Raw genomic sequence first — 57671 nt, forward strand, 5'->3', positions numbered from 1 at the left:
ATGTTTTTCCCTAAAGGATAATTTCTAATAAAATCCGGATGAAAAAGCAAAGTATAACCGTGATATTCAATTCCCTCTTCGTTGTCGGTAAAAATCAATTGATTTGGAGAAGCAAACATTAATCCGCCTTCATTAAAATCATAATAACCCTGACCGTAGCCCATTTTTCCATTGGTAGAAAACTTATAAGATATTTTGTAAAAATCGAGTAAGAAAGAAGTATTCGTTAAATCAGCATTAATAACAAGTTGGGTATTATCGACCAGGCTTATCATAGGGTGAAGCGGTTTTGGCAGCCGCAATAAACTATGAAATTGTGATATAGAGGAAATTTTTGCAGGATTATTGTTTTTCTTTTCCATTGTATAAAAGTATAAAAATTTGAAAATTAATCAGGCTTTCCGAAAAGTATTAATCAGTCTCTTTAATTTTGAAAGAGTAGCTTCGGAGAAGCGAAATATTTATAGGAATTATATTAATTATTGATAACAAAGCTCCAGCGGAGCGAAATATTTTTAATACTGCTGTATTTCGCTCCGCTGGAGCTCTTTTGCATCCGCATGATTGAATTTCTATAAATATTCTGCCCCGCTGAGGCTTAATAAAATCAAAAAGAATGTTCAATACTTTTTGGATGGCCTTATTGGGAATTATTATGCTCCCAAAAATTGTTTTCCAAATGCAGCGCGAAAAACTTCGTCTCCCTGTTCCAGTCTTTGTTTGTAAAGTGCTTTAGCATCTTCTCCGGCTACATATCTCAGTTGTGTTTTTCCGTCTGTAGCAGCTTCATAAACTACATCGGCAATTTGTTCCGGACTTGATGCCATTTCAAACATTACATCAACATTTTCGAACATTTTATTTGCCATTGCCTCGTATTCAGGTTTGTTTCCTGTATCAAGCGAGCCGTGCAGGAATTCAGTCTTGATACCACCCGGAGAAACCGTTTTAATGTTGATTCCAAAAGGATTTAACTCATACGCCATGCTTTCGCTCCAGCCTTCCAGACCCCATTTGGTTGCATGATATACAGAACTTAAAGGAAACGAAATCAATCCGCCTATAGAAGTTGTTGAGATAAATAATCCGCTTTTTCTTTCTCTGAAATACGGAATAAACGCATTAGTTACACGAATTACACCTAACAAATTAGTGTTAAGTTGTTTTGTGATTTGATCGTCAGAAAGACTTTCCAAAGGACCAATTAAGCCATAACCTGCATTATTAAAAACGATATCAATATCGCTTAAGTCAAGTGCTTTTTGCACCGTACTTTGTATTTGGTCATAATTGGTAACGTCTAATGGTAACAGGGTTACATTGTTTAAGTTAGAAAGTTCGGTTTCCTTTTCCGGGTTTCTCATGGTTGCAATTACATTCCATCCTTTTTCCTGAAATAATTTTGCTGTAGCTTTTCCTAATCCTGATGAAGCGCCTGTGATAAAAATAGTTTTCATAATAGTTGTTTTAAATTGATAAGGCAAAGTTCCGGATAGACTGCAATTAAAAAGTGCTCATTTTGGTGCAATGAGTATCCAAAATGAATAATCGAAGTTTTTGGAGTTAAAAAAGAGATTGTGACTATCTTATGTAAAGTATAAAGAGACTTTAGCATGTGATTTTTAACACATAGAAACATAGTTTTTTTACTGCAAAAAGACGTTTCACTTATTTAAAATACACATAGCTATGTGTAAAAATCTAGATTTTTTTAACCGTCTTTTTTATTAAACTAAAATCTATGTTTCTATGTGTTTATTTTTTTTGCGAGCTGCACTATTGAGATTTAATTAATGTTTTTGTTAACAACTTTAACTTCTTTATTTCTCCAAAAAAAGCGTAAATTTGAACTTCTTCCATTTTGCATTTCGGGATTCTTTATAGTTCATGTAATCAGTGATTTATGTGAATGAAAATCTTGGAATTTGAAATTTAATTTTTGCTATTTAAACTTATGTATTTAATATTCGATACTGAAACTACTGGATTACCAAAACGTTGGGACGCTCCAATAACCGATTCTGATAACTGGCCTCGCTGTATTCAGATCGCTTGGCAGCTTCATGACGAAATGGGGCAACTTATCGAACATCAGGATTACCTGGTAAAACCTGACGGATTTAATATTCCGTATGATGCGGAGCGTATTCACGGAATTTCGACTGAATTGGCTGAAGCCGATGGAATCACCTTGGCAGAAGTTTTGGAGAAATTTAATATCGCTTTAGGTAAAACCAAATTTATTGTAGGTCAGAATTTAGGTTTCGACGTCAATATTATGGGAGCCGAATTTCATAGAATGAGTGTAGATTCTCCTATGAGTTCAATGCCTGTTTTAGACACTTGTACAGAGGTTACAGCTTCATTACTAAAGCTTCCCGGAGGTCGTGGAGGAAGGTTTAAATTACCAACCTTAACAGAATTACACGAATATCTTTTTAATAAACCTTTCTCGGAAGCGCACAACGCAACTGCCGACGTTGAGGCAACTACCCGTTGTTTTCTGGAATTAATAAGAAGAGAAGTTTTTACCAAAGAAGAATTAGATGTTCCGAAGGATTATTTCAAGGAATTTCAAAGTAGAAATCCACAAGAATTTCCGTTAATTGGTTTAAAACACATCAACCTTAAAAAAGCTTCTGATAAAATCAGAGAGCAGCTAAAAGCGTTAGAATCTGTTGGTAAAGAACCTACAGTTTCACATTCTGACAGAGAAGATTTTAAGGAAGCAAAATATGCGCATTTACACAATCATACCCAATTTTCGGTTTTACAATCGACAATAGGTATTGGTAATATTGTTGCGGCTACAGCCAAAAACGGAATGCCTGCCGTTGCCATGACGGATACCGGAAATATGATGGGCGCTTTTCACTTTGTGAGCGCTGTTATGAATCATAATAAAGCAGCATCAGGAAAAAATAAAGCTCTGGTCGAAGCAGGTGAAGAGCCAACAGAAACAGAGATGAAACCAATTGTGGGTTGCGAATTTAATGTTTGCGACAACCACCTCGATAAAAGTAAAAAAGACAACGGAAATCAGGTTGTTTTGTTAGCCAAAAATAAAAATGGGTACCACAATCTGGCAAAAATGTCGTCGATCGCTTTTACAAACGGATTTTATTATGTCCCGAGGATTGACCGTGCAATCATCGAAAAATACAAAGAAGACATCATGGTTTTGTCCGGAAATTTATACGGAGAAATTCCCAGTAAAATTCTGAACATCGGTGAAAACCAGGCCGAAGAAGCTTTGATTTGGTGGAAAGAACAATTTGGTGATGATTTTTATCTTGAAGTCATGCGCCACAATCAGGAAGATGAAAACCGTGTAAACAAAACGCTGATTGAATTTGCACAAAAACACAATGTCAAGTTAATCGCAACCAATAATACGTATTATTTAAATAAAGAAGATGCCAATGCACACGATATTTTATTGTGTGTAAAAGATGGAGAAAAACAAGCTACGCCAATAGGTCGTGGTCGTGGATACCGTTACGGATTACCAAATCAGGAGTACTATTATAAGTCTTCAGAAGAGATGAAAAAACTCTTTGCCGATTTGCCGGATGCGATAATCAATATTCAGGAAATTGTCGATAAGGTCGAGATTTATTCGCTTTATCGAGATGTATTGCTGCCTAAATTTGATATTCCTGCAGAATTTATAGTTCCCGAAGATGATGCTGATGGAGGTGTAAGGGGTGAAAATAAATATTTGCGCCACCTGACAATGGTTGGGGCAAAAAAACGATATGGAGAGATTACCGAATCTATTCAGGAGCGTTTAGACTTTGAGTTATTAACGATTTCGAATTCCGGATATCCGGGTTACTTCCTGATTGTTCAGGATTTCATTGCCGAAGCCCGAAATATGGACGTTTCGGTAGGACCAGGTCGTGGATCTGCTGCGGGATCTGCCGTGGCATATTGTTTAGGGATTACCAATATTGACCCTATTAAGTACGATTTGCTTTTTGAGCGTTTCCTAAATCCGGATCGTGTATCTATGCCCGATATTGATATCGATTTTGATGACGAGGGTCGTGGTCGTGTTATGGATTATGTAATTAATAAATACGGACAAAATCAGGTTGCCCAAATTATTACCTATGGTAAAATGGCAACCAAATCTGCGATTCGTGATACGGCTCGTGTACTGGATTTGCCACTGTTTGAAGCCGATAGAATTGCAAAACTGATTCCGGCAATGATGCCATCAAAATGGAATCTGGCGCGATTTATTTCTGAAAGCGAAGAGGAAGTTAAAAAAGCGCTTCGTTCTGATGAATTTGATAATGTAAAAGAATTAATAGCCATTGCCAATGAAGATGATTTGGCAGGAGAAACGATTCAGCAGGCAAAAATCCTTGAAGGATCGATGCGAAATACCGGAATTCACGCCTGTGGTGTAATTATTACGCCATCGGATATTACGAATTTCGTTCCCGTGACCACAGCCAAAGATTCTGATTTGTATGTAACACAGTTTGATAACTCGGTTGCAGAGAGTGCAGGATTGCTAAAGATGGACTTCTTGGGTCTGAAGACCCTTACTTTGATTAAAGACACCGTTAAACTGGTAAAATATAGAAACGGAATTGATTTGGATCCGGACACTTTCCCTATTGATGATGTCGAAACGTATGCGCTTTTCCAGAGAGGAGAAACAGTTGGAATCTTCCAATATGAGTCACCCGGAATGCAGAAATATATGAAAGATCTGAAACCAACGGTTTTTGGAGATTTAATTGCCATGAATGCCTTATATCGTCCGGGACCTTTGGAGTATATCCCGTCTTTTGTAAGAAGAAAAAATGGAGAAGAAGAAATCAAATACGATTTAGATGCCTGTGAGGAATATTTAGGAGAAACCTACGGAATTACGGTTTACCAAGAGCAGGTAATGCTTTTGTCGCAATCGCTGGCTGACTTTACAAAAGGTGAGGCCGACGTTTTGCGTAAAGCGATGGGTAAGAAACAAAAAGATGTACTAGATAAAATGAAGCCAAAGTTCGTAGAACAAGCGGCAAAAAAAGGTCATGATGCCAAGGTTCTGGAAAAAATCTGGAAAGACTGGGAAGCATTTGCGAGTTATGCCTTCAACAAATCGCACTCGACTTGTTATGCCTGGATTGCCTATCAAACGGCGTATCTAAAAGCACATTATCCTGCCGAATATATGGCGGCAGTACTTTCTAATAACATGAATGATATTAAACAAGTATCATTTTTTATGGAAGAATGCAAGCGAATGGGCTTACAGGTTTTAGGACCGGATGTAAATGAGTCATTTTATAAGTTTACTGTAAACGATGAATATGCAGTACGTTTTGGGATGGGAGCTATAAAAGGTGTGGGTTCAGGAGCTGTGGCAACTATTGTAGAAAGTAGAAAAGACGGTAAGTACAAATCGATTTTTGATTTGGCGAAACGTATTGATTTACGTGCAGCCAATAAAAAAGCAATCGAAAATCTGGCTTTGGCTGGTGGTTTTGATTCGTTTGAAGGAACTACAAGAGCGCAATATTTTCATGATGATGGTGATGGAATTACGTTTTATGAAAAAGCAATTCGTTACGGATCTAAGTTTCAGGAAAATGAAAACTCATCGCAAGTAAGTTTGTTTGGCGAAGCCAGCGAAGTACAAATTGCAGAACCCATAGTGCCACCTTGCGAAGATTGGAGTACAATGGAAAAACTCGCGAAAGAGAAAGAAGTTGTAGGGATTTATATTTCAGGACATCCTCTGGACGATTTTAGATTTGAGATGAAATATTTCTGTAATGCCCGATTAGAAGCCCTGAAAAGCATGAATGAATATGTAGGTAAAAATCTGAATTTTGCCGGAATTATCAATAATGTACAGCACCGTGTGGCAAAAAACGGAAAAGGCTGGGCAGTATTTAACTTAGAAGGATATGACGAAAGTTATGAGTTTAAGATTTTTGGTGAAGAATACTTAAAGTTTCGCCATTTTTTGATTCAGAATAATTTTGCTTTCCTGAAAATCATAATAAAAGACGGTTGGGTAAATCACGATACCGGCAAAAAGTCTGATCCAAGAATGCAGTTTGTTGAGATCAGGCAATTGCAGGATATCTTAGAAGCTTTTGCCAAAAAACTGATTTTATTATTGAATATAAAAGATTTACAGACAGAGTTTATACAGAATCTGAATCAATTGTTTAATGCGAATAAAGGAGATAATTCTGTGACTTTTGAGATCATGGAATTAGAAAAGATTAAGCGTTTGGTTGAGGTAGAAACTCCTACAGATTTTGAAGGAGCAGATGATGCTGTTTTTGTAGATGAGAATGAAAGTGATGGAGATACTCCACTTGAAGAAACTAAAATCCAGGAAGTGAATGAGGTTGAAGAAATAAAAGTCGTGACCAAATTATCGATGCCTAGTCGCAGGTTAAAAGTTAAGATCTCAACCGAGTTATTGATAGAATTAGAGAAAATGCAGGTAAATTTTAAGCTAAACTAAATTTTAACAGTTAAAATTTAATGTAATGCATTTTTTTTAAGTTAAAAATATGCATGCATAATACTTTTTTAGTAATATTGCTTAAAATTACAACGATTTCGTTCCAAGTCTAACAATGCAAATTGTAGGATTATGTTAAAATAATCTAAATTTGTAAAAATCAATTAAAAACAGAATTATGAAAAAGAACCTATTTTTACTAGGATTATTAGTTTGCTCTATGGCCACAATGGCGCAAACAGAAAAAGCAGATAAACCAGAAACATGGTATTTTAAATTAGGAGGATCTTATTTTAATCAAACTGCTTCTACCGAATTTCCAACAGTTGGAGGTCAACCAGCAAATAGAGATGTTTATTCGGGCACTTTAGCAAGCAATAAATTAGTTTCAAGAGAAGGAGTTACAGGTTCTTTTGGACAGGGTTTTAGAAGTGGTATTACTGCTGGTTACCGTTTTTCTACTCGTTTAGGAGTTGAGGTTGCAGCAAATTATTACACTAGTAATACTAAAACGATGGCGCAGACTACAGATAGAATGGTTACTCCAGCTCCTTCAGCCACCACTCCAGTTACATATTTAAGCTTTACTGCTGAAGGGCAAATTAAGGCATTTGATGTAGCCCCTGCACTTGTAATGTTTTTAGGAGAAGCTCATGGATTTGAACCGTATACTAAAGTTGGAGTTATTGTTCCAATTCATGGTACATTAGATATTGAAACAAATAGAAATTACTCAACTTTTGTTGGAGCAAACAAAGTAGCTAATACTGATGCATATTCAAAAGATGTAGTGAAGCCTAATCCAACGCTTGGGTTTATGGCATCTATAGGTACTTCTTACAAATTAGGAAAACATATTTCAGCTTTTGCTGAATTAGAGTACCGTAACTTTACGGTACACGGAAAAACGAAAGAAACAACTGAATATACTGAAAATGGTGTTGATAAATTAAATACTTCGACTTCGTTTAGACCAGCTTCATATTCTGCTAATCATACTAATTATCATGGTTCTATAGATTCTAGCTCTAATAATACTTTAACAAATGCTGCTGGTTTTGATAATACAAAAGCAACGGATGATTTAAGTACGTATGTTGGTATTTCTGGTATCGGTTTGACTTTAGGTCTTAAATACAGCCTATAATTCTAAATAAATTTATAGTTTATAAAAAGAGGATATTCATTTAGAATATCCTCTTTTTTATTTTTTGTCATTTCTAACGCAAGGAAAAAATCACACAAGAAACTCCACACAGAATGTTTATCGATCTTTGTAAAATCCTTTGCGTAGAATGGATTAATCCCGAAGCTTCAGGACATCCCTACCATATAAATCGAGCTGAATGCTCTTTGTATAAAGTTCCGGAGGAACGGATTATTTTGTAGCAAGGGATTTTAATCCCTAACGCGACGTAACCATAATATTGATCATCCTGATTTCTATAATAAAATCATTTTTTTTGGGAGCTAATCCCGCTATCCGTTACAAACGAAGTTCACTGAACTCCAATTGAAATAAGATTACTTCACTTCTATCGGGGCTATGGCAATCATTTTCATAAAAATTGTTTTTGATTTTTATGAATTGCCTCCAGCTTTACTGGAGAAAAAAAATGAAAACAGAAAAGGCTTTAGCCAAAAGGTTTAGATCTTTGGCTAAAGCCCTTTTTATATTAAGGCTGTAAACTCCAGCTAAAGCTGGAGGCAATTTACAATTATAATAATTATTTAGAATCCCTAAACTCTTTCAAAACTTCATCGATAACCCAGGTTGTTCTGGCGGCCGAAGTTCCTTTTGAAGGAGAAAAACTCTCATTGCCTAAAAGCTCACTAACAACAGTTTCTATAAAAGGCTGCTGAATATGAAGTGGATTTTCGATTGTGATACTTTCTTTTTCGCCATTTGTATATTGAATATGTATGGGATCATTTCCAAAAGTAGAAAAAGAGATTTTTCCTTTATCGCCAACAATGTCAGTATTGTCATAACGCTCAAAACTGGTAAAGTTCCATAAACCAGTTCCGTGAATTCCGTTTTCGAATAAAAAAGACATAGAAACAGAATCTTCGGCAGGATAAGCTTTAAGCTGAGAACTTGCATGACCACGAACAGATTGAATTTGACCCAAAGCAAAATCAAGAAAATCTAATGTATGACAGGCTAAATCTACAAATATTCCACCACCGGAGATATGTGGCAAAACGGTCCATGGCAAGTTAATTTCGTCATCGTATCGTTCTTCAAAGGGGTGATATAAAACACAATTTACATGTCTTACAGTTCCAATTTTATTCTGGTCGATGAGTTCTTTTATTTTTAAAAACCGAGGCAAACTTCTTCTGTAATATGCCACAAATAAAGGCACATTATGTTCTTTGCAAACGCTAATCATTTCGTTGCATTCTTTAAATGTCAATGCCATTGGTTTCTCTACATAAACAGGTTTTCCGGCTTTGGCACATAAAATCGTATATTCTTTATGAGAGGATGGAGGTGTAGCAATATAAACAGCATCGACTTCCGGGTCATTGATTAAATCAGCGGCATTCGAATACCATTTAGAAACCTTGTGGCGTTTGGCATAATCCTCGGCAAGGGCTGCATCTCTGCGCATAACAGCTACTAAAGCTGAGTTAGGCGTTTTTTGAAAAGCAGGACCACTTTTTACCTCCGTTACATTACCGCAACCTATAATTCCCCATTTTACAATTTTCATTTTTCTGGTTTTTTAGTTATTCAAATTTAAAAAGGTTTGCCGCGAATTACACTAATTTTCCTAAATTATTTATTTTGGACTGCATTAAAAAGTTAAGCCACAGATTAGAATGATTCTCACAGATTAATTTAAAAAGGTTTGCCACGAATTACACTAATTTTCCCGAATTATTTATTTTGAAACTGCTTCAAAAAAGTTAAGCCACAGATTAAAAAAAAAGTTTGCCACGAATTTCATGAATTTTCACTAATTAAATGCATAGCGAAAGTATGCAGCATATAAAATCCTTTTAATCTGTGGCTAAAAAAACATTAATTAAATTTGTGCTAATTCGTGAAATTCGTGGCGAAAAAAAACGTCACATTTGAGAAAAATCAAATTCGTGGCAAAAAAATAACCACAAACTCACAAAAATAATTTGTGAATTCGTGGCTAAAAAAATTAAGTAATTAAAGTTTTACTTTTTAGGTAAAGCTTTAAAACCCATATTATAAAGCGTGAACGCCTGAATGTCTACATTTTCCTGAATGGTTGCCGCTACAGATTTTCCTGCTCCATGACCTGCTTTTACATCAATGCGAATTAAAACGGGATTGTTTCCTGTTTGTTTTTCCTGTAATTCAGCTGCAAACTTAAAACTATGTGCAGGAACAACACGATCGTCATGATCTCCTGTTGTAACCATCGTTGCAGGATATTTAGTCCCATTTTTTACATTTTGTACAGGAGAATATCCTTTTAGGTATTCGAACATTTCTTTGTTGTCCTGAGCAGTTCCGTAATCGTAAGCCCAGCCTGCACCAGCTGTAAAAGTATGGTAACGTAACATATCCATAACGCCAACTGCCGGCAGCGCCACTTTCATTAAATCCGGGCGTTGCGTCATAGTAGCACCTACTAATAAACCTCCGTTAGAACCTCCGCGAATCGCTAAGAAATCTGATGAAGTATATTTTTGAGCAATTAAATATTCGCCAGCAGCGATAAAATCGTCAAATACATTTTGTTTTTGCAATTTAGTCCCCGCATCATGCCATTTTTTACCATATTCACCACCACCTCTTAAATTAGCAACAGCATAAACACCACCGTTTTCCAGCCACACAGCATTTGCAATACTAAAACTTGGTGTCAAACTAATATTGAATCCACCATAACCGTAAAGAATGGTTGGATTTTTAGCATCTAATTTTAATCCTTTTTTATAAGTGATAATCATCGGGATTTTTGTTCCGTCTTTTGAAGTATAAAATACTTGTTTTGATTCGTAGTCCTCACTTTTAAAATCAACTTTAGGTTTTTGGTACACTTCAGATTTACCTGATTTTGCTTCAAGCGAATAAATAGTTCCCGGAGTGGTATAATTGGTAAAGCTGTAATACAATGTTTTTTCGTGTTTTTTGCCTGTAAATCCACCTGCAGTTCCTACCGCAGGAAGTTTGATTTCACGAATTAATTTCCCGCTATAATCGTATTGTTGTACAAACGAAACAGCATCTTTAGTATAGTTAGCAAAGAAAAACCCACCACCTGTTGAAGGTGTTAATATGTTTTGAGTTTCTTTAATAAAATCTTTCCAGTTTTCCGGTTTTGGATTGCTTACATCAACAGTAACAACACGTGTGTTTGGTGCATTTAAGTCCGTTTCGATAAACAATTTAGTCCCTTCGTTTTCGATAATCGAGTTATTGCTGTTAAAATTGTCTACAATGGTAACAATAGGACTATTTGCTTTGGTTAAATCTTTAATGTAAAGCTCATTCCCGTAAGTAGAATTTGATGCTGAGATAATTAAATAATGATCATCTTCGGTAACATAACCACCTACATATCTGCGTTTTTGATCTGCACCAAAAATTACTTTATCTTCTTTTTGAGAAGTTCCAAGTTTGTGAAAATATAATTTATGCTGATCTGTCTTGGCAGACAATTCACTTCCTTTTGGTTTATCATAACTAGAGTAGTAAAACCCTTCGTTTCCATGCCATGCAATACCACTAAATTTAACATCAACCAACGTGTCTTCTAACACCTTTTTTGACAAAACATCAATGATAATCACTTTTCTCCAGTCGCTTCCACCTTCAGAAATAGAATAAGCAGCTTTGTTTCCATCTTTAGAAAAATCTAAACCACCAAGAGAAGTAGTTCCGTCTTTAGAAAAAGTATTAGGATCAAGGAAAACTTCTTCTTTGCCGTCTTGCCCTTTTCTGTACATAACAGATTGATTCTGCAATCCGTTATTTTTAGAATAATAAGTAAACTTTCCTTCTGTATACGGAGCGCTTATTTTTTCATAATTCCACAATTTTTCCATGCGCTTTTTAAGTTCATCACGAAACGGGATTTTATCTAAATAATCATAAGTAACTTCGTTTTGGGCCTTTACCCAAGCACCCGTTTCGGCAGATTTATCATCTTCAAGCCAACGATAAGGATCGCTTACTTTGGTATCAAAATACACGTCAACTGTTTCTCCCTTTTTAGTTTGGGGATATTGAATTTTATTTTGCCCAAATGAAAGTCCTGCGGTTGTAATTGCCATTATAAGAAATGTTTTTTTCATAGTTTTTGTTTAACGGTTGTAACAAAAATAACTTTTTTGTTTTGAAATGATAACGATAAAAAGTTAAACCATATAAGATATATAAGCTCCTTTAGTTTTAACTAAATTTATTTATATGTCGTATATGGTTCAAAAATGTTACAGATTAAAGTTAACTCCCAAAACAATATTTCGTCCGATGTTTGGTATACCGTCAGTTTTTAATCTTGAAAGGTGTGCAATATATTTTTTGTCGAATAAATTGTTTCCGTTCAGGTTCACATCAAAAGCATGTTTGCCTAATTTTACTGTTCCGCCAAAACCCAGGTTTACCAAATTATATCCTTTTGATGCAGTTTCGAAACCACTTACGTTATTTTGGCTAAAAGTCGACGAAAGATTTAAAGAAGCATATCCTTCTTCGAACCAGTTTTTAATTTTAAATTCAGTTCTTAAAGTATTGTTCCAGTTGTTGGCAGGAATTAATGGCAAATAATCATTATTGGCTTTTCTACCGGTTACGGTTTCAAAACTGGTTTCAAAATGCAACCAGTCAAGCGGATGTGGATGAAAGTGCAAACCAACTTCACCTCCGTATAAATTTGCATTATTCTGGATATAAGCAAAAACATCATTATCATCACGAGTTTCTCCGGTTGGCGAAGTGTAGATATAATTGTTTACATGATTGTAAAATCCGTTGATAAAAAACTCAAAGTGCGTATTTTTATATTCTAAATTTAAATCCGTCTGAACGTTTTGTTCTGTTTTTAATGCAGCATTTCCAATTTCGTATCGGTTTGTACCCTCATGAACACCGTTTGAAGTTAGCTCGGCTAAATTTGGTGCTCTAAATCCAGTTGCCACATTCAATCGAAGCGTTAGAGGATCTGCCAGTTTTGTTTTATATCCAAGAGAAGCATTAAAACTATCAAATGATCGGTCTAAAGGTAAAAAATAACCCTCTTCGCCTTCAACACCATGTGCCTGAGAAGTAATATTTCGGTTATCAAAACGCAGTCCCGCCTGTACAACACTATTGTTCCATTCGTAATTTGCTGTTCCAAAAACACCAAAATCATTTGTAGTTGCATCTGGAATTAAATACTCTTCGCCAGAATTTTTGTTGGTTTGGTGCATTCCCTGCACACCAATGATAGTCTCAATTTTTCCTAGTTTAGGAAAATGATATTTAGCATTGTAATTAAAAGTATTCAATTTCATGTGAAGCGATGCATCATTGCTGTCTTCAAATTCGCTTCTGTCATTGGCAATATATCCTAAATCGACATCTAATTTCGAATTCTCAAAAAAGATAACGTTGTTTAAACTCAACAAATGATTAAAAATCCCTTGTCTTGGAAACTCTGTGTTTTTACTTGTCGATTGTTCACCAATTCCGTTATCCGGCATTCCAAGATCAAGTTTGTTGTAATTGTATCTTAAAACACTGGAAAAACTGGAATTACTGTAACCAACTCCGGTTTTAAAATCAGTTTCGTTATAGCGGGTATTCGTTACACGTTCGCCATCGGCAATTTTATAATCAGAATGTGTATTGAAACTTCCACGTGCTAAAAACTTCCAGTTGTCAGTCGAAGTTTTTAGACCAATAGAAGAGTTACTTCCTTGTGTATTGGTGAAATATTTTTGACTAAAATTGGCTTTAAACGTGTTCGCATCGGCAAATTTTTCAGGATTAAAATACAAAACACCACCCAAAGCATCAGAACCATACAATAAAGAAGCAGGCCCTTTGATTACTTCGACACTTTCGATTCCGGCATCATTTAAGCCTAAACCATGTTCGTCTCCAAACTGTTGGTTTTCGATACGAACGCCTTGCGAATATACCAAAACGCGATTTCCGCTGAGTCCTCGAATAACCGGTTTACCAATAGAAGTTCCCGTAGAAATTTGCGAAACCCCTGGAATTGTTGCCAACCCTTCGATTAAAGTTGAGGTTCCTTTTTGCTGTAACGTTTTGATGCTTTCATGCTCAACTTTCATAACGTTTTGCGATTGCAATTTGTTAAAAGGAGTTGAAACCACAACTTCATCCATTTCAAAAACAGATTCGGTAAGCGTTATATCAACAGTATTTTCTTTTAATAGTTTGGAGATTGCCTTACTTTGAGTTGTAAATCCAACAAAAGTAAAAGTAATGCGAAAACTTCCGTTAGGAAGATTCTTAAATTCATATTTTCCGTTTTCATCCGTCGTTGTTCCTTTGTGTAATTCAGGAGCATAAACAGAAACGCCTGATAATGGTTGGTTCTCAAGATTTATTACCTTTCCTGAAACCGAATTTTGAGCAGAAAGAATGCTCGTAAACCCTAAAATAAGAGCTAATATTAATTTTTTCATTTGAAAATGATTCTATAGTTAAACTCGTTGAGCGTATTTTTTTAGCACATAGAAACATAGTATTTATAATATTCAGACAAGGTGTTTCATTTTATTTAAAATGCACATAGTTTTATCTATGTGAAAGAAATGTATTTCTTTTTTAAAGCCTTTTCGATAATAATATCTGATCTATGTTTCTATGTGTTTAGTTTTTTTGAATTATACGAGCGCATTATGGTTAATTGATTTTTTTCTTTGAAAATAAAAACTAAAAAGAATAGTAAAATTTGCCGGTCCTGAGAGTTTCAGGATGGGGAAATGGACTAATTTTTTGAATTAGATTAAAGAAAATTTAAAGTGTATTTCGATTATTTCGAAATTCAGGAAACTATAGCAGCAGGAGGGCCACGCAATAAATACGGGCTTTCTGAAAGTGAAAATATTTTTTCTGCGAGAGAGAAAAAATAAGGGATATTGTTGTTGAAAGTATGAAATTGAAAACCAAATTCTTCCGGAACAATATAACTTCCAAAAGCAAAATGGCATACATAACACAAGTCATAATTATGATGCTGATGCGTTATTTCGCCATTGGGATCATTATAATTGTGATGACATTGTTTTTCTGAAAGTTGCTTTACAATATGCTCATAACTGTGTATCGACTGAAACAATATTGAGAACAATACTGTCAGAGCCAAAGAAACACTTAATATGAGCTGTTTTCTTTTCATTACGGACAAAGGTATAAAAGATCAAAGTAAAATAGAGTCATTTTTTAGATTCTGTTGTTTATTTATTGAAAAAAGTGCAACAAATGATTTTATTCATCTTCAAAAAGAGAATAATTACGATGTAATTGTAACCTGAGCTAGCATTATATTATATTTGTAAGTAAAATAAATCTACACTAAAAAACGTTTACTTGAAAAACTCTTTAAAACCAAAATACGATATGAGATTACTTTTTAGCAGTTTGTTTTTACTATCGTTTTTCAATTCTTTTGCACAAGAAGTGAAGCCGGAGATAAAACCTATCGTTAAAATCGATTCTCTGTATCGTGAGGATCAGTTTTATTTTTCTGTTACATATAATCTTTTAATGCAGGCGCCTGCAGGTTTAAAACAAGATAAATTCTCGGCAGGTGTTTCTGTGGGTTTTTTGCGCGATATGCCCATCAATAAAACAAGAACCGTTGCAATTGCAGCAGGTTTAGGATTGAGCTACCAAAATTTTTATCAAAATCTTACGATTTCAAAAGGGGCAGACGGAGCATTACTATATGCCGTAAATAGTTATGGCGAATTTGGCTCAAATAGATACAAACAATATTCTGTAGATGTACCTATCGAATTTAGATGGAGAAATTCGACTTATGAAAGTTATAAATTTTGGAGGATTTATAGCGGTGTAAAATTGAGTTATGTGTTCTCAGACAAATCAATTTTAAAAGACGGAGACAACACTTTTAAGATCTCTAATAATAAAGATATCAATCAATTTCAATACGGAGTTTATGTTTCCGCAGGTTATAACACCTGGAATGTGTATTGTTATTATGGTTTGAATGGCTTGTTTGACAAATCTGTTAAAACCATTACAGGCGAAAATGTGAACATAAAAGCAATGAATATTGGTTTGATCTTTTACATTTTATAACCACAAATATAAAAACAGGACCTGCGGTATTACACCAATTATTAACCCTATAAGTAATTCTTTGGGCGTGTGAGCTTCCATTTCCAGACGAGAAGATGCTACAACTCCCGTCATTAAAATCAAAAATGCGGCCCAATATGGGTTTTGCATTTGAAGATGAATATTTAATCCAATCGCAAAAATTGTAAAACCGCTGATTGCCAACATGTGCAGGCTGGCTTTTATTTTAAACAAAGAACAAACCAAAGCCAAAATAGTACTAAACAACGCACCAAGAAAAAAGAAATGCAACTCCGGATAACGGGTGATGACAATGCTTCTTTTTACCAATAAAATATACAGAAAACATTGTAAAATAAGCGGAATTTTTCGCTGCGAAGTTTCGTGAACCATCACTGAGTTTACATGACCTGTTGAGCGAAGCAATAAAAAAAAGAGCACAGGAACTAAAATCGTAATGATTAGAATTTGAAATAAAACATAATATTTTTCCTGATTCGTAAAAGCCTCATGTTTGCAAAAAAGATAGAATAAAGTAGCGTACATCGAGATAAAAATCGGATGTAATATATAGGAGAATATAGGGAGTATTCTTTTCAAAACGTTGTATTTAGTGGTGTTTAACAAATATAGAGAAATAATGTTTTTTGCAATGAATTTCACATTTTTTTAGGAATTTTAATTAGAGAATATTTTGTAAATAATTACTGTTTTCATTACAATAGATAAAAAAAATTCTCCATATTTATGTCATTTTGCCACGAATTGCACGAATAACCACGAATTTTAATCCTCTTAATCTGTGGCAGAAAATCACAGCAAAAATTAACCGCAAAGAATTAGCGAAAATTTGTGCAATTCGTGGCAAAAACACATACAGATTAAAAATCATTTTAATCCTCTTAATCTATGGCAAAAAATCACAGCAAAATTCACAGCAAAAATTAACCGCAAAGAATTAGCGAAAATTTGTGCAATTCGTGGCAAAAACACACACAGATTAAAAATCATTTTAATCTTCTTAATCTGTGGCAAAAAATCACAGCAAAAATTAACCGCAAAGAATTAGCGAAAATTTGTGCAATTCGCGGCAAAAAACACAACAACGAATTAGTAAAAATTTGTGCAATTCGTGGCAAACCTTTTTTTAAATTTGACAAAAAGAATTTCTAAATGAGCATAAACTTAAAAAGCCTTATCCCGGTTCTTCATGCCGAATGGACAGGTTCAGACAATGATATTTTTGTTGATCATATTTCAATCGATAGCCGTTCGTTACAAAACGGCTCCGAAACTTTGTTTATTGCCCTGTCAGGTGTTAATAATGATGCTCATTTGTACATTCACGAATTGATCGCGGCAGGTGTTCAAAATTTTGTTGTGCAGTATATTCCTGAAAGCTGTATTGGGAAAGCCAATTTTTTGCTTGTAAAAAACACATTAGATGCTTTACAGGAACTGGCAGCTTATTATCGTAATCTTTTTTATTTTCCTATTATCGGATTAACCGGAAGCAATGGTAAAACGATCGTAAAAGAATGGCTTAACTTTTTGTTGAGTCCCGATTATAATATCATTCGAAGCCCTAAAAGTTACAACTCTCAGGTTGGAGTTCCGTTATCTGTAATTGCTATTAATGAGAAACACAATTTAGGTATTTTTGAAGCCGGAATTTCGACAGTAAACGAAATGATCAAACTCGAAAAGATCATTAAACCAACCATTGGAGTTTTGACCAATATAGGTTCTGCCCATGATGAAGGTTTTGAAAGTCCGGAGCAAAAAATCAACGAGAAATTATTGTTGTTTAAAGAATCAGAAGTAATAATCTACCAAAAAAATATACTTGTAGATCAAAGCCTGAATTTGTTTTGTGCGCAATATCCATTAAAAAACAGAAACCTTTTTTCGTGGAGTTTTACAGATACTTCTGCCAATGTTTTTATTCTTAAAAAAGAAAATAAAGGCGAATTAACCCATATTCAATATCAATATAAAGGAGCGGTTTTTAGTCTGGAAATTCCATTTAGTGATTCGGCTTCTGTCGAAAATGCTATTTCAAGTTTATTGGTTTTGCTTTATTTGAATTATGATTCAGAAACGATACAAAATCGGGTTCAAAATTTGTATCCGGTACAAATGCGTTTAGAGGTAAAAAACGGAATCAATAATTGCAGTATTATTGATGATAGTTACAGTTCTGATTTTGAATCGCTCAAGATTGCTTTGGATTTTCTGGAAAGCCAACAAAAAAAGAATGCTTCAAAAACGATTATTCTATCGGATATCGTGCAAAGCGGATTTTCAAATGAAGAGTTGTATTCTAAAGTAGCACAGCTGATTGCGGATAATAAGATAAATCGCGTAATTGGTATTGGAACTACGATTTCTGCCTTTGCAGCTAAATTTTCGAATGGTATAACATTTCAAAACAAAGCCGAATTTATTGCACAAATTGAGCATTTGAATTTCGAAAATGAAACCATTTTGATAAAAGGAGCAAGATCATTTCAGTTTGAAGAAATTGTTTCTTTACTTGAAGAAAAAACGCATGAAACGATTCTCGAAATCAACCTGAATTCTATTAGTCATAACCTGAATTATTATAAATCAAAATTGGCAAGTAAGGTCAAATTGATGGTTATGGTAAAAGCATTTGGTTATGGAAACGGAGGATTGGAAATCGCAAAATTACTCGAGCATCATAAAGTAGATTATTTGGGAGTGGCTTTTGCCGATGAAGGAATCTCGCTTAAAAATGGCGGAATTAAATTGCCAATTATGGTTTTGAATCCGGAATCGACCAGTTTTCCTTCGATTATTCAGTACAATTTAGAACCTGAAATTTATAGTGTAAAAGGATTAAAAGCTTTTCTGAAAATTGCAAGAGAAAAGGATTTAAAAGACTTTCCGATACATATTAAACTAGATACAGGGATGCACCGCTTGGGTTTTGAAGAAAATACATTAGGCGAACTCATTGAAACCTTAAAAGGAAATACAACTGTAAAAGTAAAAAGTGTTTTGTCGCATTTGGCAACAAGTGACGAAGTAAAACATTATGATTTTGTGATTTCGCAGATTAATTTGTTCGAAGAATTATCGTCTCGATTAATTTCGGCATTAAATATAAATCCAATTCGCCATATCTTAAACACTTCCGGAATTAGTAATTTTCCGGATGCACAATATAATATGGTGCGATTAGGTATTGGTTTGTATGGAGTTTCTAACGATCCGGCGGAACAAAAATACCTGGAGAATGTTGGAACTTTAAAATCGATTATCTCGCAGGTGCGTACCATTCCTGTTGGAGACAGCGTAGGTTACGGTCGTCGTTTTATGGCAGAGAAAGAAACTAAAATTGCTACAATACCAATAGGGTATGCCGATGGGATTTCGAGATTATGGGGAAACCTTGTAGGTTATGTGGTCATTAAAAACCAAAAAGCGCCAATTGTTGGTAATGTTTGTATGGATATGTTAATGGTTGATGTAAGTCATATTGATTGTAAAGAAGGAGATTCGGTTATTATTTTTGGAGAAACTCCAACCGTTATAGAAATGGCAATAGCTTTAAAAACAATTCCGTATGAAATTATGACCAGCATCTCGCAACGCGTAAAAAGGGTATTTTTTAGATAGATTTTTGAACTTTGCAGAAAATTGCGTATTTTCGATATCAAATTAATTATAAACTAAAACAAACAATTATGGGGATATTTTCAGAATTTAAGGAATTTGCAATGAAAGGCAACGTAGTCGATTTGGCTGTGGGTGTTATCATTGGAGCTGCTTTTGGTAAAATTGTAAGCTCATTAATTGAAAATGTAATTACGCCATTAATCTTAAAACCGGCATTAGACGCTGCTCATTTGTCTACGATAGAAGAGCTGACTGCTTTTGGAGGTGTCAAGTACGGTTTGTTCCTGTCAGCAGTGATTAACTTTGTAATTGTTGCTTTTGTTTTGTTTTTAATAATTAAAGGTATAAATCACGCAAAAAAGAAAGATGTTGCACCTCCCGCACCAGCAGGACCAACTCAGGAAGAACTACTTATACAAATTAGAGATCTGTTAAAAAAATAAATGCCGCTACACTAAGTCTAACTTAACCGTTCCTTAATTGGAACGGTTTTTTTTATTTTGTGTGTTTTGTAACATTTTGTTATTTTTTGTGAAGCACCTTGTTTTGTTTTTTATTATAGCTACTTTTGTACTGTAAATTAGATTAATTCATACTAAAGATATAAAAATGAGAATAGCCGTTGTAGGTGCCACTGGTATGGTTGGCGAGATAATGCTTAAAGTTTTAGCCGAAAGAAATTTTCCTGTTACAGAGTTAATTCCTGTAGCATCAGAGAAATCAGTTGGAAAAGAGATTGAATATAAAGGTCAAAAATATAAAGTTGTTGGTTTGCAAACTGCTGTTGATTTAAAAGCAGATATTGCTGTTTTTTCTGCCGGAGGAGACACTTCGTTAGAGTGGGCGCCAAAATTTGCTGCAGCCGGGACTACAGTTATTGATAACTCTTCGGCATGGAGAATGGATCCGACTAAAAAGTTAATCGTTCCGGAAATCAATGCAGATACATTAACGAAAGAAGATAAAATTATTGCAAACCCAAACTGCTCAACCATTCAAATGGTTTTGACATTGGCTCCGTTGCATAAAAAATACAACATAAAAAGAATCATTGTTTCTACCTATCAATCGATTACCGGAACTGGTGTAAAAGCAGTGAGACAGTTAGAAAACGAGTACGCTGGAATTCAGGGAGAAATGGCTTATAAATATCCAATTCATAGAAACGCGATTCCGCATTGCGATAGTTTCGAGGAAAATGGATATACGAAAGAAGAAATGAAATTGGTTCGTGAGACTCAAAAAATTCTTGGTGATAATACCATTAGAGTTACAGCAACTGCAGTTCGTGTACCAGTTGTAGGCGGACATAGCGAAGCGGTAAATGTCGAGTTTACAAACGATTTTGATGTAAACGAAGTTCGTGAAATTTTGCACCATACGGATGGAGTTGTAGTTCAGGATAATTTAGATACATTTACATACCCAATGCCCTTATATGCTGAAGGAAAAAATGATGTTTTTGTTGGAAGAATTCGTCGTGACGAAAGCCAGCCAAACACACTAAACATGTGGATCGTTGCTGATAACTTACGTAAAGGTGCTGCAACAAACACAATCCAGATTGCAGAATATTTAATTCAGGCAGGTTTGGTATAATCCAGAGATTAAAGAAAATTGTTATAAAGAAAAGACCGTAATTGCAGTACTGTAATTGCGGTTTTTTTGTTGGAGAGTTTCAGTGTTTTAATTAAAGTGAAACGACTATTGTACATTTTTGAAATCCTATGTTTCTATGTGTTAAAATAAAAGCCAAAGATTGATGAAAAGTGTATCTTAGCCAGTATAAATATAAAGGAAATGAATTTCGATAACTATAAAATAATCCCCAATTACAAAACGAATGCAACAGACTTATTTCTAGCTGATAAAGAGGAAATCCTGGCTTGCGAAAAAACACTGAACATTGCTTTTGATGAAGATTATAAACAATATGTTTTAAAATACGGATGCGGAATCCTTGGCGGAACCTATGTGCGGATTTATCTTCCTGAAACCATCATACTTACCAGTGCAGAATGGAAGAGCCGAATAAACGAATATTGGTTCTGGGATGATGGAAAAGATGTTTTGACAAAAGAAGAAGTTTTAAACTCCGTAAGGATAGGAGATACTTTTGATGGAGATGAAATTATTCTTTATAAACAAGAGTATTTTATTTTGCCCAGAAATAGTGAGGTAATCTATAAAGCAGGAAATACGCTTGAAGAAACGATAACCTGGTTGTGCTCGTCAGGAATTTTGACAGAAGCCTTTGCAGAAAGAGAATTTGAACCTTTTGATCCGGGGGATTTAGGAAATGAATCTTAGGGAATAATCATAAAAAAAGCGAGAATTTTAGTTCTCGCTTTTTTTTGTATTTAATATTCAGGGGCTAATTCTAATTCTAATCCTTCAAGTTGGGTAGTAATTGGAATCTGACAGCCTAAACGACTATTTGATTTTACGTAAAATGCTTCTGATAACATGGCTTCTTCTTCGTCTCCCATTTCCGGCAATGCAACATCATTAAGAACATAACACTGGCAAGATGCACACATGGCCATTCCGCCACAGGTTCCTTCAACAGGTAGTTCGTATGCTTTGCATAACTCCATTATATTCATTGCCATATCAGTTGGAGCTTGTAACTCGTGTATAACTCCTTCTCGATCTTTAATCTTTATTAATACATCCATTTTATTATTTGGAATTTTGTTGCTGGTTAGGATTTTATAACGTGAAAAAATCCTTACTGGTGCTAACTATTTTTAATACTAAAAGCGTATTCTTTTTTGTTGCCTTCTTTGAGACGCATTTTTACGCCAAGAGTATTTCCGTTTTTTTCTAATATAGTGACTAAAGCAATTACTGAATAATAATCTTTATCAGATTGAAAAACTAAAGTGCCTTCGTAAGTAGAATTTGTTACTCCTTGTTTGTCTGTTGTAACAGATACTTTTCTGGGATGTGTAAATTGTGCAGCGCTATAAGTTGCTTTGTTAGCAAATTTAGCCTTTCCGTCGCATAAATCGAACAAGAAATCATAATTGCCAATTCTTAAACTGCCTTCTTCATCATTTGCATTTGTCGAAAATACAATTTGACCACTATATTGAAAATCTGACCACTCTTCAGCTTCATTTAACCAAGCTTTACTAACAACAAGAGTTTGCGTTGTTTGTTGTGCATAATTTACAGAAACACAAAACAACAATATAAATAGAGCGTAGTAATTCTTCATAAACTTTAGATTTAGAGTTATGTGACAAATTTAAGTTAATTAAGTAACAATTCCTTAACCAAAACTCTTAAATCTTTACATTGTTTTTTGCTAAATCCGCAATAAGTAGCTTTATTTATGGTGTATTTTTAAACATTCACAAAACAAACCACTCAAAGAACTATTATTCTTGTTAATTGACAAAGTCGTAAAAGCACAAAAAAATCTTGCTTTTACTTACATTATATTCACCACGGTTTCTATTTGTGGTGCATATTTTTTTATTGTTGTTTCAACCCCAGCTTTCAGGGTCATTTGGTTTACACTACAGCTAATGCATGCTCCTTCAAGACGAACTTTGACATGTTTGTCGTCGTCTATAGAGATTAACGTAATGTCTCCTCCATCAGAATTTAAAAAAGGTCTAATTTCGTCAAGAGCCAATAATACGTTGTTTGTTAATTCTTCTGTTGTCATAATATTAATGTGTCAATTAGAGAATTAGAGAATTAGATAATGCTTTAAGGAAATTTTAAATTCTCCCAATAGCATTATCGAATTGCCTCATTATCTCATTATCTAATTATTTCTTTACTGCTGAACAACCTGCCATAGTTGTAATTTTAATAGCTTCTGTTGCCGGCAAATTATCATTTCTGTTTACAACTTCCTGCACAACATTTCGGGTAATTTCTTCAAAAACAGTTTCGATTGTCGAAGCCGTTTGCATTGCTGCAGGACGTCCGTAATCTCCGGCTTCACGTATAGACTGTACAATAGGAACTTCTCCTAAAAACGGAACATCTAAATCTTCGGCAAGGTTTTTTGCTCCTTCTTGTCCAAAGATATAATATTTATTGTCAGGTAATTCTTCGGGAGTAAAATAAGCCATATTTTCTATAATACCCAAAACAGGAACATTGATGTTGTCCTGCATAAACATAGCAACACCTTTTTTAGCATCGGCAAGAGCCACAGCCTGGGGTGTACTAACTACAACAGCACCGGTAATTGGCAATGATTGCATGATCGAAAGATGAATATCTCCCGTTCCCGGAGGTAAATCGATTAACATAAAATCAAGTTCTCCCCAATCTGCATCAAAAATCATTTGATTTAAAGCTTTTGCTGCCATTGGACCTCTCCAGATTACAGCCTGACTTGGAGCTGTAAAGAATCCAATAGAAAGTATTTTGATATCATAACTTTCAACCGGTTTCATTTTTGATTTTCCGTCAACGTTAATCGAAATAGGTTTTTCGTTTTCGACATCAAACATAATTGGCATCGAAGGGCCGTAAATATCCGCATCAAGAATACCAACATTAAAACCCATTTTTGCAAGAGTTACAGCAAGATTAGCCGTAACAGTAGATTTTCCTACACCACCTTTACCAGAAGCAACGGCAATAATATTTTTGATTCCCGGAATAGCTTTCCCTTTTATTTCGTTTGGATTTTCCTTAGCCTCAACTTTAATGTTTACTTTAACTTTTGCCTCTGGAGATACCAATTCAAGTATTGTTTTTTTGATATCATCTTCGGCTCTTTTTTTAATGTGCATTGCAGGGGTATGCAAAAGTAAATCTACCACGACTTCATCGCCAAAAGTAATTACATTAGCAACCGCGCCACTTTCAACCATATTTTTTCCTTCTCCGGCTATAGTAATTGTTTCTAGAGCTTTAAGAATTTCTTTTCTATCTAATTTCATTTTAATATACTATTTTCTATTAACAGAAATCGATTTAAGCATTGTGTTTATTTAAACTGATTTCAGACTGCAAAGATAACAGATTATGTTCGGATTCAAACCCTTTTTTAGATTGTATTTACTGATATCGGGATTAGCCAAAATGATTCTAATAGTTCCTGTTTGCCTTCTTTTTACAGAAACCGAACCGATATTCTATTTGCTATAGCCTGATCAAAACAAACAGCAGACCAAAATATACGAATTTTAAGATAAATTTTTAAACCAAGATCATCAAAATATCAATAATCTTGGTTATATTTGAGAACCCTGAATTTTTAATTTCTACTATCTCAAAAAGTATGTGAAAACGTGTTTTTAGGACAATTATGGGTTTTCGGTATTTTTTGAATAAAATTTAGTCTCAATAAATTTAAAGCTAAAAATATGCGAAATTTTACCTTTTTATCTGCGATAATTGCCGCTGGTTTTCTGTTGCTTTCTTCTGAATCTTCTGCTAAAGAAAACGAAATAATAAATAAACCAACGAAGTTTGAAAGTCATATCATCTCTAACAGGTTTTTTTCTAAACTTACTGTAAATCTTGAGTCCATTAATCAATTTTACAGGAAATACCCCAAATTAAAAAAGTATCAAAATGATGTTTTAGATCTCTATAAAAAGAAAGAATACAATTTGATCTGGTATGACGATAAAAACGTCAGCGAATTTGGATCACTTTTATATCATAAAGTACACTTGCTCAACGATCAGGGTATCAAGGCGACTTTGCCTTATATGGATTTAGTCGATGATGTATTTAATGAAAATGTATCAAACAAACTTCCTCAAATCGATACAGAGCTTTTGCTGTCGAATATGTATGTGTTTTATGCCAGCAATGTTTATTCTGGTGTTGATGCCGCAACGCTAAAAAAAATTGGTTGGTTTTTGCCTGCAAAGAATATTTCGTATGCAAAGATATTAGACTCTCTCATGGTTGATCCCGACCGATTAAACAAGGATGAAAACCTTTTATACGGACAATTCTATAAGCTTAAGGCAGTATTGAAAAAATATAGAACTATTGAAAAAAACAATCAATGGAAAAAAATAGAAATAGATAGTGCAACGTACAAAGACCTAAAGCCATTTGATAGCGGTGTTGCAGTAAAACAAATACGAGAACGTTTATTCGTGGTTGGAGATTTAGCACAAGATTCTAAAAGTAATGTGTATGATGATGAAATGATGGCGGGAATATTAAAATATAAAAACAGGTATGGACTTAAATTAAATTACACACTGACCAGAGAACACATCAACCAGATGAATGAGCCAATTGCAAACCGTATTAAAACCATCATGTTGAATATGGAACGTTGCAGATGGATACCGCCAAACCTGGCACAAGCAAAAGAATATATTATGGTTAATATACCGTCGTTTAAATTGGTTTATGTAAAAAATGGAAAGTACGAACTCGTGTCCGATGTTTTTGTGGGAACAAGAATGACCGAAACAGTAATATTTAGCGGTGACATGGACAGAATCGTGTTTAGCCCCTATTGGTATGTACCGCAGAGTATTATAAAAAACGAATTAAAAATAAAAATGGCAGAAGATAAAAACTATCTGGCAGATCATAATATGGAGTGGAACGGGGGGAATGTTCGACAAAAACCAGGACCTAAAAACTCTCTGGGTTTGGTTAAATTTATGTTCCCAAATCCCAATGATATTTATTTGCACGACACACCATCCAAAAGTTTATTTGAATTCGAAAAACGTATTTTTAGCCACGGATGTATTAATGTAAAAGAAGCCAAAGGTTTGGCTCTCGCTATTTTAAAAGAGGATCCCGATTGGCCTGCTGCTAAAATTGATCAGGCGATGAGTGGTGAAAAAGAAACAACCTGTAAGCTTAAAAATAAAATCCCAATCTATATTGGTTATTTTACTGCTTGGGTAACTGATAACGGAGAAATTGGTTTTTACCCTGATGTCTACGACAGAGATGTGCAATTGTATAAGTTGCTGTATACAGATGCTGTAGTTTCAAAGTAAAAATATTAAGTTAGAAACCCGACAGGTTCTAAAAATCTGTCGGGTTTCTTAAAAAAAATGGTCTACAAGTTTATTCGTATTTTAAATATTTGAGAATATCAATTTTGGTTACCTGATAAGCTTTTGCCAAAACAATTATTAAAGTCAGAGTCAATAAAGAAATCAGTGCGATGCTAAACGGAACAATTGAAATGTTGATTCTAAAAGCAAAATCTTCAAGCCATTTTTGCAGTAAAATATACGCAGGAACAATCCCTATTGCAAATCCCAGAAAGCAGAAACCTACATATTGTCTGGATAATTCTTTTAGCAAAACATCCGTTTCTGCACCTAATGTTTTTCTGATGGCAATTTCTTTTAAGCGTCGTTCCATAGAGAAAGAAGCCAATGCAAATAATCCAAAAATGGCTATAATAATTACCACAAGATTTAAGATAAAAAACAAACCTTTTTGTTTTACCTGCTCTTCGTAGGTTTTTGCAAAGCTTTTATTGACAAATTCATACTCAAAAGGATAATCCTGATTGATGTTTTTCTCCCAATATGTTTTTAATTTATCTAAAGTCCCCGTTAGATTATTTGGAGATACTTTTACATACACATTCTCAAAATTATTCCATTTTAAAGTTTTGATACTTATAAAAACCATTGGCGGAACTTTATTTTGAAGTCCTGTAATATGAAAGTCTTTAACAACTCCTACCACTTTAAATTTCATGTTTCCTTTGTCATTTCCCCAGCCAGAACTTATTATAGTATTTATGGGGTTTTTAAGTCCCAGTGTTTTCGCCAGCGTTTCGTTTATTAACCAGTTACTTATAGTATCCGAAGCATATTTTGGAGATAAATCCCGTCCTTTGACGATCTTAATTTTCATCATTTCCAGAAAACCAAAGTCCATGTCGACATTTCGGGGTTGTACAGAAATACCGTTGTAGGTAAATCCGGAACTCGAGTTGGTACTGTTGCCAAAAGAACCTGCAAATGTAGATACATCCTCAACCCCTGATAGTTTAAGAATCTCTTGTTTTGTAGTCAGGTATTTTGCTGTTTTGTTATTTCGATCGGTAAATTTAAACGGAATTTTGATCACTTGATCTCCACTAAAACCAAGATCTTTATTCATCATATAATTCACTTGCGAATTTACAATCAAGGCGCCAATAATGAAAAACGCTGCAATACCAAATTGAAAAATAAGCATTGAATTTCGAATCCATATTCCGCTTTTACTTCTGGAGAAATTTCCTTTTAAAACTTTTAAGGTCTCGAAGTTTGAGATATAAATGGCTGGAAAAATACCCGCAAGAATGATTACTAATCCAAATATAAAAAGAAGCTGCAGGTAAAATTCACTGCCATTCATAGTCAGAGATTTATTCAGGAAATTGTTGTAGTAAGGCAATGAAAGCTCTACTATGGCTAAAGCAAAAAGAATTGCTAAAGTCACAATTATAGCAGTTTCAAATATAAATTGAGTAATAATTTGCTTTTTTGATGCTCCCACCACTTTGCGAACACCTACTTCTTTAGCGCGTTTTATGGCTGAGGCCGTTGCCAAATTAATATAGTTTACCAGAGAAAGTGTCAAAATCAAAATTGATAAACCTACCATGATATAAAGCAGTTGCAAATTGCCGGGACCTTCAGGTAAATTCGAACCACCGGCAGATTTTGTACCATGTAAGCGCACGTGGTCTAATCGATCAAGAATAACCTTGATTTCGCCATTTTCTTTTATAAACTGTTCAACGGTTTGTCCGCTTTCTTTTGCATATTTTAAAACCCTGTTGACAAAATTGACATGTCGCATCTTCTTTAAAACAGTCTCGATGTTGGCTCCTTTTTTGGTTTTAATCAGTAAAGTATAACTGAAATCGCCCCAACTGTTTACATTATTATCGCCCAAAAGACCTCCAAAAACATAATCAGGTTCAATAGAAGAAGGTTTAATGATTTTATAAACAGATTTTACAACGTAAGCCTTTTTATCATTTGTGATTATTTTGCCAATAGGGTCTTCATTTTTGAAAATTAATTTCGCCGTTTCTTCAGAAATTGCAACACTGTTTTTTTCTTTCAAAATGTCCTTTTTGGCTCCTTTTGTAATTGGAAACGGAAAGGCATCAAAAAAACCATAATCTGCGACTATAATCTTTTTACTCATCCATTTTTGATTTTTATATCGTATTACATCTTGATAATACCAACCATCAAACAAAGTAATAGATTCAATTTCAGGAATTGTTTCTTTGCACGTTACACCAAAAGGTATTGGATTTGCTGCCCAGATATCACCAGTTGGTCCAAGTTTGTTGAGAACCTGATAAACGTTTTCTTTTTCAGGATTCCATTGATCATACGAATTTTCGTTGTTCCAATATAAAATGGCAAAAATTACACCCGCAATACCAATGCTTAATCCCAGAACATTCAAAAGCGAAAACAATTTGTTTTGCTTTAAATGATATATAAATATTTTAAACCAGTTAAAAATCATGTTTTATTTTTTATCGTTAATGATATGTTTCAATAGATCTTTCAGGCTTTTAAACCTGTTTAATCTTTATATAATGGCGAATATCTTGCAAACAAACCCCACCAGAATTATGATTGCGGTTACAATAAATTGTATCATTTTGAAATTATTTAGCGTCCATAAAAACATCAACATTTCTCTGATTTAATCTTTCAGAAAATATAACACCATCTTTCATGTGAATCGTTCTTTGCGAAAACGAAGCATCATAATCAGAGTGTGTAACCATCAAAATAGTCGCTCCTTTAGCGTGCAAATCTGTTAACAGTTCCATTACTTCATTACCGTTTTTACTGTCCAGATTTCCCGTTGGTTCATCGGCAAGAATAATTTTGGGATCATTAACCAAAGCTCTTGCAACGGCAACCCTTTGTTGTTGCCCGCCCGAAAGTTGTTGCGGAAAATGTTTTAAGCGGTGTGTGATGTTCAATTTCTCAGCAATCGCTTCTATCTTTTGTTTTCTGTCTGACGCTTTTACATTGTTGTAAAGCAAAGGCAATTCGATATTATCATAAACCGAAAGTTCATCGATTAAGTTGAAGTTCTGGAAAATAAAACCAATGTTTTCTTTGCGAACATTAGCCCTTCCTTTTTCTTTCAAGCCTACCATTTCCTGATCCAGTAATTTGTAACTCCCATCGTTGGCACTGTCCAGAAGCCCAATAATATTTAGTAAAGTCGATTTTCCACAACCAGAAGGACCCATAATAGTCAGGAAATCTCCTTTTTTAATCTCTAAAGTAATTCCGCTTAAAGCAGAAGTTTCCACCTCTTCCGTTTTAAAAACTTTGGTTAAATTTTGAATTGTTATCATAGTTTTTCAAGGTTTTAATTGTTGTTGATTTATGTTTTTTTGATTGATGATTGAAACTTTTATTTTTTTTCGCCACGAATTTCACAAATTAGTACGAATTAATTTTTTTGACTATCAGAATGAAAATTCGCGAAAATTTGTGGCAAACTTTTTTAAACTGAAAACTGCGACTGAAAACTGTTTTACTGCGAACTACTAATCGATAATTCCTCTATATCCTTATAATCTGTATAGGACGAAGTAATCACAGATTCACCTTCTCTTAAACCTTCGAGAACTTCATAATACGAAGGATTTTCTCGACCTAGTTTTATATTTCTTCTTTCGGCTTTATTTCCCTTTACGACAAAAATCCATTTTCCTGACGTTTCCTGATTAAAACTTCCTTTTTGAACGACAAGTGTTTTATTTTTCTCGGATAAAATCAGTTTTACACCAAAACTAAGTCCGTCTTGCAAAGTGATATTCTCTTTAGATACAAAAGCCAGTTCTACTATAAAATGTCCGCTTTTTACTTCCGGGATTACTTTTGTTACTAAAACTTCCAGATTTTTGCCTTTAAATTCTACCTGACCTTTTAAACCCTCGCGTACTTTTTCGAGATAAAATTCGTCTACCTCGGCAGTTAATTTGTAACCCTGCTTAGAATCAATTTTTCCGATGCTTTCGCCAGCCTGAAAAGTTTTTCCTAAAACAGGCTGAAATGAAGTCAATCGACCAGATTCTGAAGCAGTAATCAGAAAATTCTTTTTATTGTTTCTCAAAATATCCAAACTTTTTTCCATCGTTTGAATCGAATGGTTGATTTGCGAAATCTGAATTTGATTGGTTTGTTTCTCTTTTTGAATACTTTGCTGAATCGTTCTTTTTCGTTCTTCCTGAAAACGAAGACTTTCTTTAAAAGTATTCCAGTCGTTTTTAGAAATCACCTCTTTGTCATATAATCGGGCATTCATGTCATATAATCTTTTGGCATCATTATAATCATGTTCGATTAAAACCAAATCTTTATTCAAACTTAACTCTTGATTTCTAATGTTTAGTTTTCCGGTATTCAAATTGTTAATTTGCTCGATAATTGCTGTTTCCTGAGTCAGGTAATTAAGCTCCGTATTTGGGTTGTACAATCGGGCAAGGGATTGTCCTTTGGTAACCATTGCGCCATTTTCTACAAAAATCTCTTTTACAGATCCTCCTTCGGTAACATTGACAAGCATTACATTCAAAGGTTCTACTTTTGCCTGAAAAACCACAAAATCTTCAAAAAAAGCTTTTTCTACTTTTTGAATGCTTAGTTCATCTGCTTTTACATTTAAGCTTCTTTTGGTGTTAAACGAAAGAAAGACGATTGTTGCCAAAACTAAAAAAACTCCAATTGCTATTGTGAGATATCTAAATTTTCTATTTTTACGAGGAATTATCTTGTCCATTTTTTTAATAATTTACTGATTACCAATAGGTAAATACTGTGCCATAAAAATTATCATTTGTAAAACATTGATTTTAAAGAAGCTTTAAAAACCATTCAAAAAAGAACTGTTCGATAATGAACAGTTGACCGTTCGTTATCGAACAAAAAAACAGATCATGCGAAAAAAACAAGCTCAAATATTGATTGTTGACGATCAGGAAGAAATTCTTTTTTCGGCAAAAATGATACTCAAAAAACATTTTGAAACCATTTTTACGACAAATAGCCCTAAAAAAATCATTTCCATTTTAAATGAAAATGAAATAAATGTGGTTTTATTAGACATGAATTATAGAATTGGTTTTGAAGACGGACGCGAAGGAATTCATTGGCTCAAAGAAATAAAAATACTATCGCCACAAACCGTTGTAATTTTAATGACCGCTTTTGGTAAAATTGATACAGCAGTCGAAGGCATAAAAATTGGTGCTTTTGATTATGTTTTGAAACCCTGGCATAACGAAAAACTGCTCGAAACTATTGATAAAGCTGTAACCGAAAGTAGAAAGAACAGTAAAAAAAGAGTAGAAGAAAAACAGACAAAAAGCTATTTTGTGGGTAATTCTCTTAAAATAAAACAAGCGTATTCTATTGCTGAAAAAGTAGCCAGAACAGATGCGAATGTTTTAATATTAGGCGAAAACGGAACCGGTAAATATGTTTTTGCCGAGTTTATTCATTTAAATTCAGAACGAAAAGAACAACCTTTTGTACATGTTGATTTAGGTTCTTTGAGTGATAATTTATTCGAAAGTGAGCTTTTTGGTTATGCAAGAGGTGCTTTTACAGATGCTAAAACAGATACCGCCGGAAGATTTGAAACAGCATCCGGTGGAACGATTTTTCTGGACGAGATAGGAAATATTCCGTTGCATTTGCAATCTAAATTGTTACATGTTTTGCAAACCAAGACCGTTACGCGTTTGGGTGAGAGCAAAGCAAGACCTTTGAATGTTCGTATAATTGCAGCAACAAATAGTGATATAAAAGCGGAAGTTAAAAATAAAACCTTTCGGGAAGATTTGCTGTATCGCATCAATACAATGGAAATTTATTTGCCGCCACTACGCGAGCGAAAAGATGATATTGTACCAATGGCACATTTTATTCTGGATAAGATCGCCGAAAAATACAACCAACAAAATTGGTATTTTGAGGATAATGTAGCTCCTTATTTAGAAAAATATCCCTGGAAAGGTAATATTCGGGAATTAGAAAATAAAATAGAACGTGCTTTGATTTTAGCCGATTATAATACAATTTCGGTAACCAACTTAGATATTCTGGACTTTGAAGAAATTCAGGAAAATGATGAAAATCCGCTATCTGAGATGGAAAAAAATGCAATCGAAAAAGTATTGCTCAAACATAACGGAAATATCAGCAAAGCAGCCGAAGAACTTGGTTTGTCGAGAGCCGCTTTGTACAGAAGAATTGAAAAATACGATTTAAAGAATTAAAAATAGTTTTGCCACAGATTACAGGATTAAGGTGATTCTTAAAATTTGTCTCTCGCAGATTTTACAGANNTCTGTAAAATCTGCGAGAGAACTATATTAGGCAAAGAAATCATTTCTAATCCTTTAATCAGTGGCAAGAAAAAAAATAAAATAATGAAAAACTGGAAATTCTACAATGCTGTGTTTATAAGGCTTCTGTTTGTAATGTTGCCTTTTTTCTTTGCCGTATTTTTAGTCTACAAAAACTTTCGCTTCAATGCTGTTTTAGTTGGATTCTTTGCTTTTTTGATGCTTTTCGAAATGTATTTTTTTGTCAAAAATCAATTGTTATTTTACGATAAAACATTGCTTTCGATATTGCAAAGTGATTTTTCGACCAATTTTCCTGAAGAATATAAAAAGGCAAATTTCAAAAATTTACATCTTTTGTATAATAAACTAAAGGTTCAGCAACAAGAACAAACTTCGAAAGAACTCATTTATCAATCTATTTTAAATAATATTGATACGGCTACTCTAATTCTTGAAAAGGAAAATAAGGATTGGAATATTTTTTTAATGAACGATTGTTTCTCGACATTGTTTAAAGTGCCCAAAGTAAGTCATTGGAAGTATCTTAAAAATTACTTACCATCATTATGCAATGAAATCGAGGATAGAGGTTTTACGGAATTAAAATCGGCAATTTCGATCAAAATCGAAGAACAGGATTTACAAACTTTCGTGTTGCAAACCTCACACACCAAAACATATAACAAGGAATATTTTATTATTTTATTGGATAGTATTCAGCGCGTAATTGAGAAAAAAGAAAAAGAAGCCTGGATTAACCTCATGAAAATTATTTCGCATGAATTAATGAATTCCTTAACGCCAATTCGAGCACTTTCGCAAAATTTACTTCATATTGTCGATCAGGAACAACTCGAAGAAGATGATTTTGAAGACATCAAAAGTAGTATTTCGACCATAATAAACCGAAGTGACCACTTGCAGGTTTTTGTCGAAAATTATCGAAAACTAGCCATGCTTCCAACTCCAAACAAGCAAATGACACCCATAAACCTACTTTTGCAAGATTGCATGCGAATTATGAGTCCTGTTTTGAAAGCTGAAAATATAGAATTGATAAACGAAATAGATAGTTCAAGATCTATTTTGATTGATAAAAACCAGATGGAGCAAGTAATTATTAATCTGATTACAAATAGTATTTATGCCTTGAAAGAAAAGCCGGAAAAGAAAATATTTTTGTCCGGTTATACTGAAAACAATCGCTTTTTTATCACAATTTCAGATAATGGGAGAGGGATTGATGCTGAGATTAGGGACAAAGTATTTCTACCATTTTTTACCACCAGAAAAGATGGTGCAGGAATTGGTTTAACACTTTCTAAAAATATTATCGAAGCACATGGTGGTTATTTAAGTTACCAAACCTATGAAGATAAAACCAGCTTTGTGATTTGTTTGATTTAGAATTTAAACCATATAAGTGATGTAAGTTCATATTAAGCTCTAGGAAATATCTCAAAGCTGTTTGTATTAATCGCTCAAAGTCGCAGAGTCGCAAAGAAAAACTTAAAAAATAAAACTTAGCGGCTTTGCGACTTTACGAGATTAAATGGCAAAGTAAATAAAGACTGTACTTTAAATGAACTTATATGGTAGAAATTTCAGGTGTCCAAAAGTGCTTTTCGAAATCTATGATTTGATTATCGATAACTTCAATACCTTCGCTTTCGAGAAGTTGCTGCATTAAATTTGTTCCGTCAAAATGATGTTTTCCGGTTAGTAATCCTTTTCTGTTTACGACTCTGTGTGCAGGAATATCTTCCATGTTATGACACGCGTTCATTGCCCAGCCAACCATTCTTGCAGAACGAGCCGTTCCTAAAGCCTTTGCAATAGCGCCATAAGAAGTTACTTTTCCGTACGGAATTTGTCTGGCAATCGTATAAACTCTTTCAAAAAAATTATCTTCACCCATAGAGTTATATTTTTTTTGCCACTCCCGATAGCTATCGGGATTCACAGATTAAAATGATTTTACTTTGGTTTGTAAAGTTTAAGTTTTACGCAGAATCTGCGTGAAACCAATTTTAAAGAATTATTTTAATTTGTGGCGTATGTTTTTTACCCGAAATAGTAACTCAAAATATTAAAAAGTGTTGCAATGGCAATTAGTCCCGTAATACTACCAATAATAGTATTCATGTTTCGCATGATATAATCGGTTTTCTTTTCTATTCTTCCAAAAAAACCAATATAGCTGTATAAAGCAGCAAAGGAGCCTAATACAGATCCGAATACAAAAGTAAAAATAATGTTGTTTTCGAATGCAAAAAGGTGGTAAGAAGCCAGCGTAACACTTACGACAACGTAATACGGAATAGGAAAAAAATTCAGGGCAGAAAGTAACATTCCTAAAAAGAAACGGCTTTTTTTGCTGCTCTTTTTAATCTTCGATTTCTTGGCTTTTGGCTCTTTGGCGATAAACAAAAAGTAAATCGTTAAGATAGAGAAAATCGCAAAACCAACTTCACGCAACAAGGTTACAACATCCGGGCGATTATCGATGACCTGAGCAAATAAAACGGCTAAGGAAACCTGAAAAAAGATCACCAAAACGGCACCGGCAACAAACCACAAAGCATTCTTTTTTCCTTCTTTTAGATTTACTTTGGCTGCCGTCATGTTGATTAAACCTGGCGGAATAATCCCAATGAAAGCGGCAAGAAAACCTGAAAGTAATGGGGTAAGTAATGCCATTCAGTTATTTTGATGGGTTTGAAAAGTTTGTTTTTAAAATTAAATTAGTCTTTAATTTTAAAGCGAATATACGTAATTGCCTTATTAATTTCTAAATATTGTTTCTCATAAAAAGTCTGAAAAGCGGTAACTTCCTCAGGACTTCCTTCGTTTGTATATACGTTATGATTGGCATACAAAACCTCATGTCCTTCACCGTGAAGCAGTCCAAGAGTGTAACCGTGCATAAATTCGCTATCGGTTTTAAGATTTACAACACCGTCTTTTTTAAGGATTTTTTTATACAATTTCAAAAACTCAGAATTTGTCATTCTGTGTTTTGTTCTTTTGTATTTAATTTGCGGATCCGGAAAAGTAATCCAGATTTCATCCACTTCATTCTCATTAAAAATATGGTTGATCAATTCGATTTGAGTACGAATAAAAGCAACATTATGAAGTCCGTTTTCTACAGCAGTTTTTGCACCTCTCCAGAAACGAGCGCCTTTAATATCTATTCCTATAAAATTTTTGTCAGGGTATCTTTCTGCTAATCCAACAGAGTATTCTCCTTTTCCACATCCTAATTCTAAAACTAATGGATTATCATTTTTAAAGAAATCAGAGTTCCATTTTCCTTTCAAAGGCATTAAATCGCCTACAACTTCTTCTCTGGTTGGTTGAAAAACGTTTTGAAATGTTTCGTTTTCTCTGAATCTTTTTAGTTTATTTTTACTTCCCACTTTTACAAAAATTTTCAGCAAAATTAAGGAATATAAACGAATGAAAATAGCGCAATTAGGTTTAAAGTTTTTTTGCCACGAATTTTAGCGGATATTTTGCTTTTGCCACAAATTCCACGAATTGGCACTAATTTTTTTGCCACTCCCGATAGCTATGGGGATTCACAGATTAAAAAGATTTTTTAAATACTCCGTTAGGAGTTAAATATAGGTAGAAAATTACAATGATACACACCAGAAAAATGTCCGGTAGGGACTACACCGGTTAAGTTTTTCGCCACGACTCGAACGATAGCGAACAGGCGAAGCAATTCCACTAATTCTCACGAATTAAATAAGCGTTATAATCGAAAAAAAATTAGTGCAAATTAGTGCAATACGTGGCTACTTTTTTTGTCTTTTGCCACAGATTTTAATGATTACAATGATTTTTTTTTAATCTGGAGAATCCGTGTAATCTGTGGCAAAAAAATTACCCGTAATGCGCCTCAGTAATAGGTTTTAATTTAGGATCAAGCGTTTCATCATGTTGAGACAAATCCAGACCAATATGTTCGTTTTCTTCAGAAACACGAAGCGGTATTATAAAGTTGGTTACTTTAAACAAGAAATAAGCCCCAAAGAAAGTAAAGATCGAAACCAAAACCAGCGCCATCATGTGGTGCCCAAATACGTTCCAGCCTCCGTGCAGTAAACTTGCATCTTCGCCATGAGCAAAAATCGCTGTTAGAATCATTCCCATGATTCCGCCAACACCGTGACAGGCAAAAACGTCAAGAGTATCATCGAACCTTTTAGAGAAACGACAGTTTACTACTGAGTTTGATACTAAAGCGGTAATAAATCCAAAAAACATACTTTCAGGAACTGATACAAATCCTGCGGCAGGAGTTATCGCCACTAAGCCTACTACAGCGCCGATACAGGCACCAAGTGCCGAAACTTTTCTTCCGTTCATTCGATCAAAGAAAACCCAGGTAAGCATTGCTGCCGCTGATGATGTTGTGGTTGTTGCAAATGCCATTGCGGCTGTACCATTGGCAGCAAGAGCAGAACCAGCGTTAAAACCAAACCATCCAAACCATAACATTCCGGTTCCTAATAATACAAACGGAATATTGGTTGGGATATGAGCACTATTTTTTCTTTTTCCTAAAACTATAACTCCCGCAAGAGCAGCAAATCCGGAACTCATGTGAACGACAGTTCCTCCGGCGAAATCTTTTACGCCAAAATAGCTTCCTAAAATTCCTGTAGGATACCAAACCGAATGGCACAAGGGCGCATAAATAAAAATGGTAAACAAACTAATGAATAGTAAATACGATATAAAACGAACGCGCTCTGCAAATGAACCTGTAATAATTGCCGGAGCAATAATCGCAAATTTCATCTGAAACAACGCAAACAACATAAACGGAATCGTACTTGCTAATTTTTTATGCGGCAAAACACCCACATAATCCATAAAAGCAAAAGTGGTAGGATTACCAAAAAAGCTATAAAAGTGTTTTCCGGAACCAAAACCTACAGGATCACCAAATGCTAAACTAAAACCTACTACAACCCATAAAAGCGTTACAACACCCAAACAAATAAAACTTTGTAGCATGGTCGAAATCACATTTTTTCTACCCACCATTCCGCCATAGAAAAATGATAATCCCGGTGTCATGATCAAAACCAGACAACAAGAGGTTAACATCCAGGCAACATCCGCAGGGACAATATGATCCGTAGTACCAAATTCAGATAATACGTAACTATTTTGAGTAACAGTTGGCCAAAATGCACCGGTAACACAAACAATACTTATAATAATAAAGGAAATGATCCAGCGTCTTTCTATTTTCATTTTTCAAATACTTTATTTAACCCTATTTTTTTTGGGGTCAAAGTTAAAAAAAAATAAAGATTTTGATTTTTAGGGCTAATAAAATAGAGGTGTGGCTTTTATTTTAGTTAATTTTATAATATTTGATCCTTTTTTTTGAGAGTATCTTAGTTTGAACTTCTAAAGTATGGGTAATATTGTCAATTGTATTATAATTAATTTGGTATTAAGTTCTGTAAAGCGCTAGAAAAGTTAGGATTATAATAAGAAAGTTCAAAAATGTTTATTTTTTTTGAAGCTTCGAAATCAAAACGTCTTCAAGCGGAGCTTTTATTTTGGTAGCAGCATCAACCTCTTCGTTAGGAACTGTCATTGATAAAACATAATGCTGAATTTTCCATTCTTTCCCCACTTTAACTAAAACACCGGAACCGCGACAAATTTTCATTTGAGTATTTAGTAATTCATCAAACCACGCAATTTTTCCTGTTTTGTCAAAAAAGATATGACGTTCAAGAGCCGTAAAATTCCAGGTTTTCCCTTTGTCAAAAAAAGGTTTTGCCCAAACTTTAAAGTCTTTTTTATTCCAGTTTTCGGTAGCATCAGTACCAATAAAAATGGCATCGCTGGCCATTAAATCAAAGTAAGTATCAAATTTTACATCAGCCGCCGCTTTATGCCAGGCATCGATGGTTTGATTGACTTTCTCTTTTTCTGAGGTTTGTGCATTTGCAAAAGTGACAACGAATAATAAAAGTAAAATTGATTTTTTCATGAGAGGTTTTGTTTTGGATTTAAAGTTAGCAAAAATTAATTCACAGGGACAAAGGTTTTTATTTTAAGACCACAGATTAAAAAGATTCAAATGATTGATAAATTAGACGTATTAAAACCAATCTTCGCGATATCCCTACACTATAAATCAAGCCGAAGGCTCATTTCAAGAGTTCCGGAGGAACGGATCATTTTGTAGCAACGGATTTTAATTCGTTGAAAATAAACAAAAATTAATCTCGCAAAGTTCTTTTACCATATAAGCGATATAAGTTCATTTTAGAAAATGTGTTTAAAAACAATCAGCAATAATCCGTTGGATCCTTAAAATCCGTGGGCAATATTTTTTCGCACAAATCTTAAATTATCTTACATCACTATATGGTCCAATATGATTTAGTATATTTGAGTGCTCTAAAAATCACACATTATGAATTCAAAAATACTTATCACCGCTATATTTGTAACTTCTTTATTTTTAACGTCTTGTAAGAAAGAATTAGAACCGCAGGCAAGTACACCAACATCTGAGTTGGTAAAATTAGGCTTGGCAAAAGACACAGCAAAAACAAAGTCAGTTGTACAAATGCCGGCAGGAAATGCAAATACTGTAATGGGAGAAGCTACAGGAATCAATCCTGCGCATGGACAACCTGGACATCGTTGTGATATTGCCGTTGGTGCACCATTAAACTCAGCTCCCACACAAGGTCAAGCCGCAACAGTACAACCTACACAAACAGTACAAGTAAACCCAGGACAGCAAAATGTAGTAACTACAACAACTGCTGCACCGGTTAAAGTAGGTAAAGGAATGAATCCGTCGCACGGACAACCGGGGCACAGATGCGATATTCCGGTTGGAGCACCACTAAATTCTCCAACAACGAGCCAACCTGTTGCAAATACATCACAAAGCGGGACAACATCGCAAAGTTTTACGGTAACACCACCAGCAAACAATGCAGTTCCGGCTTTATTAAGTACCGAAGAAGCAGTAGCAGACGGAATAAATCCAGCGCACGGAAAACCCGGACATCGTTGCGATATCGCCGTTGGAGCTCCGTTGCCAAAATCATAATATTTACGTCAATAATAATCTGGGCGTGCCACCAATAAAAAAAGGGGCCAACTATGCAATCGCTTAGTCGGCCCCTTTTTTTATTGCTGTCGGGCTATCCGCTCCGCTGCGGCGGACAGCTTCTATCCCTCACGCAAAAAAAAGCTACACTGTGTTATAATAAATATTAGTATAGCCCCTACGGGGCACTTTTTTTGTGGCTTTCACTCCTTTTTCTACCAATATTTAATTCCTAACGGAATTGCCTTTTAGAGATTATTATTTTCGATTATAGTCCCCAGGTTTCAACCATGAGAGACGAATTCTGATAATGCATGTATGCCAACGGTCGAAACCGTTAGCAATATTTGTATAGTAATATTTATACAGCAATATTTGTATCTGTAATCTGTGTCAAACCATTAGTTATTAACTAAATAACATCTCGTAGAGATTACATCTTGGTAGAAAAAATAATTCGCGAACCACAATTTTGTTCCTTAGGGACAACATATTAAATAAGCGTTCCTGAATTCCTTTTATTCAATTTCAAAAATCGCCTGAATCTCTACAGCCGAATTTAATGGTAACGAAGCCGCACCAATTGTTGCTCTCGCGTGTTTTCCTTTTTCACCAAAAACCAAAGCGGTTAGGTTCGAAGCCGAATTCATAAGAGCGGCATGTTGCGTATATTCTGGAGTAGTATTAAAATATCCGGTCAATTGCACACATTGTTTTACCTTGTTCAAATCTCCTCCGCAAGCTTCTTTCAAAACAGCAATAACATTTAGCATCGTTTGATAGGTTGCTTCTTTTGCCTGATCGTCTGTAACTGTTGCACCAACTTTACCCGGATTTAGAATTTTTCCGTCTTTTAAGGCTACTTGATTAATGTATACTTTATGATCTGAAATCGTAAACGGAACGTAATTTCCAACTGGTTTAGGCGCTTCGGGAAGTACAATGTTATTGTCTTTTAGGGTTTTATAGATATCGCTTTTAGTTTCTGCCGACGCTGTTTTTACAGCTTTTATATTCTCTGTATTTCTCAATCCTGAAGCCACTTTTGCCAAAGCTTTTCCTTGTTCTTTAGCCAGATTCAACTCGCTTTGCGACGGGCGAGTTCCAACAGGTGATCCAGCCAACGAAGTTGCGCCAAATGGCGTATTTCCTTGCGGAACTGTTTTGTCTAAAGTTGCCGTTCCCATAATTCCCGTAGGAACAATCACCATTCCGTGCGAAGCAAGAATATTCCAAAAAGATAATATTGCGGCCTCTTTTCCTGCACCGGATCCGGCAGACATAAATACAGTCGCGGGTTTTCCTTCTAAAGCTCTCGAAGTCCAAAGCGGAATACTCTGGCTAAAAAAGTAATTCATATCGGCACTAATATTAGCAAAATGAACCGGGCTACCAAAAGCGATTCCGTCATAACTAGCCAATTCTTCGATCGTTGCTATGGGCAATTTCTCGACCTCAGCATTAAGTTTTTCTTTTGCATTTATCGAAGGAACACGTTTTATTGTTGCTTTAGTATTTGGATATTCCTGAGCTCCTTCGGCAATAGCTTTTGCCATTTTATAAGTTCCGCCGTTTTGAGAATAAATCAAAACCAGCACATTTGTTTCAGATGATTTTACTTGTGCATTGACGCCAAAGCCTATAAGAACTGCGATTAATAATACGAGTAGTTGCTTTTTCATGAGGGTAATTTTTTAATAATTTGTAATGTATAATCCCAATCAATATCCTTGTATTCTCTCTATAACAAGATTCTATTTTTGGGATTGCAAAATTACTTCTTACAATATCAAAAAGCGTTATTATTATGTTAATCGTATTTTGTTTTGCTGTGCGTTGTTTGCTATGCACTGTTTGTTATCACTGTTTTAACAAATCGTAAGGGTGAAAAACTTTTAAAAACAGGCTGAAAGCCCTAAAAAGCAATAACGTAGTGCAACGCACTATGAATTAAATCAAAAGTTAAAATCGCCCTGAAAGGGCAACAGCAACTAGACAATAAAGATTAAGGAAAACCGCGGTTTCTCATAAAAAATAATGTAAAATAGAATAAATGTTCTCTTTGAAATTAGGCTTTCGCCCTTTCAGGGCTTAAAATAAAAATAATCTTCATTCATAGTGCTTCGCACCATACTATTGCTAGGGCTCTTTCAGAGCAACAGATTCTGAACGTTTATAGCCACAGATTAAAAAGATTAGAAAAAATCTGCTTTATCTGCAAAATCTGCGAGAAAACATTTAGCACATAGAAACATAGAGTTTTGTTGTCACTCCTGATAGTTGTCGGGATTCCCGGATTAAAAAGATTAGAAAAAATCTGCTTTATCTGCAAAATCTGCGAGAAAATATTTAACACATAGAAACATAGAGTTTTGTTGCCACTCCTGATAGTTGTCGGGATTCACAGATTAAAAAGATTAGAGAATAAAAATCTGCTTAATCTGCGTGAAACAAAAAATATTAATCATTCTAATTCGTGGAATCTGTGGCAAAAATTTCTAACTTCGAGGAAACAAATCGCCTTACTTATGAAAAAAGCAATTGTATACGGAGCAAGCGGATTAGTAGGATCTTATATTCTGGAAACTTTACTAAATAACGCCAATTATGAACAAGTCGTAATTGTAGTTAGGAAAGACCTAAACATCCAGCATCCAAAACTAAAAACTTTGATTGGCGATCTTAATTCCTTGCCCGAAGTCGTAAAAGGTATTCAAATCGATGAGGTTTTTATTGCGCTTGGAACAACAAAAAAGAAAACACCCGATAAAAAACTCTATTATCAAATCGATCATGATTACCCCGTTCTGGCAGCAAAACTGGCAAAAGAAAACGGAGCAAAAGCCGTATTTTTAGTTTCGGCAATTGGAGCAAATGCAAAGTCTTCGATATTTTACACCAAGATGAAAGGCGAAACCGAACAAGATATTATCAGTCTAAAGCTTGATCACACGTACATTTTTCGACCATCGATGATTTTGGGAGACCGTAAAGAAAGCCGACCTCTGGAAAAAGTATTCATAGGGATCTTTAAATTTATCAATCCGTTGTTTGCAGGAGGATTAAGTAAATATAAAGGAATCGAGGCGAGTGATATTGCTAAGTCAATGGTAAATAGTGCGAACGCACTAAAGGAGAAAGTCAAAACATTGCATTGGGACGAAATGACCGCTTTGCTAAAATAAAAAATGGCATTATCCTGATTAGAGATAATGCCATTTTGCATTTTGATACTATATAAATTAGTGCGCTTTCATTTTTTCGAAAGTCGTAGTAAGAGATTTTTTTGCTTTGGCAAGAGCACCACTAAAAGCTTTTTCGAGCGTATCAGAGTGGTCTGTAACAGTTAAGGGTTGTAAGTTGGCAATGCGAACTTCGATCACACATTTTTTATCGTTTAAGCTGAATTTTTCTCCGTTTTCATCTCCAAAATGTACTTCGATGCGGGTTATTTTTTCCTCAAAACGAGCTAAACCTTTTTCTAATTCTTCAGAAAAATAAGCTGCTAATCTTTCGTGTCCTTCGATGTTCTTGTCGGTATTGATTTGAATTTTCATATCGGTTTATATTTAATGATTGTTTCTCAAAGCTATCTTTTTTAGAATGAAAAGCCAAGTGAGTTAATAAAACATTAAGAAAAAAGGTTCAAAAAATTTAAGGCCTTTTTTATCAGGCTTGGCGATCCCGAAATGTTATTATGGAACACAGATTTCACGGATTCACTTCGTGAAAACGCAGATAAAAACAGATTTTTTTTATTTGTATTTTTCCCCAGGCTGAGCATCCCGAAACTTCGGGAGAAACCCTCGCAACAATAAACGAGCTAAAAATAAAAAAGCTTTTAAAACGATAGATAAATCCTACTATTTGCAATTGTTTATTTGGTATCTTCGCAGTCCTAAACATCGAGAATATGAACACAACAAAACTTTTTGCCCGTATGGTACGCTGGCGGTATTGGAAACAACCACAACGCGTTCTCGAAGGCGTAGGACAGCTAACCCATACGGGTTTTATATTTCCTAAATTTCGAGATTATGAGTACAAACACCCTTTCAAAAGAAACCCAATTGCGGTTAACAGATTTTTTCAGCAAATCGATTGATCCTGAAACGATGGCAAAAAACATCCGAAGAGTAAATTATGTCATCGCCCTAAGCATGATTCGGGATTGCGAAACTCTCGACCTCGAGAAAGCAAACCTCGAAAAAGGCTTTTATTGGTTAAACGAATTAGCCGAAATTCTAAACCCTTATTTCGATGCCGAATAAACCTAAAAAGCCACTGCGAAGTGGCTTTTTTTATTTTGGTCCTCTTGTTCCGCTTAGTTTGTCATTTCGAAGAATGAGAAATCTTCGCAAGTAACTCTGTTGCAATTGTTATATTAAGGTTTTTGTTTTTTATTTAATAATAGAGGAATTCAAATTCTTTTAATTTTTAACTTAATTATGTAATCACATCCGTCACATTTGAGAAAACTATTATCAGCCAGCCGACTAATATATCTATTTCAATTTCGTAATCACAAACAGGGCAATTGTAAATAATATCTATAAGTTTTATAGGCAGATTAAGTACAGTTGGAATGTAGAGTGTTGAATATTCTACCATGTTTTTTTAATTAACCAAATTGTATATAATAATATATAAAATCGTTGATTTCTTCTCCTTAAGAATCAAACTTTAAAACAATTCTAGAGCATAATTTATCAACCCAATTTTCAATTTCTTCAAAAGAATCTATGCTATTTAGAAAAAGCAAAAGTTCATTTTGATTTGTAAAATTATCTATGAACATACCAATATCTTTTTAAAATTATCTGCATAATTTTCATTTGTTTGTGACAAATAATTTTATAAATGTTCAATCTTTTCATTAAAACTTAACATAGGAATTTTATTTCAAAGGCAAACAAAAACCCGACTATACTCCGTTGTTTTAGAGTCTACATTTTGCAACTTTTGTTAACATGGATATTAAGCAAAAATTCGGACTCAAAATCAAGGAGCTTAGAAAACTTAAAGGATTATCTCAAGAAAAGCTAGCCAATCTAGCAGAGATTGATCGTACTTATTTACCGACGATTGAAAAAGGAGAGAGAAATGTTTCTATTGAAGTTGTTGAGCGATTAGCAAATGCTTTAGAAGTTAAAGTAAAAGATCTTTTCGATGAATAGGGCTTATTATTCAGGTTTCATTGCGAGTTTTGTTAATGAAGATCTTACAAGCGTATTAGGTGTTATTTCTTTTAATTCAGGGAAAGATGATATACTACAAAAGAATGCTTGGAAAAGACAAATAGAAATTCTGCAAAAAGAATTAAAAGGGGTTACGGGTAAAATATTTTTTGAGTTTACAATTCCACGAATGGGAAAGAGAGTCGATAATATTTTAATTATTAATAATTGCATTTTTGTTATAGAATTTAAAATAAATTCAAAAAAATATGAGAAACATGCTATAGACCAAGCTTTCGATTATGGATTAGATTTGAATAATTTTCATGAAGGAAGCCACGCAAAAAATATTATTCCAATTTTAGTTGCTGATAAAGCTGAAGATGAAAAAAATATTTATAGAAAATCTATAGATAATTTACAGAATACGATTGTTGCAAATGAAAATAATTTATCAGAAGTAATATCAGAAACGTTATTAAAATTTAAAAATTTAGAGAATATAAATGTTGAGAGTTGGGAAAAATCGATATATAAACCAACACCAACAATTATAGAAGCGGCTACAGCTTTATATAAAAAACATAGTGTTTCTGAAATATCAAGAAGTGATTCAGGAGCAGAAAATTTATCTGTGACCTCAGAATGTATTTCTAAAATCATAGATCATTCAAAAGAAACAAATAGAAAATCAATTTGCTTTATAACTGGAGTTCCTGGCGCAGGAAAAACACTAGCAGGATTAAACATTGCTAATTTACGTTCAAATTATGAAGAAGAAGAACATGCTGTTTTTCTATCTGGCAACGGTCCTTTAGTTGATGTGTTAAGAGAAGCATTGGCTAGAGATAAATATACAAGTGCGAAAGAAGATAATGAAAAGTTGACAATGGATGCGGCTAGATCTCAAATAAAGTCTTTTATTCAAAATATTCATCATTTTAGAGATGATGCAATAAAAAATCCTGAAAATGCACCAATAGAAAAAGTAACCATTTTTGACGAAGCGCAAAGAGCATGGACGACAGAAAAGGCTTCAAGTTTTATGAGGATTAAAAAAGGAATTCCAGATTTTAATAAATCGGAACCCGAATTCCTTATTGAAGTAATGAATAGACACAAAAATTGGTGTACAATAGTTTGCTTAATAGGAGGAGGACAAGAAATTAATACTGGAGAAGCTGGTTTAGAAGAATGGATTAGACCATTTTCTAATAAGTTCCAAGATTGGGATATTTATTATTCTTCTAAAATTGTTGATGATCTGAACTATATTAAAGATAAAGAAGTTTTGATGATTTTAAAGGATAAAAAAGCAATAAAGCAAAGAGAATTACATTTGTCGGTTTCCCTGAGATCATTTAGAAGTGCTCAATTATCTGATTTTATTCAAGAAATAATAAATAATAATATTGAAAATGCTAAGGAAATTTACAAGTTATCTATTAAAGAATATTATCCCATTAAGATAACTCGTGATTTAGATAAAGCTAGAAATTGGTTAAAAATATCAGCAAAAGGATCTGAAAGAATTGGAGTTATTGCTTCATCTGGAGGAATTCGTTTAAGACCTTTTGGATTAAACGTAAAGGTAAAGATAGATGCTCCAATTTGGTTTTTAAACGATAAAGACGATATACGTTCTTCAAGTTTTTTGGAAGAAGTTGCTACCGAATTTGACATACAAGGGTTAGAGTTAGATTGGACTTGTGTTGCTTGGGATGGAGATTTGTTTTACGATGATAATAAATGGAATTATAAAAAGTTTACAGGAACTACATGGAAAAATATTAATCCTATAATCACAAGTTATTTAATTAATTCTTATAGGGTTTTATTGACTAGAGCGAGGCAAGGTATGGTGATTTATATTCCATTTGGAAATAGTGAGGATATAACGAGGCCAGAATTTATGTATGATGGTACTTTTGAGTTTTTCAAATCATTAGGAATTGAGGAGATTTAAATTATATAATTATAATTGATTTAAAATGCCTCAAATAGTGTTTAACTTTTGAGGCATTTCACGAAGGTAATTTTTCATTTAAGAAGTAAAATTTTTAAGGATAAGCAATATTAAAATAATTTTCAAATGCCTTACAAAGTAAATCCTTATCTACTTCAAACAATTCATTCCTAACATCCCAATCTTTGATATATTCTTCATCGCTTTCGCTAATTTCTTCCCCATAAAGTTTTCGAGTTAAAATGTCGCTTAACAAAACGCTGTTACAATGATAATACTTTGGATAATATTTCTCAATGAATGCCCAATAATCAAATTTATCATCATCTTCTTTTTCTTCTTTGTTGTCTTTCTCTTCAAATTCTTTGATTACTTCGAATTCTAACCAACTCATTGCTTCACCAATTCCTTTGTAAAATGCATTTCTCTCTACCCAAGTTTCGAAAGTATACTTTTTTAAGTTGATTATTTTTTCACAATCATTTAAAGTTTCATTATTATGATATTTCCTTACTTGATCTTTTCCGAAAATTATTTCTGCTAAATATTTCATTTTTTGATAACGGATTTTTTATTAGTTTTCTAAAACATGATTTCAAATGTACTTTTTAGATAATAATTGACCCGCCTACAATTGGCCTTATTAGATGATAGTTTTAAATTTTATCCATAAAAAAAAACGCCAATCATTTCTGACGGGCGTTAATTAATATTTCTTAACTTCTCTTGAAAACCAAAATCCCTAGCCCTGATGGAAACGGCATCCTTTTGTTGCTTTCTTTAAGCAATAAAAGATAGAGTGTACAGCAGGAAATAGCTCCTAGACATTCAGATCCTAAGTTGCAAAAGCTCTTCGACTTCGCTCATGGGGACAAATTTTAGGCGAGTTACTTGTGTGATTGCTTTCGCCACGGCGAACAGGTCTTTTCTTGCAATGACTACTTCTCCTTCTTCCCCCATTTAATTTTCATTTTTCCATCATCACCATCTACTGCGATCAAATGCAGGACGATTCCGCGGTCACGAACGGCGTCGCGTTCGGCTTTGGTGGCGAGTTTGATGTCGTTTTTGGAGTTTCGGAGGGGGATGGTGAGGGCGAGATTGGTACCACGACCAAAGGAATAAACGCCCTGGGCATCGAGGTTTAAGACGCTGGAACTAATGGTGAAATTATTCACGTCGATTTGTTCTCCGCGTAGTTTAAGAGTGCCGGATAAATCACTAAAGGTGATATTCTCGACATCACGAAACGGGAAGGCAAACTTGCCAATTTTTACGATAGGAGCAAAGTTGAGCAAAGCACCCTGATTGACGTTGAAAGTCAGATTACCGTGCATCGAATTGGTGATCAATCCGCCATTGCTGTTAATGAATCCGGTCACATTGGCCTGACTACTCAATTTTCCTTTAATGTTTTTGGGGCTAAAAGACGTAACCCCAAAGTTGTTGAACGAGTGCAAAAAACCAGCAATGTCAACGTGGTTTACTTGGGCGTTAGAACTAAAAGCAAAGTTTTTCCCGCTTGGTTTTACTTCGCTGTTAAACGTGATGTTCCCGCCAGAAGTTTGTAGCGAACCGTTTTTAATGACCAATTTCGAATCGATCATCTGTACCGTTGCGGTAGTATTTGTGGCGGTTAGTTTGTTATAGTTTATTTTTTCGGCTTTGATGTCGATAACTACAGAACATTTGTCGATTGCGGTTCTTATTTGATTCGACATTGTTGGCTTTTTGTTGGTTTTGCCAACGGCTTTACTTTTTTGCGATGAGGCCAAAACGCCTAGAAATTGTTTGAGGTCAAGATTGGGAAAGTAAATATTCCAGTTTACCACCATTTTTTCGGGAGCATCATAATATAAGTTCAGGAAATTATTGATTTTTCCGTCGATGATAATAGTGTTTTTGTTGTGTTTATAAGTGATTTTTTTGATCAGTAAAGCTTGTTCTGTAAAGTCAAGCTGAATGTTTACTTTTTCGGCATGTACTTTTTTGGGAATAAAATCAAAAGAGGCATTCTCAACGTTTATATTACCAATAAATTTGGGTTTGTTAATATACAAATCGACAATGTCAAACTGAAATTTCAGATTTGCTTTGGCATGACCTTCGGTAAACTGAATCCATTTGTCGTTGCTTATCTGGTTGAGTTTGGTAACATCAAAATCAGAATTTACGTTTCCGGTTGCCAATGGCTTATCGAGATTATTAATAGACAATTGCGAAATAGTAAGCGGAATATTTTCGTACTCGCCTGCAAACTTCGTTAAGATAATCGCCGAATTTGCGTCGTTATAACCGTCTTTTGGTTTGAAATTATTGGTAAAAATTCCTTTAAAATGGCAGTTTTTAAGCAATCCGTCCGGAATACTCAATTCATTATCTTTTACAATTGCCTGAACAACAATTCTGGGATCGCCTTCGGCATTAAAATCACCTTTTATATCGCAGTTTACATCGATTTCTTTTTTCAAATTAAAACGGTTAAGCTTAGAGCTGATGTTTCCGGATAATAAATTCGATGCATTTTGCCATAAAATAGTAGTCCCAATATTGATTCCAAAAAGTGCATTTCCTTTGGCTAGATTAAAAAAGGCGATGATATCAAAACCGTCTGTGCCTATTTTTAGATTTTTGGTTACGACATCAATTCGTTCTTTTTGTGAGGTATACGAAACATTAAAAGTTCCGGTAAGTTGTTTTTCTTTGGCAAAACTTCCGTGTACAGTATTAAAGGCCAGACTCTTGATGTTGGTGTCCAGAAAAACATCGGTTTGCCAATTGTCGCCGTCATAATCTACTTCCGTTTTTAGGCTGGCAACATCAAAATCAAATAATTTATGCCCCAAACGATTGTCTAAAATAAAATGAACATCGTTGAGGTCGACCTGATCAATTGTAGTTTCTCTATTGGATTTGCTATCCGGGGTTTTCTTCTTTTTTGGTTTAAAAATATCGGCGTTCGAATACCCATTTTCGGCTTTATAAACATAAATATCCGCTCCGTTAATCAGGATTTTATGAATGTTGATTTCGTTTTGCAATAAACTCCAAACGTTCAAACGTGCTTCGATTTCTTTGGCTTTTAATAAAGTATGTTTGTGCGTTGCCCATTGATTGTCTTTGAGTTCGACATCTTTTAAGGCTAAGGTAAAATTTGGGAAACCGGTTAAAAACTTATAATGAAAATCGCCAATATGAAATTTTCCATTAATATTCTCATTGATCTTCGTGTTGATTTTGGCTATGATTTCGGTTTTATTTTGATTAAAATAAATTGATAATCCACCGCAGGCAATTAGCAGTAAAACAATGAGCCCCAAAATAAAAAAGCCAAAACGTTTGGCATATTTTTTAAAATGAACTGATCGAAAGTAGGTTTTTATGGTAGGTAGAATTGCTGTCATCTCGAAGAATTTTCTGGATCATTAAAGATAAGGTAAAAAACTGACGTTCTTTTAAAAAGATGATTTTCAATTATCTGTAAGGCAAAACTTATAATTAAAATTTTTCTGGTTAATATAATTATTGACAATACATTTATAATGAAAACTAATTTGGTTATGGTGTTTCATTAGTATTTAATTTTTAAATTTGTAGTCTAGTTTGAAACGAAACAATTCAGACAATAATTTTAAAAGACAAGAAATTATGGCATTAGCAATAACAGATGCTACTTTTGATGAAGTAGTTTTGAAATCAGATAAACCAGTAATGGTAGATTTTTGGGCAGCATGGTGCGGTCCTTGTAGAATGGTTGGTCCAATCATTGATCAAATCAGCGAAGAATACGCAGGTAAAGTAGTTGTTGGTAAGGTTGATGTAGATGCAAACCAGGAATTTGCTGCAAAATATGGTGTGCGTAACATACCTACCGTTTTGGTTTTTCATAACGGTGAAGTAGTAGGAAAACAAGTAGGAGTTGCTCCTAAACAAACCTACGCAGATAGTTTAGACGCTTTGTTGTAATCGTAAGATTATGATTTATATAAAAGAGGTTTGGCGAAAGTCAAACCTTTTTTATGTTTAAAAGTTTTTTGCCACAGATTATACAGATTAGAAAGGATTTCTTTTTGCCACGAATTACACGAATTAGCACAAATTATTTTAAGCTTAAAATTCAATTTCACGAATTAAAATGTGGTTTAATTTTTTTTACGACAGATTAAATGATTCTCACAGATTGAAAATCATTTTAATCCTTTTAATCTGTGGCAAAAAAATGAGTTTAATTTGTGCTAATTCGTGAAATTAGTGGCGAACTATTTTAAGAAAGTAATCGTAAAAGTAGTTCCTGAATCGGGCTCAGACTTCACTTCGATTTTGCAATTTATGGCTGTTGCCAAATCCCTGATTAAGTGTAATCCTAAACCGGATTTGATCCCGATAACTTCTGAGTCGTTATACAAAGCCTTAAATTGTTCCTGAGTTCCACCGGGACCATTATCTGTAATCGAAAGATATTTGGCGCCGTTTTGTTGCCAGGCTTTCCAGATTATTTTGCCGTTTACAGTTTTATCAAGTGCTTTTATACTGTTTCCGGTCAGGTTTCTAATGATGGTTTTCAGGTAATTCTCATCGGTATATAAGAGGATGTTTTCAGGGTTTTCGAATAAGATTTGGATGTTTTCTATGCTCGAAAAATGTTTTTGCATTTCTTGAAATACAACAGCAACAGCAGTTTCTTTAAAATAAGGTTTAAAATTCTCCATTTGCCCTTTGCTCCACAATAAAATATCTTCCATAGACGATAATAAATTCTCGGCTCCGGTAATGACTTTGGTTTGCATTCTTAAGGCTGTGGCTTCGTCAATAAGTTCAGGACTTTCTTTTTGAAGATGCAAAAAGTGAATTAAATTCGAAACAGGACTTCGCAAATCATGATTTAAAATGCTAAAGAATCTCGCTTTTATTTTATTGGCTTCATCGAGTTCCTGATTTAAAAGCTGTAATTTTTGATTGGTTTTTTTACGATTCTGATTTTGTTTAAATAACAATAACCCGATGATTGCCACGAGAATTAATCCTGAAATCAAGTAGAAACGTTGTTTTTTGGCTTCGGCAATCTGAATGTTTTTGATCGTGTTTTGAGTCGAAAGACTTTTTATTTCCTGTCCTTTAGTTTTATTTTGGTAGCGAGCTTCGGCATTGGCAATATTTTGTTTAGCCGATTCCTGCATCATTTCGTCATTCGATTTAGTGTAGATTTCATTATATCGAAAAGCTTCTTTCCAAAGTCCTAAGGCGGCATAACTTTGAGAGAGTTTTTTATTGATGTTTACAAACGATTCCTTGTCGTATGTCAAAGCATTTTGCGAAGCTTTTTTTAAGGTTTCGATTGCCTTTTTGTATTCGCCTTTTTCATACAAAACTCTTCCCATTATGGCGTTTGCTTCCATAATGATATCTTCGTCATTGGATTTTTGTGCAAGAGCAACAGCTTTTTTAGCATAGCTAAATGCGGTGTTTATTTTGCCTGCATTTGCATAATATTCGGATACGCTTCTATTGGCAAAACTTAGATTGAGAAACAAAGAATCTTTTCTGGAAGGATACGTATATATTAGGGTGTAATATTTTTGAATGCTATCCGGATTTTTTAAAGGAACAAAACACTGCAAATAATAGTTGCATGAAAAAGCACTAATATAAGGAGAAGTCTTTATGTAGGGCTGTGCATAATTTAAGTATTCAATAGCCTTATTGTATTGTTTCATTTTAGTATACGCAGCTGCAATCTGACTGTAGGATACGCCAATAGTTTCATCGTTGGCAATCGTTTTTTTAAGCAGTTTTTTATAATTAATCGCTTTTAGCTGATAGCCAATAAAGGTTTCATATTGAGCATTATCTAGGTAATATTCGCCAAGACTGCCAAAAAGTACAGATTTTGTATACGTACTTTTTGTAGTATCAAGAACCTGTTTTATGTATACGATTAACTTTGTTCTTTTAGAAGTTTCGTTAAGTGCATAATAGGCATAACTAAGGCGCATCAAGGCAGAAGTTTCGTTTTTAAGATGTCTTGCCTTTTGGGCATATTGTAATGCAAACTCATAATTGATCGCAGCATCTTTGTTTTGATTGTTGTCGAATTCGTATGCATTTCCTTTTAAGAAATAAAATCTTGATTTGTAAGCAAGATGATCTCTAGAAAGTTCGATTCCTTTTTGTGCAGCGATTAAAAGTTTGGGATAATCTTCGGATTCTAAAATTTCGTTGGTATATTTTAGCCAGACTTTTAGCTTTTCGGCTGTAGTTTTATACCGTGCTAAATTTGGTTCTTGCTGAGCAAAGACAAAAATAGTGCTGAAGAACAAAAGCAAAAACCAGACTTTTTTCATTTAGAACAGGTTTAGGTTTTCTTTATAACTTCGTCCCACAGGAATTGTAATGTCGTTATTGAGAATAATTTCGGTAGAATTTATTTTTTGGATAAACTGTTTCTGGACTGCAAAACTTCTATGAATTCGAACAAAGGACTGAAAATGATCTTCTTTCAGCAAATTGCCAATGCTCGACAAAACGCAGTGTCTTTTTTTATCGGTTATAATAAAGGTGTAATCTTTGAGCGCTTCGAGATATAGAATCTCGTGCAGCTTCACTTTTGTTTGCTCATGACCTTCTTTTATATAAATGGTATCGCCACCAATACTGGCTTCAAAAAGAGAAGCTTTGAGTTTGATTTCCATAAATTCCTCAATCCGGCTTACCGTTTGTGCAAAACGATCGAGTTTTAACGGTTTTACGATAAAGTCGAGTGTTTCTATTTCAAAACTTTCTACAGCATGTTCCGGATGTGCAGTTATAAAAATACAAACAGGGATTTCTAATGCTTGTTTTCTAAAGTCAATTCCGTTTAAACCCGGCATATCAATATCCAGAAACAAGATGTCGACTTTTTCTTTTTGGATAAACGGAAGTGCGTCTTCTGCTGATTCAAAAACACCCAGAATATCCAGAATAGTAAATTTCTTGGCAAACGATAACACCGTAAGCCTGTCTATTTCGTCATCGTCGATAATGATACACGTGTATTTTTTAGTCATTCTTTTTGGGTTTTATGTCGTCTGTCTATTTAAAATGTCGTCTGTCTATTAGTGGTTTTTCGGCACAATTTAATCCTGCAAATTTGTCTTGTAATTAAGTCGTCAGATAAAAAGAAACGTTCTTGTACTATCATTTGATCATTACAAAAATAATGTTATTGAATTAAAAAAGAATCATTTAGCCCAATTTAAAACCAAAATTATTATGAAAACTTTAAAAACCATTTTTACAATTTTATTAGTTGCAATTTCTACAATTTCATGCAGCAGCGATGATGGCAAAGACGGCATCGACGGTATTAACGGCGTTAACGGAACTGCCGGACTAGCCGGAGCAACGGGAGCAGCAGGGGCAACAGGAGCAACGGGAGCGACAGGAGCAACCGGAACAGCAAATGTTATTTATAGTGCCTGGATTACGGCTCCTACAGCAGTTGCAGAAACCATAGACGGTACGTCAGGAATGTCTACCAGCATTAATGCACCCGAATTATCAGATGATATTCTTGCAAAAGGAACCATATTGGTTTATGTATCTTATGGAGCAGGTACCTTTACATTGCCTTATACTTCATTGGCAGGCGGAACAGCCAATACTATTACTGCAATTTCTACACTAAAGAAAATTAAATTGTTCCGATTTACACATTCAGGAGCAGGAACAGTAGGTTTGCCAACAACCCTTAGCTGGCGCTATATTTTGATTCTGGGTGGTGTTGCCGCTGCAACATCAAAGGCCGATAAACTGGATTATTCTAAAATGAGTTATGAAGAAGTTTGTACGCGTCTTAACATTCAGCCGTAATATTTTTCTAACTGTTGTACGCAATAATTATTATTCAGGAGATATTAGTTTCAAATTTATGCAAACGCAATGATTTTATTTTTGGATAGCTAGAATTAGTATGTTTGTAGAAGGCCTGGCAATAGTCAGGCCTTTTTTATTGTTTTTTTGTCCCGAATTGCACGAATTAGCACGAATTAGTACGAATTATTTATTTTAGTATTGCTTAAAAAATTTGCCACAGATTAAATGATTCTCACAGATTAAAAAAAATCATTTTAATCTTTTTAATCTGTGGCAAAAAAGAATAATTCGTGGCAAACTTTTTTTTATTTTTACGAATCTTATATTCCTTGTAAAAATGAAAATTCTCCACAGCTTTCTTTGTTTTATTGCCCTTACTACAATTGGTTTTTCTCAATCGAAGCCAAAAGAGAACCTTGTTATAGATAATGGCGTTTCGGAGCAATTGGCAATTTTTCGAAAACATCAAATTTCAGATGTAACTTATGGGCTTTCGTTCGAAATTCCGCAGCAAAAACAACAGGAAATCAATTCGAATCTAATTTTAAACCTATCAATAGCAGATTTAAGCGAACCTTTGTATCTGGATTTTAAAGTCAAAACTCAAAATATAAAATCGATTCAGGTTAACAGTAAAAGCACTGGTATTGTTCATGAAAAAGGACATATTGTTATTGCTGCCAAAGATTTGATTTTAGGCAAAAATACTGTTGTTATTTCGTTTATTGCCGGCGATTTGTCTTTGAACCGTAATGACGACTTTTTGTATACCTTATTGGTTCCGGATCGGGCGAGTACTTTGTTCCCGTGTCTGGATCAGCCCAATATTAAGGCGACTTATAAATTGAGTATGACAGTCCCAAAAGACTGGACCGTTTTGGCTGGAGCAAAAGTGAAAGAGAAAATAGAAAAAGGAGATTTTGCAAGCTATACTTTTGGAGAATCTGATAAAATGAGTACCTATTTGTTTTCGTTTGTGGCGGGTAAGTTCAAAACAATAACGCAGAAACCGGAAAATAGAGAAATGACAATGTTGTATCGCGAAAACAATGCAGAAAAGATAAAAACAAGTACCGATACTATTTTTAATTTACACCAACAGGCATTAGACTTTTTAGAAAAATATACCAATTATCCGTTTCCTTTTCAGAAGTTGGATTTTGCTTCGATTCCGGTTTTTCAATACGGCGGGATGGAGCATGTAGGTGCGATTCAGTATCGCGAATCGACATTGTTTTTAGACAATAGTGCGACCGACAGCGAGAAATTAGACCGTGCAAAACTTATTGCTCACGAAACTTCGCACATGTGGTTTGGCGATTTGGTTACCATGAAATGGTTTGATGATGTCTGGATGAAGGAAGTATTTGCCAATTTTATGGCAGACAAAATCATGAATCCAATTTTTCCGAAAGTCAATCATAATTTACAGTTTTTAACAGCTCATTATCCTAATGCTTACGCCGAAGATCGCTCATTAGGAACACATCCTATAAAACAAAATCTGGCCAACCTTAAAGATGCAGGTTCGCTTTACGGCGCTATTATTTATAACAAAGCCCCAATAATGATGCGCCAGCTCGAAGCTTCGATGGGTGCAGCAGCTTTTCAGAAAGGAATCGAAAAATACATAAAAAAATACGCCAATGACAATGCCGATTGGAATAATCTGGTCGAAATCCTGGATGCCGAAACGCCGCTTGATATGCAAAAATGGAGCGCCGTTTGGGTCAATAAATCCGGAAGAGCCATTTTTACAGACAAAATAGAATATGATACTAAAAAACAAATAAAGAATTTTGAAATAAGCCAGCAAGCCGAAGATAAATCTGCAAATGTCTGGCCACAGATTTTTGATATTGGTTTGGTTTATCCGGATCATGTAAAAGTGATTAATGTTACGATAAAAGACAAAAACTTATTGGTTAAACAAGCAATCGGGCTTGCAAAACCTGTTGCTGTTATTTATAATTATAATGGTTTTGGTTACGGTGTTTTTCCGCTTGACGGGAATACTACAAAAACTGTTTTGACTTTGAAAGATGAGGTTGCAAGAGCTTCTACATACATTAATATTTACGAAAACACATTAACCGGAACTATCGCGCCAGACAAAGCTTTTGATTGTTTTGTAAAAGGAATTCAGCAAGAAGAAAACGAATTGGTTCTTAAAATAATTACCAATCAAACCAACGCAGTATTCTGGAAATTCCTGACAGAAAAGCAACAAACCAAAGCACAAAAACAGCTTGAAGATGTTTTGTACGAACGTTTGCAAGCCAATTTGCCAAGCAATATCAAGAAAACACTATTCAATTTATTTAGTTCGATTGCATATTCAGATTCCGGCAAAGCCAAATTGTATGCGATCTGGAATAAAGAAAAAGTGATCACAGGTTTAAAATTAAACGAAGACGATTATACCAATATGGCAATGAATTTGGCTATATTTAAACATGAAAAGGCAGATGAGATTTTGAATAAAACCAGAACAACCATTGCAAATCCGGATAAACAAAAGCGATTTGAGTTTTTGCTTCCGTCTTTGTCTAAAGATGAATTGGTACGTGACGCCTTTGTAAAATCGTTGAAAGAGGATGAAAACAGAGAAAAAGAATCGTGGGTTTCTGTAGGGTTGGCGAATATTCATCATCCGTTACGTCAGGAAAGTGCTCAAAAATATATCAGGCTTTCGTTAGATTTAGTAACCGAAATTCAGCAAACGGGAGATATTTTCTTCCCAAAGGATTGGCTCAATAATACCGTTGGGAAATATTCGTCGAAATATGCTTTTGATGAAGTACAGCGATTCTTAAAAGAAAACCCTAAT

At 34.3% G+C, this 57671-nt stretch carries 43 protein-coding genes (2 of these 43 only partly in view); 18 read left to right on the forward strand and 25 right to left on the reverse strand.

All coding sequences use genetic code 11. The features are described from left to right. Positions 1-362, reverse strand: partial view of a helix-turn-helix domain-containing protein gene (locus B0A64_RS01080; protein WP_089477698.1) — the 5' portion only. The gene continues 559 nt to the left of window position 1, outside the view; 362 of the gene's 921 nt are visible here — the first part of the coding sequence; it begins with the start codon at positions 360-362; its stop codon lies off the left edge, out of view. A gap of 291 nt (positions 363-653) precedes the next feature. Continuing rightward, a complete protein-coding gene (locus B0A64_RS01085) occupies positions 654-1457 on the reverse strand; it encodes an SDR family oxidoreductase (RefSeq protein ID WP_089477699.1) in 804 nt (267 codons plus the stop codon). 497 nt (positions 1458-1954) lie between these two features. On the opposite strand from B0A64_RS01085, the gene dnaE reads away from it, so the two are divergent. Beyond that, the gene (gene dnaE, locus B0A64_RS01090; RefSeq protein ID WP_089477700.1) at positions 1955-6496 is read left to right on the forward strand and encodes a DNA polymerase III subunit alpha; all 4542 of its coding nucleotides are present in this window, start codon (positions 1955-1957) and stop codon (positions 6494-6496) included. Between the two features lie 178 nt (positions 6497-6674). Further along, positions 6675-7643: an outer membrane beta-barrel protein gene (locus B0A64_RS01095; protein WP_089477701.1), complete on the forward strand. Its 969-nt coding sequence runs from the start codon at positions 6675-6677 to the stop codon at positions 7641-7643. 580 nt (positions 7644-8223) lie between these two features. Here B0A64_RS01095 and B0A64_RS01100 read toward each other — a convergent pair. From B0A64_RS01100 to B0A64_RS01115, 4 genes are all read right to left on the reverse strand, one after another. Then, positions 8224-9216: a Gfo/Idh/MocA family protein gene (locus tag B0A64_RS01100; RefSeq protein WP_089477702.1), complete on the reverse strand. Its 993-nt coding sequence runs from the start codon at positions 9214-9216 to the stop codon at positions 8224-8226. Positions 9217-9673: 457 nt separating this feature from the next. Further along, the gene (locus tag B0A64_RS01105) at positions 9674-11782 is read right to left on the reverse strand and encodes a prolyl oligopeptidase family serine peptidase (RefSeq protein WP_089477703.1); all 2109 of its coding nucleotides are present in this window, start codon (positions 11780-11782) and stop codon (positions 9674-9676) included. Between the two features lie 138 nt (positions 11783-11920). Further along, complete coding sequence (locus tag B0A64_RS01110) at positions 11921-14128, reverse strand: TonB-dependent receptor (RefSeq protein ID WP_089477704.1); 2208 nt, start codon at positions 14126-14128, stop codon at positions 11921-11923. A gap of 362 nt (positions 14129-14490) precedes the next feature. After that, positions 14491-14844, reverse strand: coding sequence for a hypothetical protein (locus tag B0A64_RS01115; protein WP_089477705.1), 354 nt, complete (start codon positions 14842-14844; stop codon positions 14491-14493). 191 nt (positions 14845-15035) lie between these two features. Here B0A64_RS01115 and B0A64_RS01120 point away from each other — a divergent pair, with 191 nt between their 5' ends. After that, positions 15036-15770, forward strand: coding sequence for a porin family protein (locus B0A64_RS01120; protein WP_317044994.1), 735 nt, complete (start codon positions 15036-15038; stop codon positions 15768-15770). Here the strand turns inward: B0A64_RS01120 and B0A64_RS01125 are convergent. After that, complete coding sequence (locus tag B0A64_RS01125) at positions 15765-16370, reverse strand: hypothetical protein (protein ID WP_244285322.1); 606 nt, start codon at positions 16368-16370, stop codon at positions 15765-15767. The genes B0A64_RS01120 and B0A64_RS01125 overlap by 6 nt on opposite strands. A gap of 573 nt (positions 16371-16943) precedes the next feature. Between B0A64_RS01125 and B0A64_RS01140 the strand changes: the two genes are divergently transcribed. The 4 genes from B0A64_RS01140 (at position 16944) to B0A64_RS01155 (ending at position 21725) form a co-directional block, all read left to right on the forward strand. Further along, a complete protein-coding gene (locus tag B0A64_RS01140; RefSeq protein ID WP_089477708.1) occupies positions 16944-19415 on the forward strand; it encodes a bifunctional UDP-N-acetylmuramoyl-tripeptide:D-alanyl-D-alanine ligase/alanine racemase in 2472 nt (823 codons plus the stop codon). A gap of 68 nt (positions 19416-19483) precedes the next feature. Further along, positions 19484-19858 carry a large conductance mechanosensitive channel protein MscL gene (gene mscL / locus B0A64_RS01145; RefSeq protein WP_089477709.1) on the forward strand — a complete coding sequence of 125 codons (375 nt, stop codon included), beginning with the start codon at positions 19484-19486 and terminating at the stop codon, positions 19856-19858. Positions 19859-20024: 166 nt separating this feature from the next. Next, positions 20025-21014: an aspartate-semialdehyde dehydrogenase gene (locus B0A64_RS01150; RefSeq protein WP_089477710.1), complete on the forward strand. Its 990-nt coding sequence runs from the start codon at positions 20025-20027 to the stop codon at positions 21012-21014. A 201-nt stretch (positions 21015-21215) separates the two neighbouring features. Continuing rightward, positions 21216-21725 (forward strand): SMI1/KNR4 family protein, encoded by a 510-nt coding sequence (locus B0A64_RS01155; protein WP_089477711.1) that lies wholly within the window; start codon positions 21216-21218, stop codon positions 21723-21725. A 50-nt stretch (positions 21726-21775) separates the two neighbouring features. On the opposite strand, the gene B0A64_RS01160 is transcribed toward B0A64_RS01155, so the two are convergent. The 4 genes from B0A64_RS01160 to B0A64_RS01175 form a co-directional block, all read right to left on the reverse strand. Continuing rightward, positions 21776-22093: a 2Fe-2S iron-sulfur cluster-binding family protein gene (locus tag B0A64_RS01160; protein ID WP_089477712.1), complete on the reverse strand. Its 318-nt coding sequence runs from the start codon at positions 22091-22093 to the stop codon at positions 21776-21778. Positions 22094-22155: 62 nt separating this feature from the next. Further along, the gene (locus B0A64_RS01165; protein WP_089477713.1) at positions 22156-22638 is read right to left on the reverse strand and encodes a hypothetical protein; all 483 of its coding nucleotides are present in this window, start codon (positions 22636-22638) and stop codon (positions 22156-22158) included. Between the two features lie 216 nt (positions 22639-22854). Beyond that, complete coding sequence (locus B0A64_RS01170; protein ID WP_055097397.1) at positions 22855-23094, reverse strand: NifU family protein; 240 nt, start codon at positions 23092-23094, stop codon at positions 22855-22857. Positions 23095-23200: 106 nt separating this feature from the next. Next, positions 23201-24331, reverse strand: a complete 1131-nt coding sequence (locus tag B0A64_RS01175; protein WP_089477714.1) for an Mrp/NBP35 family ATP-binding protein — start codon at positions 24329-24331, stop codon at positions 23201-23203. A gap of 426 nt (positions 24332-24757) precedes the next feature. Here B0A64_RS01175 and B0A64_RS01180 point away from each other — a divergent pair, with 426 nt between their 5' ends. Next, the gene (locus tag B0A64_RS01180) at positions 24758-26377 is read left to right on the forward strand and encodes a L,D-transpeptidase family protein (protein WP_089477715.1); all 1620 of its coding nucleotides are present in this window, start codon (positions 24758-24760) and stop codon (positions 26375-26377) included. Positions 26378-26447: 70 nt separating this feature from the next. Here the strand turns inward: B0A64_RS01180 and B0A64_RS01185 are convergent, their stop codons facing one another. From B0A64_RS01185 to B0A64_RS01195, 3 genes are all read right to left on the reverse strand, one after another. Continuing rightward, entirely contained in the window at positions 26448-28877 is a 2430-nt protein-coding gene (locus B0A64_RS01185) for an ABC transporter permease (protein WP_089477716.1), read from the reverse strand. Between the two features lie 145 nt (positions 28878-29022). Then, on the reverse strand, positions 29023-29730 hold the full coding sequence (locus B0A64_RS01190) for an ABC transporter ATP-binding protein (protein WP_089477717.1): 708 nt from the start codon (positions 29728-29730) through the stop codon (positions 29023-29025). Positions 29731-29912: 182 nt separating this feature from the next. Then, positions 29913-31160, reverse strand: a complete 1248-nt coding sequence (locus B0A64_RS01195; RefSeq protein ID WP_089477718.1) for an efflux RND transporter periplasmic adaptor subunit — start codon at positions 31158-31160, stop codon at positions 29913-29915. A gap of 157 nt (positions 31161-31317) precedes the next feature. Between B0A64_RS01195 and B0A64_RS01200 the strand changes: the two genes are divergently transcribed. Both B0A64_RS01200 and B0A64_RS01205 read left to right on the forward strand, forming a co-directional pair. Further along, positions 31318-32661 (forward strand): sigma-54-dependent transcriptional regulator, encoded by a 1344-nt coding sequence (locus B0A64_RS01200; RefSeq protein WP_089477719.1) that lies wholly within the window; start codon positions 31318-31320, stop codon positions 32659-32661. A gap of 153 nt (positions 32662-32814) precedes the next feature. After that, positions 32815-34140 carry a sensor histidine kinase gene (locus B0A64_RS01205; RefSeq protein WP_089477930.1) on the forward strand — a complete coding sequence of 442 codons (1326 nt, stop codon included), beginning with the start codon at positions 32815-32817 and terminating at the stop codon, positions 34138-34140. Between the two features lie 181 nt (positions 34141-34321). Here the strand turns inward: B0A64_RS01205 and B0A64_RS01210 are convergent, their stop codons facing one another. The 5 genes from B0A64_RS01210 to B0A64_RS01230 form a co-directional block, all read right to left on the reverse strand. Beyond that, positions 34322-34651 (reverse strand): MGMT family protein, encoded by a 330-nt coding sequence (locus B0A64_RS01210; protein ID WP_089477931.1) that lies wholly within the window; start codon positions 34649-34651, stop codon positions 34322-34324. A 146-nt stretch (positions 34652-34797) separates the two neighbouring features. Beyond that, on the reverse strand, positions 34798-35433 hold the full coding sequence (locus B0A64_RS01215) for a LysE family transporter (protein WP_089477720.1): 636 nt from the start codon (positions 35431-35433) through the stop codon (positions 34798-34800). A gap of 44 nt (positions 35434-35477) precedes the next feature. Continuing rightward, positions 35478-36155 (reverse strand): tRNA (guanosine(46)-N7)-methyltransferase TrmB, encoded by a 678-nt coding sequence (trmB, locus tag B0A64_RS01220; RefSeq protein WP_041516806.1) that lies wholly within the window; start codon positions 36153-36155, stop codon positions 35478-35480. 472 nt (positions 36156-36627) lie between these two features. Next, entirely contained in the window at positions 36628-38010 is a 1383-nt protein-coding gene (locus B0A64_RS01225; protein WP_089477721.1) for an ammonium transporter, read from the reverse strand. A gap of 262 nt (positions 38011-38272) precedes the next feature. Beyond that, positions 38273-38764 carry a nuclear transport factor 2 family protein gene (locus B0A64_RS01230; protein WP_089477722.1) on the reverse strand — a complete coding sequence of 164 codons (492 nt, stop codon included), beginning with the start codon at positions 38762-38764 and terminating at the stop codon, positions 38273-38275. Between the two features lie 429 nt (positions 38765-39193). Here B0A64_RS01230 and B0A64_RS01235 point away from each other — a divergent pair, with 429 nt between their 5' ends. After that, a complete protein-coding gene (locus B0A64_RS01235; RefSeq protein ID WP_089477723.1) occupies positions 39194-39844 on the forward strand; it encodes a hypothetical protein in 651 nt (216 codons plus the stop codon). A gap of 518 nt (positions 39845-40362) precedes the next feature. On the opposite strand, the gene wrbA is transcribed toward B0A64_RS01235, so the two are convergent. Beyond that, a complete protein-coding gene (wrbA, locus tag B0A64_RS01240; RefSeq protein WP_089477724.1) occupies positions 40363-41526 on the reverse strand; it encodes an NAD(P)H:quinone oxidoreductase in 1164 nt (387 codons plus the stop codon). A gap of 846 nt (positions 41527-42372) precedes the next feature. Between wrbA and B0A64_RS01245 the strand changes: the two genes are divergently transcribed. Further along, positions 42373-43029, forward strand: a complete 657-nt coding sequence (locus B0A64_RS01245) for an NAD(P)H-binding protein (protein ID WP_089477932.1) — start codon at positions 42373-42375, stop codon at positions 43027-43029. 57 nt (positions 43030-43086) lie between these two features. Here the strand turns inward: B0A64_RS01245 and B0A64_RS01250 are convergent, their stop codons facing one another. Beyond that, on the reverse strand, positions 43087-43401 hold the full coding sequence (locus B0A64_RS01250; protein WP_089477725.1) for an HPF/RaiA family ribosome-associated protein: 315 nt from the start codon (positions 43399-43401) through the stop codon (positions 43087-43089). Positions 43402-43881: 480 nt separating this feature from the next. Between B0A64_RS01250 and B0A64_RS01260 the strand changes: the two genes are divergently transcribed. From B0A64_RS01260 to B0A64_RS01270, 3 genes are all read left to right on the forward strand, one after another. Beyond that, positions 43882-44115 carry a hypothetical protein gene (locus B0A64_RS01260; RefSeq protein ID WP_089477727.1) on the forward strand — a complete coding sequence of 78 codons (234 nt, stop codon included), beginning with the start codon at positions 43882-43884 and terminating at the stop codon, positions 44113-44115. Positions 44116-44814: 699 nt separating this feature from the next. Beyond that, the gene (locus B0A64_RS01265) at positions 44815-45021 is read left to right on the forward strand and encodes a helix-turn-helix domain-containing protein (RefSeq protein ID WP_089477728.1); all 207 of its coding nucleotides are present in this window, start codon (positions 44815-44817) and stop codon (positions 45019-45021) included. Beyond that, positions 45014-46987, forward strand: a complete 1974-nt coding sequence (locus tag B0A64_RS01270; RefSeq protein WP_089477729.1) for a DUF2075 domain-containing protein — start codon at positions 45014-45016, stop codon at positions 46985-46987. The genes B0A64_RS01265 and B0A64_RS01270 overlap by 8 nt, the downstream gene beginning before the upstream one ends. A 94-nt stretch (positions 46988-47081) precedes the next feature. On the opposite strand, the gene B0A64_RS01275 is transcribed toward B0A64_RS01270, so the two are convergent. After that, on the reverse strand, positions 47082-47540 hold the full coding sequence (locus B0A64_RS01275; protein ID WP_089477730.1) for a hypothetical protein: 459 nt from the start codon (positions 47538-47540) through the stop codon (positions 47082-47084). Between the two features lie 385 nt (positions 47541-47925). Beyond that, positions 47926-50391, reverse strand: a complete 2466-nt coding sequence (locus tag B0A64_RS01280) for an AsmA-like C-terminal region-containing protein (protein WP_089477731.1) — start codon at positions 50389-50391, stop codon at positions 47926-47928. Positions 50392-50635: 244 nt separating this feature from the next. On the opposite strand from B0A64_RS01280, the gene trxA reads away from it, so the two are divergent. Then, on the forward strand, positions 50636-50953 hold the full coding sequence (gene trxA / locus B0A64_RS01285) for a thioredoxin (RefSeq protein ID WP_041516662.1): 318 nt from the start codon (positions 50636-50638) through the stop codon (positions 50951-50953). A 293-nt stretch (positions 50954-51246) separates the two neighbouring features. Here the strand turns inward: trxA and B0A64_RS01290 are convergent, their stop codons facing one another. Together B0A64_RS01290 and B0A64_RS01295 are read right to left on the reverse strand one after the other, a co-directional pair. Further along, the gene (locus B0A64_RS01290; RefSeq protein WP_089477732.1) at positions 51247-53328 is read right to left on the reverse strand and encodes an ATP-binding protein; all 2082 of its coding nucleotides are present in this window, start codon (positions 53326-53328) and stop codon (positions 51247-51249) included. After that, positions 53329-54033, reverse strand: a complete 705-nt coding sequence (locus B0A64_RS01295; RefSeq protein ID WP_089477733.1) for a LytR/AlgR family response regulator transcription factor — start codon at positions 54031-54033, stop codon at positions 53329-53331. Between the two features lie 205 nt (positions 54034-54238). Here B0A64_RS01295 and B0A64_RS25385 point away from each other — a divergent pair, with 205 nt between their 5' ends. Beyond that, positions 54239-54838, forward strand: coding sequence for a hypothetical protein (locus B0A64_RS25385; protein WP_089477734.1), 600 nt, complete (start codon positions 54239-54241; stop codon positions 54836-54838). Positions 54839-55178: 340 nt separating this feature from the next. Further along, positions 55179-57671: the 5' portion of a M1 family aminopeptidase gene (locus tag B0A64_RS01305; RefSeq protein ID WP_089477735.1), read on the forward strand. It continues 84 nt past the right edge of the window; only the first 2493 of its 2577 coding nucleotides appear in the window; it begins with the start codon at positions 55179-55181; its stop codon lies off the right edge, out of view.

This window comes from Flavobacterium araucananum (assembly GCF_002222055.1).
GTDB classification, from domain to species: domain Bacteria; phylum Bacteroidota; class Bacteroidia; order Flavobacteriales; family Flavobacteriaceae; genus Flavobacterium; species Flavobacterium araucananum.

Coding starts and splice junctions, on each gene's coding strand:
- B0A64_RS01085 (WP_089477699.1), bottom strand. CDS start 1,457: ATGAAAACTATTTTTATCACAGGCGCTTCATCAGGATTAGGAAAAGCT.
- dnaE (WP_089477700.1), top strand. CDS start 1,955: ATGTATTTAATATTCGATACTGAAACTACTGGATTACCAAAACGTTGG.
- B0A64_RS01095 (WP_089477701.1), top strand. CDS start 6,675: ATGAAAAAGAACCTATTTTTACTAGGATTATTAGTTTGCTCTATGGCC.
- B0A64_RS01100 (WP_089477702.1), bottom strand. CDS start 9,216: ATGAAAATTGTAAAATGGGGAATTATAGGTTGCGGTAATGTAACGGAG.
- B0A64_RS01105 (WP_089477703.1), bottom strand. CDS start 11,782: ATGAAAAAAACATTTCTTATAATGGCAATTACAACCGCAGGACTTTCA.
- B0A64_RS01110 (WP_089477704.1), bottom strand. CDS start 14,128: ATGAAAAAATTAATATTAGCTCTTATTTTAGGGTTTACGAGCATTCTT.
- B0A64_RS01115 (WP_089477705.1), bottom strand. CDS start 14,844: ATGAAAAGAAAACAGCTCATATTAAGTGTTTCTTTGGCTCTGACAGTA.
- B0A64_RS01140 (WP_089477708.1), top strand. CDS start 16,944: ATGAGCATAAACTTAAAAAGCCTTATCCCGGTTCTTCATGCCGAATGG.
- mscL (WP_089477709.1), top strand. CDS start 19,484: ATGGGGATATTTTCAGAATTTAAGGAATTTGCAATGAAAGGCAACGTA.
- B0A64_RS01150 (WP_089477710.1), top strand. CDS start 20,025: ATGAGAATAGCCGTTGTAGGTGCCACTGGTATGGTTGGCGAGATAATG.
- B0A64_RS01155 (WP_089477711.1), top strand. CDS start 21,216: ATGAATTTCGATAACTATAAAATAATCCCCAATTACAAAACGAATGCA.
- B0A64_RS01160 (WP_089477712.1), bottom strand. CDS start 22,093: ATGGATGTATTAATAAAGATTAAAGATCGAGAAGGAGTTATACACGAG.
- B0A64_RS01165 (WP_089477713.1), bottom strand. CDS start 22,638: ATGAAGAATTACTACGCTCTATTTATATTGTTGTTTTGTGTTTCTGTA.
- B0A64_RS01170 (WP_055097397.1), bottom strand. CDS start 23,094: ATGACAACAGAAGAATTAACAAACAACGTATTATTGGCTCTTGACGAA.
- B0A64_RS01175 (WP_089477714.1), bottom strand. CDS start 24,331: ATGAAATTAGATAGAAAAGAAATTCTTAAAGCTCTAGAAACAATTACT.
- B0A64_RS01180 (WP_089477715.1), top strand. CDS start 24,758: ATGCGAAATTTTACCTTTTTATCTGCGATAATTGCCGCTGGTTTTCTG.
- B0A64_RS01185 (WP_089477716.1), bottom strand. CDS start 28,877: ATGATTTTTAACTGGTTTAAAATATTTATATATCATTTAAAGCAAAAC.
- B0A64_RS01190 (WP_089477717.1), bottom strand. CDS start 29,730: ATGATAACAATTCAAAATTTAACCAAAGTTTTTAAAACGGAAGAGGTG.
- B0A64_RS01195 (WP_089477718.1), bottom strand. CDS start 31,160: ATGGACAAGATAATTCCTCGTAAAAATAGAAAATTTAGATATCTCACA.
- B0A64_RS01200 (WP_089477719.1), top strand. CDS start 31,318: ATGCGAAAAAAACAAGCTCAAATATTGATTGTTGACGATCAGGAAGAA.
- B0A64_RS01205 (WP_089477930.1), top strand. CDS start 32,815: ATGAAAAACTGGAAATTCTACAATGCTGTGTTTATAAGGCTTCTGTTT.
- B0A64_RS01210 (WP_089477931.1), bottom strand. CDS start 34,651: ATGGGTGAAGATAATTTTTTTGAAAGAGTTTATACGATTGCCAGACAA.
- B0A64_RS01215 (WP_089477720.1), bottom strand. CDS start 35,433: ATGGCATTACTTACCCCATTACTTTCAGGTTTTCTTGCCGCTTTCATT.
- B0A64_RS01225 (WP_089477721.1), bottom strand. CDS start 38,010: ATGAAAATAGAAAGACGCTGGATCATTTCCTTTATTATTATAAGTATT.
- B0A64_RS01230 (WP_089477722.1), bottom strand. CDS start 38,764: ATGAAAAAATCAATTTTACTTTTATTATTCGTTGTCACTTTTGCAAAT.
- B0A64_RS01235 (WP_089477723.1), top strand. CDS start 39,194: ATGAATTCAAAAATACTTATCACCGCTATATTTGTAACTTCTTTATTT.
- wrbA (WP_089477724.1), bottom strand. CDS start 41,526: ATGAAAAAGCAACTACTCGTATTATTAATCGCAGTTCTTATAGGCTTT.
- B0A64_RS01245 (WP_089477932.1), top strand. CDS start 42,373: ATGAAAAAAGCAATTGTATACGGAGCAAGCGGATTAGTAGGATCTTAT.
- B0A64_RS01250 (WP_089477725.1), bottom strand. CDS start 43,401: ATGAAAATTCAAATCAATACCGACAAGAACATCGAAGGACACGAAAGA.
- B0A64_RS01260 (WP_089477727.1), top strand. CDS start 43,882: ATGAGTACAAACACCCTTTCAAAAGAAACCCAATTGCGGTTAACAGAT.
- B0A64_RS01265 (WP_089477728.1), top strand. CDS start 44,815: ATGGATATTAAGCAAAAATTCGGACTCAAAATCAAGGAGCTTAGAAAA.
- B0A64_RS01270 (WP_089477729.1), top strand. CDS start 45,014: ATGAATAGGGCTTATTATTCAGGTTTCATTGCGAGTTTTGTTAATGAA.
- B0A64_RS01275 (WP_089477730.1), bottom strand. CDS start 47,540: ATGAAATATTTAGCAGAAATAATTTTCGGAAAAGATCAAGTAAGGAAA.
- B0A64_RS01280 (WP_089477731.1), bottom strand. CDS start 50,391: ATGACAGCAATTCTACCTACCATAAAAACCTACTTTCGATCAGTTCAT.
- trxA (WP_041516662.1), top strand. CDS start 50,636: ATGGCATTAGCAATAACAGATGCTACTTTTGATGAAGTAGTTTTGAAA.
- B0A64_RS01290 (WP_089477732.1), bottom strand. CDS start 53,328: ATGAAAAAAGTCTGGTTTTTGCTTTTGTTCTTCAGCACTATTTTTGTC.
- B0A64_RS01295 (WP_089477733.1), bottom strand. CDS start 54,033: ATGACTAAAAAATACACGTGTATCATTATCGACGATGACGAAATAGAC.
- B0A64_RS25385 (WP_089477734.1), top strand. CDS start 54,239: ATGAAAACTTTAAAAACCATTTTTACAATTTTATTAGTTGCAATTTCT.